Below are 41,579 nucleotides of genomic sequence, written 5' to 3' on the forward strand. Positions count from 1 at the left end.
CTTTCGGTGGTTGATCGTACAGTTACACCAGGTGGCGCGCGATTGCTGGAACAGCGCCTATCCAGTCCTTCGCGCAATCTGGACGTCATTAACGCCCGGTTGGACGCCGTGAGTTTCGCAGCCGAAGACAGTCTAATTGCTTCGGAACTACGCGAAGCCCTACGTAAAACACCAGATCTGGACCGCGCCCTTTCTCGTCTGTCACTGGAACGCGGTGGTCCCCGTGACCTGGCTGCCATTCGTAACGGGCTGACTCAGGCTGCTGCGATTGCCGGAATTTGCGAGAGTCAGGATCTGCCAATCCTGCTGGCAACCGCTCTGCAGAACCTCGTAGGTTTCGATGATCTACTGAACCTACTCGATGAGGCATTGATTGCTGAACCACCCCTAATGGCGCGCGACGGTGGATTTATCGCTCCGGGTTTTGATGCCGAGCTGGACGAGGCCCGCACGCTGCGCGACGAAGGCCGTTCTGTTATTGCGGGGTTTCAGCAGAAATATGCGGAACACACTGGCATCACCTCGTTGAAGATCAAGCACAACAACGTGCTGGGCTATTTCATTGAAACCACAGCCACCCATGCCGAGAAGATGCTGAGCCCGCCATTCTCTGAGACTTATATCCACCGCCAGACCACCGCCAATCAGGTGCGATTCACAACCGTGGAACTGTCCGAGATCGAAACCCGCATCCTGAACGCTGGAAATCTGGCGTTGGAGATTGAAAAGCGGCTCTATCAAAGGCTTTCTGACGAAATTCTGGACCGTGCCGCCCGACTGAATCAAGCGGCTCGAGGTCTGGCAGAACTAGATCTGACCACTTCTTTGGCTGATCTAGCGCGTGGGGAAGGCTGGTGTCGTCCGCAGGTCGACAGCTCGCGCAGCTTTGAGGTGGAAGGTGGACGTCATCCGGTTGTTGAACACGCGTTGCGCCAGCAAGGCGGCGATGCTTTCATTGCGAATGACTGCGATCTCAGCGCTGTAGATGGCGCCGCCATCTGGTTGCTGACCGGGCCGAACATGGCCGGTAAGTCGACCTTCTTGAGGCAGAACGCGCTGATTGCCTTGCTTGCTCAGATGGGCAGTTATGTCCCTGCTGAGCAAGCGCATATCGGGGTGGTCAGCCAGCTCTTCAGCCGCGTCGGGGCCTCAGATGATCTTGCGCGCGGTCGATCAACTTTCATGGTCGAAATGGTTGAAACCGCAGCCATCCTCAACCAGGCCGACGACCGCGCGCTGGTCATTCTTGATGAAATCGGCCGTGGCACTGCCACCTATGACGGGCTTTCGATCGCCTGGGCCACGCTGGAACACCTGCACGCCGCCAATCAATGCCGCGCTCTCTTTGCAACGCATTACCATGAATTGACGGCTCTAGCAGGAAGTCTGGAGGGCGTAGACAACGCTACAGTAGCCGTCAAGGAATGGGAGGGAGAGGTGATCTTCCTGCACGAGGTCCATAAAGGTGCCGCCGACCGATCCTATGGTGTCCAGGTTGCTCAACTTGCTGGCCTGCCCGCCTCAGTTGTCGAACGCGCGCGTGTTGTTCTGGACCAGTTGGAAAAAACTGAGCGCGAAGGAGGCAAACAAAAAGCCTTGATCGACGATCTGCCCTTGTTTTCAGCCGCTCCACCGCCGCCACCTCCCGCCCCCAAGGCAACACCCGTTACGGATATGCTCGACGAAATCCTGCCGGACGAATTGACCCCGCGAGAAGCCCTTGACCTGATATACAAACTAAAAGAGGCGGCCAAATCCTGACCGCCCCTTCATCTTTTCAAAAATACTCTCGCCGAAGGCTTGGCTTCTTTGAAGCCAATCAGCCCGCAGGCATAGACGAAACACCTACCTGCGCCGGGCGCAACAGACGGTCGTGTAGCATGAAACCTTCTGCCGAAACCTGAATGATGTCGCCTGCTTTGGTGCCAGGAACCGGTGCCTCAAACATCGCTTCATGAACGTTCGGATCAAACCGGTCGCCCACCTCAGGTGTAATTACTTCGATACCGTGCTTCTGGAACACGTCCTTCAGCGCACGCATGGTGAGTTCGACGCCTTCCAACAAGCCGGCAGCAAGCTCTTTTTGCTCATCGTTTGCGGCCTCGAGCGCCCGCTTCATGTTGTCATAGACCGGCAACATGTCACGCGCCAGCTTGGATCCACCGTACTGCTCGGCATCCCGACGTGCCTTATCGCCACGCTTACGGGCGTTTTCAGCGTCAGCAAGCGCACGCATGAATTTGTCTTTGTAGTCGTCGCGCTCTGCGCGCAATTCGTCCAACTCCAGAGCTTCATCGCTGATCTCAGCAAATTCCTCGGCCAGCTCTTCTGCTTCTGCGGACATGATGTCGTCCAGAAAATCTTCGTTCTTGGGCTCTGCCATCTCTTACCCTCTAGCTCCGGTCGGAAATCAACTTGCCAACCAGTTGCGCCGTATAATCCACGATCGGCACGATCCGTCCGTAATTCAGACGTGTGGGTCCAATGACCCCAACCGCACCGATTATCTTACGATCAGCGTTCATATATGGAGACACCACCAAAGAGGAACCCGAAAGTGAGAAAAGTTTGTTCTCAGAGCCAATAAAAATGCGCACACCCTCACCTTCCTCGGTCAATTCAAGGAATTCAGCGATGTCACGTTTGCGCTCAAGGTCATCAAACAGGGTGCGGATTCGATCCAACTCCTCGGCCTGGCCCGGTTCATTCAGTAGATTCGCGCGTCCGCGTACGATCAAACGCGCCGAGTCGCTGCCATCCCCGTCCCATGCAGCAATACCGCTTTCGACCATCTCACGCGCCAAAATATCGATTTCCTGCTTCCGCGCATCTATCTGCGACAGCATCTGGCGACGCACTTCGCTAAGCGTACGTCCTTCGATCAGCGCATTCAGGAAATTCGCAGCCTCACGCATCGAGCTTGGTGTCTGACCGGGTGGAGGCGTAAACAGCCGGTTTTCCACCTGCCCGTCAGAGAACACCAGAACCACCAAAGCGCTATCATGACCAAGCGAGACGAACTCGATATGCTTGATCTCAGCCTCATGTTTGGGTGTCAGAACCAGCGAAGCGCCTTGTGTCACGTGTGACAATGCCGATCCCACACGATCTAACATTCCGCCAACATCGCCCGCGTTAGAGCCTAATGTTTCGTCCAGCTTCTGCCGATCATCCGCGCCCAGATCGCCCATTTCAAGCAATCCGTCGACGAACATCCGCAGCCCCTGCTGCGTCGGAATCCGACCAGCACTGACATGCGGGCTGTCCAGCAGGCCCAGGAATTCCAGATCCTGCATCACGTTACGCACGGTCGCCGCGCTGACTTTTTCCGAAAGCGTGCGTGTCAGGGTGCGGCTGCCGACCGGCTCACCGCTGTCCAGATAGCTTTCGACGATCAGCCGGAACACCTCACGTGACCGGTCGTTCATCTCGCTCAGAATTTTGCTCGCTTCGCTCATCGGCAATCCTCTGCTGGATCGTCATTAAATAGCAGGCACAAGAAAGGTCAATCGGGGTTGCATCGTAACGCTGCAGAGCGATATCCCCAACCCAGCAAACAAAGGATTTTCCATGCGACCCTCAGGACGTGATCTAAACGAAATGCGCGCCGTTTCAATTGAAACCGGCTTTACCAAACATGCCGAAGGTTCCTGCCTGATCAAGATGGGTGACACCCATGTACTGTGCACCGCCACGATCGAGGACCGCGTTCCACCATTTATAAAAGGCTCGGGCCTGGGCTGGGTCACCGCCGAATACGGCATGCTGCCCCGCGCGACGAATACGCGGATGCGGCGTGAAGCGGCAAGCGGCAAGCAAGGTGGCCGCACCGTAGAGATTCAACGCCTGATCGGCCGTGCTCTGCGTGCCGGTGTAGACCGAGTTGCATTGGGTGAACGCCAGATCACTGTCGACTGCGATGTAATTCAGGCCGATGGCGGCACACGTTGTGCATCGATCACTGGCGGTTGGGTGGCGTTGCGTCTGGCAGTGAACAAGCTGATGAAAACAGGCGATGTTATTTCGGACCCTTTGGTTGATCCCGTCGCCGCCGTGTCCTGCGGAATCTACGCGGGTCAGCCAGTTTTGGACCTCGACTATCCCGAGGACAGCGAGGCCGGCGTCGATGGCAACTTCATCATGACCGGCTCTAGCAAACTAATCGAAGTGCAAATGAGTGCCGAGGGATCCGTCTTTAGCCGCGCACAGATGGACCAATTGATGGATCTGGCGGAAAAGGGCGTGGCTGAACTGGCTGCCGCACAGAAAGCTGCCACCGCATGACTCGTAAGTTCAACGGGGACAAGCTGCTGGTCGCCACGCACAACAAAGGCAAGCTTGAGGAGATGGCACATCTCCTCGAACCCTTTGGTGTTGCCGTCGTGGGTGCTGGTGAATTGGCCCTGGCTGAACCAGAAGAGACAGAGGATACCTTCGTCGGCAACGCCCGGATTAAGGCCCACGCCGCCGCGCAAGCCACCGGACTGCCCGCCCTGTCGGACGATTCCGGAATCACCATCGACGCGCTAGATGGCGCGCCAGGCATCTACACCGCCGATTGGGCAGAAACCGGCAATGGCCGTGATTTTCTGATGGCGATGACCCGCGCACATAACGAGCTGGAAGCAAAGAATGCTGCCCATCCTCGCACAGCGCAATTCCGCTGTACGCTGGTTCTGGCCTGGCCTGACGGGCATGACGAAGTGTTCGAAGGCGTGGCCCCAGGCCATTTGACCTGGCCAATTCGTGGCAAGGATGGTTTTGGCTATGACCCTATGTTTGTCCCCGAAGGACACGACATTACATTTGCCGAGATGGATCGTTGGGAAAAGAACAAGATCAGCCATCGCGGCCGCGCGGTGGAGATGTTCGTGAAAGGCTGCTTTGGCGGATGATTGGCGCAACGGGGGCTTTGGCCTGTATGTGCATTGGCCCTTTTGCGAGGCCAAATGCCCTTATTGTGACTTCAACAGCCACGTTTCAAGAAATATTGATCAGAAACAATGGCTTAATAGCTATCTGAACGAGCTAAAGCGCGCAGCCAGTGAAACGCAAGGTCGGGTACTTAACACGATCTTTTTTGGCGGTGGCACGCCATCGCTGATGGCGCCGGACACCATCTCTGCCATCATCGAAGAGGCCCGCGCCCTCTGGCGCCCCGCCAACGATATGGAGATCACGCTTGAAGCCAACCCCGGCTCAGTCGAGGCCGGTCGCTTTGCAGGCTATCGCGATGCAGGTGTGAACCGTATTTCAATGGGTGTGCAGGCCCTCAACGACGATGACCTGCGCCGCCTGGGTCGTATTCACACTGTGGCTGAAGCCCGCGCCGCTTTTGATATTGCCCGTAGCTGCTTTGACCGTGTCAGTTTTGATCTGATCTATGCCCGACAACATCAATCTCTGGACGCGTGGCGCGCTGAGTTGGCCGAGGCCCTGTCGATGGCGATTGATCACCTGTCGCTTTATCAACTCACCATCGAAGAGGGTACGGCGTTCGGAGATCGCTATGCAGTTGGTAAGCTCCGCGGTCTGCCCGAGGATGACAGCGCGGCGGATATGTATCTGGCCACGCAAGAGATATGCGAGGCCCATGGTTTACCCGCCTATGAGGTCTCAAACCACGCCCGATCCGGAGCGGAGTCTCAGCACAACCTGATCTATTGGCGCTATGGTGATTACGTGGGTATCGGGCCAGGCGCACACGGGCGGATCACCCTTGATGGCCACAAATTTGCGACCGAGACCTTTCTTTCGCCAACCAAATGGCTGGCCGCCGTTGAAAATGGAAGTGGAGAAAGCAACCGGTTCGAACTAACACAGCGTGAACAAGCGTTTGAATACCTTATGATGTGCCTTAGGATTGCAGAGGGCCTAAATATAGATAGGTACAAGCAACTCTCGGGCGAAGACCTGCCGCAGGAAAAACTTGATACGCTGGCCGATCTGGGCATGTTGATCCTGGAAGACGACCAGCTACGCGCCACATCTCAGGGCCGCGCCGTTCTCAATGCCGTTATCCGAGAGCTATTGGAGTAACAAATGCAATATCTCTGGGCTGGTTTGGGGTTGGTCTGCGTCGCGCTCGCCATGGTTGGAGTGGTCTTACCCTTGCTTCCAACAGTGCCGTTTCTTCTGCTCGCGGCATTTTTCTTTGCGCGCTCTTCATCAAGGCTACATAATTGGCTGCTAACCCATCAGACCTTTGGTCCGCTAATTGTCGACTGGCAGAGCTCGGGCGTAATTAGGCCTGGCGCAAAAAAGGCGGCCACCCTGTCGGTTGCCGCCGTATTTGGCCTGTCGGTGTTGCTGTCCATGCCTTCACACGTCCTGATCATTCAGGCCGTTGTGCTAAGCGGCGTCATGCTTTTTATCTGGACCCGCCCTAGCGGCTAAGCTTTGCGCAAAGATCATCCAGCTGATCAAGGTTTTCATAAGACAAAACCACCTGCCCCGTTTCTGATCCGGGTTTGTGGTTGATGGTGACCTTCATTGCCAGAATAGCTGACAAATCCTTTTCGAGGGCGCGCGTATCCGCATCTTTCCCAGCATTTAGATTTCTGGATTTCAGTGCTGGCTTATCCGGACCATCTTGTTGTTTTTTGACCAGCGCTTCAGTAGCCCGCACGGAAAGACCGTCACGCACTACTTGTTTGGCCAATTTCGAAGGATCTTCTGCTGTGATCAAGGCCCTTGCATGACCGGCAGACAATTTCCCCTCAATCACAAGTGTTTGCACATCCATTGGCAAAGACAGCAGACGCAACAGGTTGGCAATATGGCTTCGGCTTTTACCCAAAGCTTCGGCAAGTTTTTCCTGCGTGTGTCCAAAGCGATCCATCAACTGCTTGAATCCTGCCGCTTCCTCCACGGCATTCAGATCAGCACGCTGAATATTCTCGATAATCGCGACTTCGAGCACCTCGGTATCATCAAATTCTCGAATAATTACCGGAATATCATGGAGTTGCGCCATCTGAGCGGCGCGCCACCGGCGCTCACCGGCGACAATCTCATATTGGCCACCTGCTATACTGCGCACAATCAAAGGTTGAATAATGCCTTTTTCTTTGACTGATGCGGCAAGTTCATCCAGCTGCTCTTGCGCAAATCGACGTCTCGGCTGATCCGGGTTTGCCTGCAGCTTCTCAATCGGCACTGTAAGGTCGGGGCGGCGAGGTTCCGACGAGATACGACCATCTGCTTCTGGTGCCACATCAGCCATTAATGCCGACAATCCGCGACCTAGTCCTCGGGGTTTTCCTTTCCTGGCATTCATGTTGCCCTCCTGACGGCCACTTAGATGGCTACTTTGTTGTTCTTATGCATGACTTCTCGCGCCAAATGCCGATATGCCATCGCCCCGAGTGAGCCCGAATCATATTGCAGTACAGGAAGCGCGTATGATGGCGCCTCGCTGACCCGCACATTTCTTGGTATCTTGGTCTTAAATACCATCTGACCAAGATTGTCACGAGCGTCCTTTTCGACCTGACGGGACAAGTTGTTGCGGTTGTCATACATGGTCAACACAACACCTTCGATCCTGAGGTCAGGATTCGCGGTCTGACGTACTTCGCGGATAGTCAGCATCAACTGCGACAAGCCTTCGAGTGCAAAGAACTCGCTTTGCAAGGGCACAAGGACAGAATGAGCTGCTACCATGGCGTTTACAGTGAGCAAATTCAAAGATGGCGGACAATCGATCAGAACAAAATCCAGATCAAACGAGTCAATCGCCGTCTGGCGCAGCGCATCATGCAATAAATAGCTGCGTTTCTCATTCGAGATCAGCTCAATATCTGCTGAACTTAGGTCAACGGTGGCCGGAATTACAAAAAGATCTTTAATTTCTGTTTCCTGTACCACTGCTTCCAACGATGCGTCGTCCAATATTAGGTCATAGGTTGTCCAATCGCGATCTTCGACCCCCAATCCCGTTGAGGCATTGCCCTGGGGGTCCAGATCTACGACCAAAACCTTGCAACCTGCCTCGGCCAACCCAGCTGCCAGATTGATTGCAGTCGTGGTTTTCCCCACCCCGCCTTTTTGATTGGCAACCGCGATTATCCGAGGTCCGGCAGGACGAGACAGATCAACCACGCGCAACTCCTTTGATTTTCAGGATAACAGACTGAGGTTCTGTAAGACTTTTAATAGGATCAGCGTCGAAATTCCATTCCTTGCGTGCGTCTAAAAGCTCTTTTTTCCAGGTTGCGCCTTTTGGCAACAAAGCTACACCATTTTCACCTAAATGCCTGTCGCAAAAAGATAATAAGTTGGTCAAATCCGCTAGTGCCCGAGCCGACAAGATATCCGCACCCAAGGGATCAATTGCTTCAATTCTTCGTGCTAAGACCGTGCATTTCGCCCCGCATTCCCGGGCCACATTTCGAAGAAATGCTGATTTTCTCTGATCACTTTCAACCAGCGTAAATCGGGTTTCTGGTGTGGACTCTATTGCCATAATAGCACAGACCATTCCGGGAAACCCGCCGCCGCTGCCTAAATCAACCCAATGATCTACAGGCTTAGATGTTCTGAATACTTGAATTGAATCTTGAATATGACGAACCCAGATATCCTTTAAGCTGTTCTTTGAAACTAGATTGATTCTCGGATTCCAACGCTCAAGCAATGCAACATAGATCGCGAGACGTTCGAATGTTTCACGTGAAACATTCAGTTTCTCAGCGATGGCAACGTCTTGACCTTTCATGCGTTGCGAGCTTTCACGTCGCGCCGGAGCTTAGCCAGGACTAAAGTTAATGCAGCCGGTGTCACACCTTCAACGCGACCAGCTTGAGCAATATTGGCCGGTTTGGCTTGTGACAGCTTTTGCTTCATTTCCGACGACAATCCGTCCAGCCCAAAATAGTTGAAATCCCGAGGTATTTCATGGGCCTCGTCTCGCTTCATTGCTTCAACATCACGTTGCTGGCGCGCTATGTAGTTTGCATACAAGGCATCGCGTTCAACCTGACGGCGGATTTCCCTCTCTGTCCCTTCCAATTCAGGTTCAAGCAGGACAATATTTTCAAAAGACACGTCAGGAAAGGCGAGTACAGCCATCCCGTCGCGTCGATTTCCATCCTGATTGACATTAATCCCTGCAGCCAAAATTTCTTTGGGAGTATACGTTCGCGCAGTTAGACTGGCCTTGGCAGCCGCTAGCTTTTCGAGCTTAGTCGCGAATAGGCCCCGGCGCTGCGCCCCAACACAGCCCAGTTCCTCCCCTATCGGGGTCAGTCTTTGATCTGCATTATCAGCACGGAGGGATAGCCGAAACTCAGCCCGTGACGTGAACATCCTATAAGGTTCAGCAACCCCGCGGGTGGTAAGATCATCAATCATCACCCCGATGTAGCTGTCTGAACGGGTAAAATAGAAGGGCGCTCGAGACTGCACCTCTAACGCAACATTCAACCCGGCGACCAAGCCTTGTGCAGCCGCCTCCTCATATCCTGTAGTACCGTTGATCTGACCCGCAAGATATAGTCCAGGCATATCAGGAACGGACAAAGACGCCGACAGGATACGCGGGTCAACATAATCGTATTCGATCGCATATCCTGGTTGCAGGATTTTTGCATGTTCTAGTCCAACAATCGATTGAACGTAGGCAGCCTGAACATCTTCCGGCAACGAGGTAGAAATACCATTTGGGTATACTGTATTATCCTGAACCCCTTCCGGTTCCAAGAATATCTGATGGGACTCCTTGTCCGCAAATCGAACGATCTTATCTTCAATGGACGGGCAATACCTTGGGCCGACACCATCGATATGCCCGCCATACATGGCAGAACGCGATAGATTTTTTTCTATAATCTCATGCGTTTGTGCGTTCGTGTGAGTTATACCACATGCAATTTGTGGGGCTTTCACCGACCTAGACATGAATGAAAACAGGGTTGGCTCCGCGTCGCCATCCTGACGTTCTAATATATCCCAGTTTATGGTCCGGCCATCCAATCGGGGAGGCGTACCAGTCTTCAGGCGCGCCATGGGCAATGCAAACTCATCTAAGCGCTCTGCCAGCCGAATTGATGGGCGATCGCCCATACGACCTCCGGGACGAGACACGTCCCCGATATGGATTACTCCGCGTAAGAATGTTCCAGACGTCAAAATGACCGCCTGCGCCGGAACCTCAGATTCGTCTGCTAGCTTAACTCCGACAACACGATGACCGTCCATCAGGAAGTCAATTACTTCCCCTGTGATAACTGATAAGTTGTCTTGTTTCTCCGTTTCTTCTGCCATGGCAGCCCGGTAAAGGGCCCGGTCTGCTTGCGCCCTAGGGCCCTGAACAGCCGGGCCTTTGCGCCGGTTCAACAAACGAAACTGAATACCTGCACGATCCGCGACGCGCCCCATTACACCATCAAGTGCATCGATCTCTCGAACCAGATGTCCTTTACCTAGCCCTCCAATCGCTGGATTACACGACATGACGCCGATGTCCTGTTCGGACAAAGTCACCAAAGCAGTTTTGACGCCCATGCGCGCTGCTGCATGTGCGGCTTCGGTACCTGCGTGCCCGGCACCGATAACAACGACATCAAATTTTGAATGTTTCACGTGAAACACTCCTCACTTGCCTAAGCAGAAACTAGCAAAGATCTCATCCAAAAGGGTTTCGACATCTATTCGTCCAACCAGAGATTCAAGAGCGCGAATGGCTGTTCGCAGTTCCTCAGCTGCTATATCATACATATCTGGCCCCGATTCCAGAACCGTCTGTCCCGCAGCCAACGCTTCCGCTGCCTTTGTCATCGCAACGCGATGGCGCTCGCGGGTTGCAATACCATGGCTAGTAGCCCGATCACTTAAGATACACGATATATTGTCGATAAGGTGGTCAATTCCCTGCCCGGTTTTACCGGATATTCCACGCCCATCAGCTGCTCGTAAGTCAGATTTTGGCAAAACATGAATGTCATCTTCCTGCATCTGAATGCCTAAATCGTCAGGTGTATCCGTTAGGAATACACGCAAGTCAGCAGCATCGGCCCGTTTGCGGGCCAGCTCGATCCCTAGATTTTCGACATGATCTTCGGTTTCTCTCAAACCGGCTGTATCAAGCAGAGTAACTGGCAATCCTGCAAGATCCATACGCACTTCGATCACATCCCGCGTTGTCCCGGCATATTCAGACGTAATAGCCGCCTCGCGTCCAGCTAAGGCGTTCAACAAAGTCGATTTCCCCGCATTTGGAAGACCAACAATGGCAACTTCAAAGCCAGAGCGGATCCGCTCAGCGATGCGAACACCTTTCGCCTCTCGGGTCAGTTCGCCCATGACACCTGAAATCATTGTGCGGACTTCGGGCGTTACATCTGTGGGCACCTCTTCATCGGCAAAATCAATCACAGCCTCAAGCAAGGATGCCGCACGGATCAGATCGCGCCGCCACCCTTCAGCCAAAGTGCCCAAAGCACCTGCCAAAATCGTTTGCGCCTGTTTCCGCTGCACTTCGGTTTCTGCGTCAATCAGATCTGCAAGGCCTTCGACCTGCGCCAAATCCATCTTACTGTTTTCCAAAGCGCGCCGGGTAAACTCACCCGGCTCTGCCAGACGGAGATCATCCATATCCGACAAAGATGCCAATACGGCGTTAACCGAAGCCATGCTACCATGAATCTGAAGTTCGGCCACGTCCTCGCCCGTAAAGCTGGAGGGAGCCTTAAAGGTCAGGACCAAACCCTCATCCAACCGCGTCCCATCGGCGGCGCTAAGCGTCCGAACCGTCATCCCGCGTGATGGCAGGCCTCCACCGGCCAAAATGTTGGCCGCAGAATGCGCATGCGGACCAGAGAGGCGGATAACCGCCACCCCTGCTTTGCCTTGCGCGCTGGCCAAGGCGAATATCGTATCCATTCGAAGGCCTCGCGTTGGTTAAGACCTGTGTCAGGTATTCATCGAGTCGAAGAACTCGCCGTTCGTCTTCGTCTGTTTCAACTTCGACAACAGGAACTCGATCGCATCGGTCGTACCCATCGGGTTAAGGATGCGGCGCAGAACGAAGGTCTTGGCCAAATCACCCTTATCGACCAGCAGGTCCTCTTTCCTTGTGCCGGACTTGAGGATGTCGATGGCCGGGAACACACGCTTGTCTGCGATCTTGCGATCCAGAACGATTTCCGAGTTACCGGTGCCTTTAAATTCTTCGAAGATCACCTCGTCCATCCGGCTGCCGGTATCGATCAGCGCAGTGGCGATGATGGTCAGCGAACCACCCTCTTCAATGTTCCGCGCAGCACCAAAGAAGCGCTTGGGCCGTTGAAGGGCATTTGCGTCTACACCACCGGTCAGAACTTTACCCGAGGAAGGCACCACGGTGTTAAACGCTCTACCAAGTCTTGTGATCGAGTCGAGAAGAATAACAACATCTCGTTTATGTTCGACAAGACGCTTCGCTTTTTCGATCACCATCTCGGATACGGCAACGTGGCGCGTTGCAGGTTCATCGAAGGTCGAAGACACAACTTCCCCCTTCACCGAGCGCTGCATGTCGGTCACTTCTTCCGGGCGTTCGTCGATCAGCAGGACGATCAGATAACACTCCGGGTGGTTCTGCTCGATCGAATGCGCGATGTTCTGCAGGATCACCGTCTTACCGGTCCGCGGTGGCGCCACGATCAGCGAACGCTGACCTTTACCAATCGGTGAAACCAGATCGATCACGCGGGCCGATTTGTCCTTGATGGTCGGATCTTCGATTTCCATTTTCAGACGCTCATCTGGGTACAGAGGCGTCAGGTTGTCGAACAGGATCTTATGCTTGGCTTTTTCCGGGTTCTCAAAGTTGATCTTGGTGACATTGGTCAGCGCAAAGTAACGCTCGTTTTCGTCAGGTGCTTTGATCTCACCTTCAACCGTATCTCCGGTCCGTAATGAGTGTTTGCGGATCATATCAGGCGAAACATAGATATCATCTGGGCCTGGCAGATAGTTCGCCTCGGGCGAACGCAGGAAGCCAAAGCCGTCCTGCAGCACTTCCAGCACGCCATCGCCACCGATGGTCCATCCCTCATCCGCGCGTTCGCGCAGAATTTGGAACATCATTTCGCCTTTGCGCATAGTCGAGGCGTTCTCGATCTCAAGCTCCTCGGCCATGGCGAGCAGGTCTTTGGGGCTTTTGGCCTTAAGGTCAGCCAGATTCAGGGATTCAGTTGTCATGATGATACGAACCTCGGCCGCTTGGACCGCGGCACCAGAGTGGAAATTCAGAACGGAAGATACCTCGCCCGGACGGGCGCGTTACGCGATAGATAAGCGCTTACTTGAGAAGAGTCAAACAGGCCCTTAGAACTTCAGAACGACCGCCAGAACGATCACAACCATCAGAATGGTCGGAACCTCATTCATCATGCGATACTGCCGCCCAGTGAGCTTATTTCGCCCCTCAGCAAGGTCCTTGCGCCGGGCCATCAGCCAATGATGAAACCAGGTCATTCCGATCACAGCTGCACCTTTGACCCAAGGCCAGCTCCAATCCCATCCGACGATACCGGGCGTGAACACCATGATCAGCCCGCAGACCCAGGCCACGATCATTGCTGGACGCATGATCACGCGCATCAGCTTTTCTTCCATTTCGAAGAAAATTTCCTGCGCACCATTCACGCCCTGCGCTTTTTCGACGTGATACACAAACAGTCTGGGCAAATAGAACAACCCGGCCATCCAAGAAATCACCGCCATGATGTGCAGTGATTTCACCCAAGGGTATATTGCGAAAAGAATGTCGGTCATCGGGCTTCCCGGATCTGCCTGGAACCCTCCTAATAAAAAAATAAAGAAAGAAAAAGGAAGATGGTTTTGTAGGGAGATCAAAATCGGTGGATTACTTTTTTGTCCTGCATTTTTCCCCAGGTGGACAAAGCTATTAGCTGAGCTGCAGGATCTATTGATATTTCTAAAAACAACATAATTACAGATAGTTAATGTGATCACTCATAATATTATCTGTGGATAACCAATAGGGTATCTTGGGATAGCCTGCTTATCCGATCTTTTCGACTTATCCTTGTCCCGTCTGGACAGGATCCGGGCGACTCGGGGAAGTCTTGTGCCAAAATCCCGGGGTTGCGTGTCAACCGGAAAGTCATACAAACCGTTCAAGACTACTTAATGATTTGCACACGGGGTTTTCCACATGACTGTCCCCATAGTCCTTGCCTCGGGGTCCGAGATCCGGGCCCGGTTGCTAAAAAACGCGGGCGTCCCGTTTTCAGCTCAGATCGCGCGTGTTGATGAAGATACGGCCAAGCGTTCGCTATTGGCCGAGCAGGCATCGCCCCGCGATATCGCTGATGCACTGGCCGAGATGAAGGCGCGTAAAATTAGTTACAAGGTTCCGGGTGCCATGGTCGTGGGCTGTGATCAGGTTCTGGACTTCGATGGTCAGCTTCTGTCGAAACCGGAAACGCCGGAAGAAGCACTGGCGCAGCTAAAAGCAATGCGCGGCAAGCGGCATATGTTGCTGTCCGCCGCGGTGGTCTATCAGGATGGTGAACCGATCTGGCGGCATGTCGGTCAGGTGCGCTTGCGGATGCGGGCCAGCTCGGATGCCTATCTGCGCGATTATGTGGCGCGCAACTGGGAAAGCATTCATCATGCGGTGGGGGCCTATAAGCTGGAAGAAGAAGGTGCACGTCTGTTCGCTACCATTGACGGCGACTATTTTAACGTCTTGGGTATGCCCCTGTTGGAGCTGCTTAATTTTCTGGCCGTGAAGGGAGTGATCGATCAATGACGGACCATCGAATTCCTCTGGCCGGAGTGATTGGGCATCCAGTTGCGCATTCCCGGTCACCAAAGCTGCACGGTCATTGGCTGAAAACCTATGGGTTGGCAGGGCATTATATCCCGATGGATGTCGCGCCGGCCGATCTGGAAACTGTTCTGCACACGCTGCCCAAAGCCGGGTTTGTTGGGGCCAATGTGACTGTGCCGCACAAGGAAGCGGCTTTGCGCTTGGCAGATCACGTCTCGGATCGGGCCTCGGTCATCGGGGCGGCAAATACACTTGTATTTCGCGAGGATGGCTCGATTCATGCGGACAATACGGATGGGTACGGCTTCATGGCAAATCTGCGCGCGGGTGCGCCGGATTGGAACCCGGCGGATGGTCCGGCGGTTGTATTTGGTGCAGGTGGTGCCGCCCGTGCTGTTTTGCAGGCTTTGGCAGAGGCTGGCGTGCCAGAAATCTTGCTGACAAACCGCACGCGCACGCGCGCCGATCATTTGAAAGAAGAATTCGGCCAGCGGATCACAGTCGTGGATTGGGTGCAGGCAGGAAACGTGATCGAGAATGCCGAACTGGTCGTCAATACGACTTCGTTGGGTATGCAGGGGCAGCCGGAACTGCGCGTTCCGCTGGACGGATTGCAACCCGGCGCTGTTGTCACCGACCTGGTTTATGCACCGCTTCAAACGCGTCTCTTGCAACAGGCGGAAGAGGCGGGATGTACCACTGTCGACGGGTTGGGAATGCTGCTGCATCAGGCTGTTCCCGGATTTGAACGCTGGTTCGGTGTCCGTCCTGAAGTTGATCCCGAAACGCGCGCGGCGGCCTTGGCATGAGTTTTGCACTCGGGCTCACCGGATCAATCGGGATGGGCAAAAGCACGACCGCTCAGATGTTCGCAGATGAAGGGTGCGCGCTTTGGGATGCGGATGCGGCGGTCCATCGGCTTTATGCAAAGGGTGGTTCTGCAGTTGAGCCCATGCGCAAGGTGTTTCCATCTGCGATTGTAAAAGAAGCCGTTAGCCGCGAAGCTCTAAAAAAGATCATTTCGATTGATGCTAATGCACTGAAAATAATTGAGAATATCGTACACCCTTTGGTTGCCGAGGATCGCGCGGCGTTTCGTGCAGCGACCTCAGCCGATATCCTGGTGTTTGACATTCCATTGTTGTTTGAAACCGGTGGTGAAACTGTAATGGACGCCGTGGTCTGTGTCCGGGTTCCGGCTGATGAACAAAAACGACGCGTCATGGCGCGTGGCACGATGACCGAGGAACAGTTTGAGCAGATCCGTGCCAAACAGATGTCTAATGACGAGAAATGTGCTCAGTCTGATTTTGTGATTGAAACGGATAGTCTGGACCATGCCCGCCTGCAGGTGCAGGATGTGATCAGGCAGATACGGGCGGGGATGGCAGATGCGTGAGATTGTACTCGATACCGAGACCACCGGGTTTGATCCTGAAAGCGGCGACCGGATTGTCGAGATCGGCGCAGTGGAGCTGTGGAACCACGTGGCCACGGGAGAGACTTATCATGTCTATATCAACCCGGAACGCTCAATGCCCGATGAGGCGTTCGGGGTTCACGGAATCGGTCCCGACTTGCTGGAGAATCCACGCCCGCCGGAAAAAGGCGAAGTGACGCTTAAGGACAAGCCTGTCTTTGCCAAGGTTGGGCAAGGATTTCGCGATTTTGTGGGCGATGCCAAGCTGGTGATCCACAACGCCTCGTTCGACATGAAGTTTCTGAATGCCGAGTTGAGGTGGATGGGCGCGTCACTGATTCCCATGGATCAGGCAATCGACACACTGGCCATAGCGCGTAAACGGTTCCCGGGCTCGCCCGCCTCGCTGGATGCGTTGTGTCGTCGGTTTGGTATCGATAATTCGAACCGGGTGTTACACGGGGCGCTTCTGGACTCGGAGATCCTTGCAGAAGTGTATCTGGAGCTGATCGGAGGACGTCAGCCTGATTTCGGCCTGTCGGCAACTACAACCGCGATGGCCGGAGGCGGAGAAGAATGGCGCCCAACGGCACGACCCAATGCATTGCCACCCCGGATTACCGAGGATGAACGCGCAGCACATCAGGAATTTGTGGAAAAACTGGGCGACAATGCCCTGTGGACCCGCGCCTGATCTTAGTCAGCCGCGGGTCAATGTCTTAAGCGTTGGGTTTCTGCGCTTGTGCGGCCTGACGGCGCGCCAATTCGTTGCGATAAAGCGCCACGAAATCAATGTTATCCAGATTGACCGGCGGGAACCCACCGTCGCGAGTGATGTCGCTGACGATGCGACGCAGGAAGGGGAACAGCATGCGTGGGCATTCGATCATCAGGAACGGATGCACCTGATCCTCGGGCACGCCCTCCACGTGGAACAACCCGCAATAGTCGATCTCACACAGGAACAATACGTCTTCCAGGCCTTTGGCTTTGGAAGTTAGCTTCAGCTTGATCGAAACTTCGAATTGATGCTCGGTCGGGCGCTTCTTGGCATCCAGATTCACCTGAACCGAAATCTCTGGCTGTACATCGCCTGAGACGCCTTTCTGCGCCATCACGTTCTCAAAGGACATATCACGAATGAACTGCCCTAGGACGCGCATTTGAACCTGTGGTGCGGCTTGTGCCGCTGTGTTTTCTTTGGCGTCTTCTTCGGCCATTTATCTACTCCGGAATTGAAATTCGACACTGCTTATCAATTTGGGTGCGGTACCTCAATGCTGGTGCGGACCTTCCACCCATTTAGAGGGCTTTCCGGGTTCGTTACGCGGTCGGACTTCAGTGAATTCACCATCAATAACGTCGTCCTGATTGAACGGGTCAGGACCTGATCGAAACTGCGCGCCGGTGCCCATCTGGAATTGGGTGATGGTCGCCTTGGACCTCAGGTAGCGGAACACAGCAACGCGGATGCCCGGAACCAGCAATGCAAAACCAACCGCATCGGTGAAAAATCCGGGGGTCAACAACAATACACCCGACAAAAGGATCATAGCCCCATGTGCAAGCGGTTCGGTCGGGTCGTCCAATTCGGCAAAGGATCGCTGTAGATTGGCCAATGCCGTGCGACCTTGTGTCCGGACTAATACAGTGCCAAGAACGGCGGTCAGGACTACGATTGCAAGCGTTGGCCATAGTCCGATCAGCCCGCCAACTTGTATGAACAGGGCGATCTCAATGATCGGAACTAATAAAAAAGCCAAGAACAGGTACATTTGCGGTATCCTTTAGCATGTGCCGGGCTGTGGACTTGCGCCCAACTGTCACCTACATAGTGGCTTGAGGCCGGGTTCACAAAGTCCTGGCGCTGAAAAGAGTATGAAATGAGCGACAACCCTATGATCCAGTTGCTGGTCCTGGCCGGAATTGCCGTTTTCCTGATCCTGCGTCTGAAAAGCGTATTGGGCACACGCGAAGGGTTTGAAAAACCACCCCTTCAACAACAGCCAGATACCAATGGTACGCGCCGTGATTTCGAGGTCATTGATGGCGGGCCGGATCACGATATTACCGACCATGTCGCCGAAGACAGTGAGCAAGCGCAAACTCTGGCCGCGATGAAGCGGGTTGAGCCCAGTTTTTCCGTTAGTGAATTTGTTCAGGGTGCGCGCGGTGCCTATGAAATGATCGTGATGGGGTTCGAAAAAGGCAATCTGGACGAGATTCAACCTTTCTTGTCCGAAGAGGTTTTTGACAGTTTTGTCTCTGTGGTCGCTGATCGTGAAGACAAGGGCCTCACCATCGAAGCCGAATTTGTCGGCGTACGTGAAACTACTCTGGCAGATGTTTCGTTCGACAAGGACAGCAATCAGGCCGAGATCACCATGCGCTTTATCGGTGAGCTGACCTCGGTCGTGCGTGATCGCGGAGGGGATATCATCGAAGGCAACCCCAATACGGTTAAACGCCAAAAGGACAGCTGGACCTTTGCTCGTGTAATGGGCGCGGACGATCCGAACTGGCTACTTGTTGCCACGGACGCATGATTGCAGCGATTCGGTCGCTTCTACTGGGGGTCGTCATGACCACTGCCAGCGCCGCCGGAGCCGAGGCGACGCGATCCATCCTGTCATTTGATAACCTTGATGGCTGGGCTGCCGACGATCACGGGGCAGCCCTTTCAGTTTTTCTGAACACCTGCGGCGATCTGAAGGATCCGGATTGGCAGGCGCTGTGTGGCGTTGCCCGGACCTATGAACCTCAGGCCGCACGGTCGTTTTTTGAGCTGTTTTTCCGACCGGTTCTGGTTGAAGACGGCGATGACGCGTTGTTCACAGGGTATTTTGAACCCGAACTGGACGGCTCTAAATATCCAACCGGCAAATACCGCTATCCGCTTTACCGGATGCCTCCCGAGGCGCGAGGCGCTGGTCGGTGGCTTAGTCGCCGCGAATTGCTGACCGGAGACGCGATGACGGGCCGCGGGCTTGAGATCGCATGGGTCGATGACCCGGTCGAGTTGTTCTTTCTGCAAATTCAGGGTTCCGGTCGTATTCGCTTGCCCGATGGCAGCGCGCTACGCGTGGGATATGGCGGAGCGAACGGGCACCCTTATCGTTCAATCGGAGCCGAGTTGATCCGTCGCGGGGCGCTGGGCGCGCACGAGGTCAGTGCGCAGATGATCCGGGCCTGGGTGCGCAAAAACCCCGAAGCCGGTGCCGAGTTGTTGTTTCACAACCCCTCTTATGTGTTCTTTCGTGAAGTGAACCGGGTTGCCCCAGAACTCGGACCTCTGGGGGCCATGAATCGCTCGGTCACCACGATGCGCAGCATCGCGGCGGATCCGGCATATACGCCCCTCGGGGCGCCGGTTTGGGTTGAGAAGGATGGCAAGGCCCCGTTACGGCGATTAATGATCGCGCAGGATACTGGTTCAGCCATTAAGGGTGCCCAGCGGGCGGACATTTTCTTTGGTACTGGGGATGAGGCGGGGCAAGCTGCTGGCCGTCTGAAAGACCCCGGTCGTATGGTCGTGCTTTTGCCGATCCAGCGAGCCTATGCCCTGTTACCGGATGAATTCTGATGACACGGCGCAAACTGACGTCAGAAGAGATCGAGCTGTGGCGCAAGGTCACCAAACAAGCTGAACGATTGCACCCCGAAATACCGCAGACCGTCCATCCCACGACATTGCCAAAACCCAAACCGACCAAGACCCCAAAGGCGCGCATCGAAGCATTTGAGTTGGGCCAGACAGCGCAATCCAAACCCACGCGGAATAATCTCAAACCCTCGATCACCGAAGGATTGCGGGCAAATCCTGTGCAAATGGATACCAAGGCATTTGCGCGCATGAAACGTGGCAAGCTAAAGCCTGAGGGCAAGCTGGACCTGCATGGGATGCGTATGAGCGCAGCCCATCCCGCTTTGGTGCGTTTTATCCTGACCGCGCAAGCGCAAGGCAAGCGGTTGGTGCTGGTTATTACTGGCAAGGGAAAGGATCGCGACGAGCCCGGGCCAATTCCGACCCCGCGCGGTGTTTTGCGCAATCAAGTGCCACACTGGCTTTCTATTCCACCCTTAACGCAGGCGGTGATGCAGGTGACGCCCGCACATATCAGCCACGGTGGCGATGGGGCTTACTATGTGTACCTCAGGCGGGTTCGCTAACCCGATTGAAGTGCGCGTGCTATGCCGATCCGAACCAAGCCGCAAACGCACAAGAAGAATGCTGCGATCCAGAAGAATTGAGTGTTCAGTGAAACGCCTTTGTCGATCAACATACCGGTCAACGCCGGTCCGATTGCTGAACCCAGAACCATCACTGCAGCGGCCATGGCCTTGATTGCTCCTATGTGGCGCGTGCCATAGAACTCGGCCCAAAAGGCGCTGGGCAATGGATTATGCGCGCCAGCTGTAAGGGCCAGGAAAACCATTCCGATCAATGCCCCGCCAATCGAAGTTGAGACCGACAGGATCGCAAATCCGATGGCCATCGGTAATTGATAATAGGGCATCATCCGGGTCGTGCCCCATTTGTCCAACGCCCAGCCCGCTGCAAACATCGACAGGATCGAAACCCCTGTGAAGACCGGGAACAGAGCGACCAGTTGTATGTGGGGCCAGCCTTTGATTTCGGCGAGATGCACCTGATGAAAAAAGAAGGCGGTGATAAAGGCCGAAGGCGCAAGGATTGCGGGTGTCATAAACCAGAACAACGGGTTCAACAGCGCCTCGCGGCGCGTCCATTGGCGACCCTGCATCCCGACAGACGAGGTATTGGTCGCCAAGCTTTGCGGTGTTCGTTCCTGACGCAGCAACCGGATCAGTACGGGAATACCCAAAAGGGTTGTGCAAGCTGCAAGCCCCCATAACCAGCGCCAATCCAGAAACGCCAGAGCAGCAACGAATGTCAGGGGCAAAAGTGCCTCTCCGATTGCATACCCCAATGTTGCGATCGACAAAGCCTTGCCTCGTGTCGCTGTAAACCAGCGCGCCATCGCGACGGCCGCAAGATGGCTGCTCATCCCCTGACCGAGAAGTCTGAGAAAGAAGACCACAACGGGCAACAGAATAAGCCAAACATTCAGTGCCATCGCCAACGCGGCCAATGCCAGTCCGGTCAAAACCGCGGGGCCCAGCACGCGTACGCGAAAGATATCGGTAAGACCTCCGGCCCAGATCATCACCAGAGCGGAAACAGTTGTGCCAAGAGAATAAATCCCACCCCAGGCTCCGTGGCTTAGCTCAAATTCCGCCCGAATTTCTCCCGCGAAGATCGAGATGAAAAAGGTCTGTCCAAAGCTGGAGAGAAAGGTCAGCAGAACTCCCGCACCCAGCCAGTTTGCATTCTGGATCAGAAAGCGACGAAGGCCGGGTCGCGTCACGGGGTGCTGACCTGCGCCTGCCCGGTTTCGGTCAGAATGATTTCTGTCGCGCCATCCGTATTGCGTTCGCTGGGAGGGACGAGCACATCTATGCCGGGCCGGTCAGGACCGAATGTATTGCTGACCCTGCGGACCGAGCTGAGAATCGCCAGAAGTGCGGGCGAGGTTGCAGCCACGAAATGGGACGACCCTGCATCGCTGTTGAATGCGGTCGTGTCGATCACGTTTATCGGGTATTCGGCCAATGCGTCGGCCGAACTGATATTGCCCAGTCTCTTACTGTCCGCAGTACCGCGCAACCGCGCCGACAGGTTTAGGATCTTATCTTTCCTGGATACCATCACCACAAACGGATCTGGCGGGTTTTTGATGCTGTTCATCTGTGACCTAAACAGATCGACATCCAGATCGGGCGAGATCAAGATAACCCCCTCCAGATTGCGGTTTGACCAGCCGGGTTCACGCAGTTCGGCTTGCCGCATCATTTCCATCGACAATGCACTGCCCATCGAATGCGCGATTAGGATAACCCGTTTGACGCCCATTGATTTGAGCAGCCGGATCGTCTGCTCCAACCCATCGCGGGCAAACAGCATACTGTCCAGATCATAGGCATATCCTGTTCCGCGCGCCTGGCTGGGCCAGGAATAGATCAGAGTGGTTCCGGGAATACCGATATCATGGCTTAGCTGGGCTGCACGAAAGGCAGTTTCGGTTTGCGTTGCGTTATAGCCGTGGACAAAGATCACCACGTCATCCACACCACGCAACCGGGTCATTAGATCTTGCGGACCTGAAAACTCGGTAACATCCGCTACAACAAATTGTTTGTTCGGATTCGGGTTCGCGTAGGAGAAATTTAGGTCACCCGGCGTGTGCGACGGCGGGATCGAGACAGTCATCTCAAGATACCGCAAAGCCTCGGCGCGTTTTGCGCCATAGCTACCATCCATGTCGCGCGCGCGGGTTGTTGCTGCAAAGACCGTTGCAGGGGTACCGACCTTCAGCGCTTCGGGCGTGATCTCGGTTATCGAGCGGTCCGCGCAGGCGGCCAGCAGGCACAGGTTCGCGATGATGATCAAATAGCGCAGCACGGTCTGTCCCTACACGGTTACAGCACTACGCTATCGCATTCCCGCCGCGCGTCTAGACCGAGGGCACGAGCAACAGGCAAAAACCGGCTCGCTGCTGTTACAAAACGTAACGGCTGAGGTCGGTCGATTTTGTTAGTTCACCTAGATTGGCGTCCACAAACCCCGCATCAACCGTAATCTCAGCACCTGCCTGATCCGGCGCGGTGAATGAAAGCTCTTCGAACACGCGCTCCATCACTGTGTACAGCCGCCTCGCACCGATATTTTCAATGCTCTGATTCACATCAGCGGCAATACGGGCCAAGGCTGCGATTCCGTCTTCGGTGAAGCTGACCGTGACCTCTTCGGTACCCATCAGGGCGGTGTACTGGAGGGTCAGCGCATTATCGGTTTCGGTCAGAATGCGCACGAAGTCTTCTTCAGTCAGCGCTCGCAGTTCCACGCGGATCGGCAGTCGACCTTGAAGTTCCGGCAACAGATCCGAGGGCTTTGCGATGTGGAACGCGCCGGATGCAATGAACAGGATATGGTCGGTTTTCACCGGGCCATGTTTGGTGCTGACTGTGGTTCCTTCAATCAGCGGCAGCAGGTCGCGCTGAACCCCTTCCCGGCTGACATCGCCACCGCGCGCGTCCGAGCGGGCGCAGACCTTGTCAATCTCATCCAGAAACACGATGCCATTCTGCTCAACAGACTCCAACGCAACGCGGGTGACGGTTTCGTCGTCCAGCAGCTTGTCGGCTTCTTCCCCGATCAGGGCATCGTAGCTTTCGGCGACGGTCATGCGCTTCTTGACCGTGCGACCACCGAAGGCTTTGCCGAATATATCGCCCAGATTCATCATCCCCATCTGACTGCCGGGTTGGCCCGGAACGTCGAACATCGGCATCGGGTTTGAGGTATCGGACAGCTCCAATTCGATCTGGGTATCGTCAAGCTCACCGGCCTTAAGCTTCTTACGGAACATCTCACGCGTGGCTTCGCGGGCGTCGGCGCCTGCAATCGCCTCGATCACGCGATCCTCGGCGGCTTGATGGGCGCGGGCTTTGACATCTTCCCGCATGAATTCGCGGGTTTGCAGGATCGCAGCATCGGCCAGATCGCGCACGATCTGTTCAACATCACGGCCGACATAGCCAACCTCGGTGAATTTGGTGGCTTCAACCTTAATAAACGGCGCGCGGGCCAGCTTGGCCAAACGGCGGCTGATCTCGGTCTTGCCCACGCCAGTGGGGCCGATCATCAGGATGTTTTTCGGATAGACCTCGTCGCGGATATCATCCGGCAACTGTTTGCGCCGCCAGCGGTTGCGCAGCGCTACGGCGACAGCGCGTTTTGCGTCTTTCTGCCCGATGATAAAGCGGTCCAGTTCCGAGACAATCTCGCGCGGGGTCAGGTCGGTCATATGTGTTCTATCCGTCTGTTTCGCTGCGGAACCTAATCATACGGCGCGAAAACACAAGCCGATCACGGAAAGATCACGGCAACTCACAGACGACACACGGAAATTCGTGGCGATGTGAATCGTCAATCATGCGGCAACTGCGGCATAACCCTTTGCGACGGACACCCCAGTCCGCATCATTTTACGGAGATACCTCATCATGATGACTCGTCGTTCGCTTTTTGTGAAAGCTGCAGCTACAGGCGCGGCCCTGACCCTGGCCGGCACGACCTCTGCCCTGGCCGGCGGCGCCAAAAAGAAAGGCACGTTCGAAGGTCGCTCGAACCACATCACCACTGGTTCGGTGAAGCTGGTCAAAGACGGCGAACGTTACATCGTTGAACTGGGTCAGGACTTTTCGCTGGATGGTGGCCCGGACCCACGTGTTGCGTTTGGGAAGGACGGCACATATGCCCCCGACAGCAAGTTAGGCGCGCTGCTGCACCTGACCGGCAAGCAATCCTATGCCGTTCCGCCAACCATGGATGTCTCGGCCTATAACGAAGTCTACATCTGGTGCGAGGTTGCTGGTGTCCCGCTGGGCGTCGCTTCGCTGAAGTAATCACGACTGTCAGAGGTCGGAGTTTCCGGCCTCTGACACGCCGTTAGGCAACAGTGCAACTGTCTGTTACACTCGCCCCAAGATATTGGAACTGGGGGCGTTTTTATGACCAAGATTGCCAAGATTACCTTGCTGTTCGTGGTTTTTGTCGACCTGATCGGGCAAGGTCTGGTGTTTCCCATAATCAACTCTCTGATCATGGAAACAAAGTCGGGCTTTCTACCGGAAAGCACGGCCATGGGCACCCGGCATTTCTATTATGGTCTGGTGATCGGCTGCTTCTTTCTGTCTTGGTTCCTGGGGGTGGTCTATGTCTCGAAAGTCTCGGACTCCATCGGGCGCAAGAATGCCCTTCTGGTTTGCTTGACCGGAGCGCTGGCCGGCTACGCCCTGACCATCGCCGCGCTTTATATGAACAGCTTGCTTTTACTGATCATTGGCCGGTCGATCACCGGATTTACCGCTGGCAATCAGCCGATTGCGCAGGCTGCAATGATTGACGGCAGCACGGATGCAGCCGACCGAGATCGCAACATGGGCTACATCGTGACTGGCGTCAGCTTTGGCCTTGTAGGCGGCCCGATTATCGGCGCGGTCCTGTCAGATGCCGCCTTGCTGGGCAGTGCAGCGACGTTAAAGACACCTTTCTACGGGGCGTTTGTTCTGGTCCTGATCGCGATCTTCCTCGTGACCACATTCTTCAAGGATACCAGGACCGAGAGCGAACCCTTTGTCTTCCGTCCCCGTGACATCACCGATAGTCTCATAGCTGTCCGTGAGCACCCTTTGGTTCTCAAAATCATGCCCGTCTATGCGCTGTTCATGGTTGCCAACGTCACTTTCTATGTGTTCGTCGACAACTTCCTGACCAGCGCGTGGGGCTATGGCGTGATCGGAGGTAGCATGGCGATGGTGGTGATCGGCGTTGCGCTAGCCTTCTCCAGCACCTTCCTTGTGAAGCCTGCACAGGAACGATTCAGCAAGCACCAGATCATCTATACGTCATTGGTGGTTATGGTGATCTGCGGCTTTGGCTTTGCCTTCAGCCCAAGCGGTGTGCTGAGCTTCATCCCGGTCTTCTTCTTCTATTTCTTCTTCGGTGTATCTTATCCGACGCTGCTGGGCTTGTTCTCATCCAGCGTTTCCGAAACGGATCAGGGCTGGGTTATGGGCGTAACCACAGCCGTGTTCTGCCTGGCAGGCGGCATCATGTCCCTGATCGGAGGCGGATTGATGAGCATCGACATCCGCGTGCCCTACTACATCGTAATCGTGACCGCGCTGATGGGTCTGATCGGGATGCACATGCGCTGGAAAGGGAAAGAGATTAAAGCGCTACTGGCCTAAAGAACATCCGCTGGAGCGGAAGGGGTTACCTACTCCTGCTCTTCCTCGATTATTTCTTCGTCAAGTTTGCGCTGGCTTTCCTGTAGTGGCGCGCGCTCAATCAGTGCCCAGATTTCCTTTTTAGTCTTCTTAGAAACAGCGCCTCGAGCTTCCAGCTCGATCAACAGCGAGCGTGTTTGATCTTCGGTACAGCCTATTGTTCTGCTGAGCCGTTCCAGAGTTTTGAACTTGTATTTCGTATCCCTCAACATGGACTCTAGGAGCTTCTTGCGCGGCTCTGACCATGTCTTGGCGTGCTTCCGGCTTCGATATTCCTCAAGCACAATCGGCCCAACAATGCCGCCAATCAGCCCACCAAATATCGCTGCCAGAACTGCACTCATGATCCGATCGTCTCAACCGTCAGATTGCCATTGGTATAGACGCAGATATCCGCAGCAATTGCCATGGCTTCACGCGCCACATCCTCGGCCGGTTTATCGCTATCCATCATCGCGCGGGCCGCCGCCAAGGCAAAGTTGCCGCCCGATCCGATTGCAGCGACGTTGTGTTCCGGCTCAAGCACGTCCCCTGCCCCTGTGATCACGAGCAGATCCTTACCATCGGTAACGATCAGCATCGCCTCAAGCTTTTGCAGGTATTTGTCGGTGCGCCAGTCCTTGGCCAGCTCGACCGAAGCGCGCGCCAGTTGGCCGGGTGTTGCCTCAAGCTTGGCTTCCAGCCGTTCCAAAAGAGTGAACGCATCCGCCGTAGATCCGGCGAACCCGGCGACCACCTCGAACCCGCCCGGTGTTAGGCGACGTACTTTTCGTGCGGTGCCTTTGATCACGGTTTGGCCTAGGCTGACCTGCCCGTCCCCGGCGATGACAACCTGCCCGCCCTTCTTGACGCCAATAATGGTGGTGCCGTGCCATCCGGGAAAATCGCTGTCTGCCATGAATGCCTCCGTTATCCGTGCTGCCATATATGGGCCGGGCACGGGTTCTGCGCAACCAGTTCTCAAACCGCCCAAAAGATATGCAGAAAATGCAAACCGGGACTGTTGAGTCAGCATTTGTGAGACTCAGCCGGTGACGTTACATGAGGCTCACAACCGACAACGGGTCGGCTGTTTCTGTTAAAAAGGACTACGCACATGGCAAACGCTGTCGCAAAAACCCATGCGCCGCTCGGAGCAGTCACCATCCTGCACGCAGTGGACGTATTCTCCCACTCATTCGAAAATGTTGTCGAATGGTATCAATCTCGCAAGACCCGCAATGAACTGGCGCGTCTGAGCGATGAGCAACTGGATGATATCGGCCTGAACCGTGCCGACATCGCCAAGTTCTGATCTAGGATCAGAATTAGACGTAAGATGAGCCGCTCAAACGAGCGGCTTTTTCTTTTTCAGCTCTTGACGAATTTGCCCACCAGATCAGGCAGATATGCCTCAACTGCAGCGGTGGCGACAACATGAAGCGTGCCGGCCCCGGCGTCCTCGACATCCAGCCCGCCTTTAACGGCACGGACCGAAGCGCGCCCCCGCGGAAGATCAGATGCAACAAGATCACAATCAACCGCCTCGGGCCGCTGCACTCCAATCGTGACCTCAACGCGCATCTCTTCGTGGCTGATGCCCAGCTTAGAGAACAATGTGATTGACGAGTGGTGCAGTGCGTCCTGAACAGCGCGGCGCGCGGCCTTGGTATAGTCTTGACCATAGAGGTCATTGCCGGCTCCCATCTCCAGAATGATGCGTTTCTCGGTCATTGCGCGGGCTCCATGTCAAAAGACACAATGATCGCCGCATTGGCGATCACCGTGCGGCCCTCGATGTGGGGCTTTTCAATATCCAAGCCGCCTTGCGTTACCGTGATATTCGGTTGGCCGTATGGAAATATAGCTTTCAGCGCTTCAGTATCTACTTGGTCTGGTTGTTGGACGCCAATCTCGGCATCAATAATCATGGCTTCTTTCGGAAACCCGAACAGCTCTGCCATGTTCACCGAGTTATGCCAGAGTGCATCTTTGACGGCGCGCAACGCCGCCTCGGTATAGTCCTCACGCCGCAACGACGTGCCCATTCCGAATTCTACCAGAACTCGTGTTTTTGCCATTTCTTGTTCCCGTCAGATCAGCACATCCGTGCGGTCAAACAAAAAAGGCGTCCCGCATGAGACGCCTTTGATGCAATTGGTTCACACCGGCTCAGATCGACTCGTCGATCCAGCTTTGCAATGCCGCTTTGGGTGCAGCGCCCGCACGGTTTGAAACGACCTGCCCATCTTTGAAGATGAACAGCGCCGGGATGCCGCGTACGCCCATGGCAGCAGCCGCGTTCGGGTTGCTGTCAACGTCCACTTTGGCGATCTTCACCTTGCCGCCATATTCACTGGCCAGCTCTTCCAGGGCGGGGCCGATCTGCTTACAGGGGCCGCACCACTCGGCCCAGAAATCCACCACAACGGGGATATCGGAATTCTTGACTTCGGCGTCAAAGGTATCGTCGGTTACGGCAACGGTCGACATGTCTGTCTCCTGAATGGGAATGCTTGGGCTGAGAACGTAGGTGCCGTTCGGGAGGAGGTCAAGATATAGCGCTACGCCTCAGGGCCTCTGTCACTATATCGTGTGGCAGCCACATGAGATGTGCCGTGCGGGTCCAAAGTATTGCGGTGTGGATCTGGTGCTTGGGAAATATTTGCGACAGGGCATTTGCATAGGCCCCCATCTGGCGCAACAACCCCTCGGGGCAGGTTTCAGGGCTGTTCGGAACAGTCGCATTTGATTTGAAATCAATCACTTGAACTTCTGTATCGGTAACGATCAATCGGTCGATCACCCCATGCATTCGAGCGCCGTTCAAATCGGCGGTGACCGGGACCTCGGCCAGTGCATCCGGTGCAAATACCGGTTTCAGATGATCCGCGGCCAGGACGGCCTCAGCTTCGTTCAGCAACTCCTGGCGTTCCACATCCTGCATATCGGCCAACAGTCGTGTGCAAAGATGCGACCATTGCTCCTGAACAACAGCGGGTAGATGTTCCAGCAATAGGTGCAGCCGCGTTCCACGGAGTTTCGCCGCCTCTTCATCCTTCCTGGCATCTCCGGGCAAAGCCTTGGGACCCCCCAGATCGGAAGGGCTTAATGTTTCTACCGGCGTTGGTGCTGGCGGCGCTGGCTGATCGAAATATTCCGGCAGGTTTTGTTCGATGTTCTGGACGCTATCATGCTCAACAACAGGCAATGCGTCCCAGTCTCCATGCGCCAGCCGGAGTGTCTGGGAACCAGGTATCAGAGTGGCCCCTGCACGCGCCATCGCGGCCTCGACCAATTGATACCAGCTGCTGCCATCTTTACCCACATCTCCGGCTGCTGCGACTATCAACCACTTTTCTGCTCGTGTTAGAGCCACATACAGAAGACGCAGCCGTTCATTCTCCTCGCGTCTTCGAGCTTCTTCACGCGCCGTAGCAATCAGCGCGGGTGAGGTATCAGAGGGCACTTTCCACAAGGGAGTATCCCCTGCCATCATGATCTCGGCATCGCGCGGCGGCTGCCGTTTGCCAGTGTCCGGCAAAATCACGATCGGTGCTTCCAGCCCTTTCGAGCCATGAACGGTCATCACTCGGATCATGTTGCCAACACCGCTCATCTGGCGCTTGATCTCAAGGTCATCGGTTTGCATCCAGACTAGAAAGCCGGTGAGGCTGGGAATATCCGTCCGTTCATAGGCCAGCGCCTGTGACAGTAGTGCGTTGATACCGTCCTCGGCCTCGGCCCCTAGCCGACCCAGCAGTTTGCGACGCCCGTCATGACGCGTCAGAATACGCTCGATCAGGTCATAAGGGCGCAGAAAGTCGGTCTGCCCACGCAGATCGTTCAGAACGGCCAGCGTATCCGGGAATTCTTCGGCCCGATTGCGCAGCGCGGCCCAAAGATAGGGTTCTTCCCTGCGATGGGCCAGATCGAACAATTGCTGTTCGGACCAGCCGAACAAAGGGGACTTAAGGACCGTGGCCAGTGACAAGCTGTCCTCGGGTGTGGCCAGAAAACTTAGCAACGCGGCGAGATCCTTGACCGCCAGCTCCGCGCCCACTTTTAAGCGGTCAGCGCCCGCAATGGGCAGATCAGCAGCTTTGCAGGCACGAATGATCTCGGCAAATAGGTCCGAACGGCGCTGGACCAGAATCAGAAAGTCGCCGGGCTGGACCTTGCGGCGAATATAGGTGCCTTGAGTTTCTCCATCGTCGGGAATTGTCGCGCCGCCATCGATCATGTTTCGGATCGACCGGGCCACCTGCTCTGCCAGAATAACCGTATGATGCCGTGCGCCAGGTCGGTCGACCGGGTCGGTCCAATCGGTATCCTTCTCCTCCTCGACCTTTTCGACCACAGGCCACAGGTCAACACGACCGGGTAGATCGGCCTTGAAGGCACGGTGCAGCGAGTCTTTGTGGAACCCGGCCTCGGCGCGGTTTTCGAACAGGATATCGACCAGTCCTAGGATCGCACTGGATGAACGGAACGAATATTCTAGCGTTGAATCACACAGTTTAGAGCCTGATTCTTGCAGCTTTCGCCCAAATTCGGCCTGCATCCGGTCAAAGGCCTGCGGGTCGGCGCCCTGAAAGGAATAGATCGATTGCTTCTTGTCTCCGACTACAAAGATCGTGCGCTCAACCCCGGATCGGGCCCCTTCCCCGCTGGTGAATTCCTGCGCCAGTTTCTCGATCACATCCCACTGATCTGGACTGGTGTCCTGCGCCTCGTCCACCAGAATGTGGTCGATACCACCGTCCAGCCGATACAGCACCCATTCCGCCACCGCCGGGTCATTTAACACCTGCCGAGCGCGCAGGATCAGATCATCAAAATCCAGCCAACCCCGCAGCTGTTTTCGCCGCTCGTATTCAGGCAGGAAAGCTGCAGAAAAGCGATGTAAAACATGGGTTTTCTGAGCAGCAATCAACGCCAGCCTCTGTTCCCGCGCGGCCTCTACCCGCAACATGAGGGCCTCAATCTGGGGCATCCGGTCGGCCAACACCCCTTCGCGTAGCGCCTTGGTGGGGAAACTGTTGACCTTGGCCGTAAACGGTTCTTTTGCGGCCTTGCCTGTAAGCAATACGCTTTCCAGCACCGCGAGGTCGCTCAGCCGCGCATCGACAAAGCCCATAAGCTTGTCAGCAGCTTTGGCGTTGTTTCCGCCGCTCTCTTTCAGGGCAGGTAAGATGGACTGGATCAGGTCGACTTCTCCACCCAGAAATACGCTTTGCAGCAAGGCTTGTTCATCAAATCCTTGTGGCAGATCAAAACGTTGCAATAAGTCCGGCCAGTGCAGAACTTCCTCAAACTGGTTTCGCCTCTGCGCGACGGCGGTGGTTAGTTTGTCAAAGCCGGTATCTGTCACAAAACGGGCCACATCCTCGACCAGTGCGGCCTGATGACCTTCGGCAAAATCCTCAATAATCTCTTCGCGCAGCAGGGCGGCGGCCCGATCTTCCATTTCGGCGAACTGCGGGCTGACCCCAGCCTCAAGCGGGAAGCGTCGAAGCAAAGAGGCGCAGAAGGAGTGGATCGTTTGGATCTTCAAGCCGCCAGGTGTTTCGATGGCGCGGGCAAACAAGGTGCGCGCCTGTGCCAAACGGTTGGGGTCGATCACACCCAGAACACCGAGTTCTACCAGTTCTTCCTGAAGGGCGCTGTTGCCCAGCATCGCCCATTTGCCAAGACGCTTGAACAACCGGTTCTGCATCTCACTTGCAGCGGCCTTGGTATAGGTCAGGCACAGGATATGCTGCGGCTGCACGCCATCCAGCAACAGCCGCGCCACCCGGTCGGTCAGCACCCGGGTCTTGCCCGAGCCCGCATTCGCCGCCAGCCAGGTCGACGCGTCTGGGCGCGCGGCCTGAACCTGTCGTTCTGTTGCGTCGTTGCGGGCGCTCATGTCAGGTCCTCCGGGGCGGTTTCTGCCGACCGATCCCACTCTCCGAACCGGGCGAGATGATCATAATCTCCGACATCTGTGTCCTTGTGCAGCATTCGGCGTGACGAAAACCCCTGATCAGGCTCTAAATAGGCAGAAATGAGCTCTTTTAGTTCGGCCAGCACCTTGTCGGTCGGCTCTTTCTGCAAGGGCGCGAGTACCTCTTTATAGGTGCCGCCCATACCGATGAAAATCGCCTGCGCAACGGGAAGCGGATCGAATCCTTCGATACCGCCTTGCTCGGCCATTGCGGCTTCGATCAGCAGTTGTTTGTCGAATTTCGCCTGCTGGCTTTCCGTTGGCGGGGTGCCGGTTTTGTAGTCGATGATCCGCAAAGTCCCTTGCCCGCTTCGATCGATCCGATCGGCGCGTCCGGCAATGGTGAAGTCCAACGGGGCCAGCGCTAGACGCAATCCAACTTCAAAGGCCACCGGCCCACCATCGGTGCGGCGGTGAATCTCGGCGGATAGAAAACTGTCGGTGATCCGCTCTAGCCGTGCCAACCACAGCTTTCGCGCTGTTGGCCATGCAACGTGTTGCAGCAGCAGGGCTTCGGCCCGTTTCAGGAAGTTTTCACGGCTCAGCAACGCCGGATCCAGAACACTGTCGCGCACGAACTGTTCCAGTACCTCGTGGATGACGATGCCACGTAACAGAGCGTCCGGGGCCTGCACTAACGGGTCCAGAGGCTTCAGGCGCAAAACATGTCGGGCGTAGATGGCGTAGGGATCGCGGATCAGACGCTTGATCTCGGTCACCGATAACCGTCGCGGACGTGCTGCGACGGGTGGACGTGGTGACGGTCGGTGAGCCGCAGCAATTCGGGGCGCTTGTTCCAGAGTTTCTGCCCAATCCAGCCAATTTTGGCCACGCGCGCGCATTGCCGCCAAAGCATCGGTTCCACCTTGTTCAGGTAAGCCCTGCAAAAGGTTGGTCATGCGGTTCAGCCAGCGAGAGGGTACGGTTTCCGCGTCATCCGAGCGGGCCGCGCGGGTCAGAACCACCTCCGGTGCACCTATGGCTTGTTGGAAGTCATGCGCGGATAAACCGATCCGGCGCTCGGGCAGCAAAAGCCCCGCTTCGTTGCGCATCTGTCGGTTCAACCAGGGATCGGGTGCCGCAGACTCAGGCCAGCTGCCTTCGTTCAGGCCGCCCAGTATCAAAAGATCTGCGCCCTGTACGCGCGCTTCAAGTGTGCCCCAGATCATCAGATGCGGGTGGGGCGCATCGCGGTCGCGAACCTCCTCACCCGCCAATAACGCGCCCAGAAGGTCAGCGAAATCATGGGCGGTCATCGCGCCACCGTGGTGTGCCTCGCCCTCCAGTGCCGCCATTACCGCAAGCGCCTTTTGGCCGGCATTCTTGTCCCACAATGTACCCGGTTCACCGCTGGCACCCGCCGAGATTGTTTCGGCCAGTGTGCGAAGTTGCGCGACCCAGTCTGACAGCGGTTGCTCCTGTGGCCGGTATTGATCGCAGAACGCATCGATCACCCAGCGAACCCAGTCCTCGGGCGCTTCGTTGCGAATGGCAAAGGCTGTCAGGCTCACACTGTCGGGAAAGGGCGGGCCATGGCGGCGCAGGTCGAGTTCCAGATCGCGGGTGTGCAGCAGATGGGCGCCCCGGTCGCCGCCATCATGGCAAAGTGGATGCTTGAGCAGTGTCAGCAATGCCTCACCATCCAGACGGCGCGCGAACAACCCAGCGACATGGCGCAGAAACCGCCCGGGCGGAGACAATTGTAGCGGCAGGCCCGCGCTGTCGTCGGGCAGGATTTTCCACCGGTCCAACGCGGCGCTGACCTGACGTGTCAACATCCGGTCAGGCGTTATGAGCGCGGCGGTTTGCCCGGTCTCGGCGGCCTGACGAAGGCGCAGCGCAATGGCTAAAGCCTCAGCCCGAGGAGAAGACGCTTCGATCAGCGTGACATCCTTAGTTGCACCATTCAGATCAGCTAGGTGAGGACCCTCGGTCATCCAGGCGTCAGTCACCGGGGCAGGGCGCAAGGCAAGTGAGATCAGCTTGTTACGCGCAGGTGAGGGCGCCTGATCCGGGGTCCAAGGCTGAATCTGATCGGGACCAAGCCCAAGCCCGAGCATTAGTTTGCGGAATCGATATTGCGGATGATCCTCGGAGGTCAGGGCGTCATCCAGATTTTGCCAGACATGCTCGGGCTGATCGAAATCATAGCCTGGCAACACCAGCGCCCCTTGCGGCAGGCGTGCGACGGCCTGCATCAGCATTAAGGTGGTTCCGCGTGACCCTGTAGAGCCCGCCAATATGACCGGATGTGCAGGCGGCGAGATCTGCCAGCGCGCGATCAGGTTTTCGACCACGCGGCGTTGCCGGGCCTGCGCGTCAAGCGTATCTGCGCCAGACTCCATGAACTGATCTGCGATGCCGATAAAGGCTTGTGCCCGGGCCCAATGACCGGACATGTCGCTGACATCCAGTTGCCTGATCGCCTCGGGTAAGACGCCTTCGCCCTGCATCTCGTCAATCAGCGCGGCAAGGCTGTCGGACAGATCAAAAAGCGAAGACCGCGCGGCCAGATCGGGTTGTTGATCCAGCAATTTGGCAATCAGCTGCGTCAATTCCAGCCTGCGACGTAAGGGTGGAATTGCGGGCGGGATCTGAGCGAGATCCGCGCTTTCGCCCAGGTCGGTGACCAAAGACAACCGCGGGAGTAAGCAGGGCGGTCCTTGATCAAAAAGATCACGTACCCTGCGTGCCATGCGGCGGGTGTTGATCACCAGTTGAACCCGCGCCAGAGCATCCGGCGGCCGACCATCAAACCGTTGACGCAAGCCGTCTACCAACACCTTCGGGAAATCCGCGCCCGGAGGCACGGCGAACACCCGGGGCAGGGCGCTGGGCTCAAACATCGGCAATCAGCCCCTCGGCCAGATCAATACCTTCGGGATGCCCCACATCGCACCATCGACCGGGGTAGGACAGCGCAAATAGGCGATTATGCTGCAGCATCTGATCCCACAACACGTTCAAGGAAAAAACGTCCTCATGGATGTCATGCAGCCCATTGGTTTTGATTATCTGAGCCCCGCCATATATCAGACCTGCGCCTCGGGTGATCCGCCCGGTGCTGTCCTGAGTAAAATCACCCGGACCGGCATGACCAAGGGCCTGTCCGATCGGAATGCACATTAGAAGCGCATCCATTTCATCTGGATCCCAGTGGTCCCTGAGCAATTTCAGCGGGTTTGGTCCGGCCCAGATCGCATCGCTATTCAAGGTGAAGACCGGCTCGGGACCAAGCAGCGGCAACGCTGCGCGCAACCCGCCACCGGTGTCCAGAATGCGCGGCTCTTCGAGCGACAGCGCCACGTCGTGGCCCGCCAGATGATCGGCAATCTGGTCGGCGCGATAATGCAGGTTGGCGACAACACGTAATGGTCTCAGCGCATCGACCAAATCCAACGCATGGTCGATCAAAGGTCGCCCGGAGACCTTGATCAATGGCTTTGGTCGGTCTTTGGTCAAGGCCCCCATACGGGTGCCGAAACCGGCAGCAAACAGCATTGCAGCTTGGGGCGTAGCGGTCATTGCGACCTCAGCTTTGCAAGGTTCTCCGGGCTTGGTTCGGGCAGGGCGCTGCGCAAAAGACCCGCCACGGGAACCAGCGCCGGATGCTCCAGATCGCGCATCAAATGGGCCCAGGCAGCGGGGATCAGGTCTACGTAATGTGGTTTACCATAATCTATTGCCAGCCGCGCAAATCCACCCAGAATACGCAGGTTGCGCTGTGCGCCCAGAACCGCATAAGCGGTACGGAAATCGTGCCCGTCAACACCGGTTGCAGTGATATAACGGTCGATCATCCGCATCTCGATGCCAACAGGTACAGTCCGGCGCACATCCTGCAGCAGCGACATCAAATCATAGGCCGGGTGCCCTAACATCGCGCTTTGGAAATCCAGCAGTCCTACGCGCGCCAGGCCGTCTCGATCAGGCAGCCAGATCAGATTCTCTGCGTGATAATCGCGTTGTACAACAACCCGTGTCCCGCCGGTTTCGCGGTGCAGGATATCGGCAAAGCGAAGCTCGAACCGCGCGCGCGCCTCTTCATCATGTGACCCTTGAATGCCTTGAGCGTATTTGGTGAAAGAAAGCGCCGCAAGCTCAGTCATCAGAGCAGGATCATAGCTGTCGAGCGAAAGAGTGTGGGCCGCGTGAAGATGGACCAGAACATCGGTTGCCACGTCATACAGGGTGCGTTCAAGCGTTGGATCGTCTCGCAAGACGCGGGCAAACAGAGCGTCGCCCAAATCTTCGAGCAGCAGAAATCCGAATTCGCTGTCCTCTGCATAAATTTCTGGTGCACTCAGCCCGATTGAACGCAAATACTCCGACATGCGCACGAAAGGTTCGACCGACTCACCTTTGTCGGGTGGGGCGTCCATTAGAACCGCTGTGCGGCCAGTGGCGGGATCGGTCAAGCGCTCGTACCGGCGGTTCGAGGCATCGCCGGCCAAGGGTGCATGTTGCGCACCGCTCCATGGGGTCTGCGCGATCAATGCTTCTGCCAAAATGGCCCGGTTTGTCATTGGGTCCTCTTTAGTTTGGCGTTCCATTTCGGGTCCGACCATGTGAGTGAAACATGCCGAGTGTCCTGATCATCGGGGTCGGTTGAGAAGCGAACATGCAAGGCCGATTGTGGGGTCAACGGACCCAGTTTTTCGGGCCACTCGATCAGGCAGATGCTGCTGTCAAACGCGTCGACCAGTCCCAACTCTTCAATCTCTTCCACGGATGCAAGCCGATAGAGATCAGAGTGCCAAATGTCCCCGATCCGCGTCTCATAGACCTGAACCAGAGTGTAAGTTGGTGAGGGTACATCCTCAGGCTTCATCAGCGTCGACTGGATCAGAGCGCGTGCGAAATGGGTTTTGCCGCTGCCGATCGAACCTTCAAGCAGGATGGTGTCGCCCGGTTGCAATGCACCCCCCAATCGGGTGGCGATTTCCGCAGTGTCCTGAGGGGATTCGAGAGTCAATTTCAGCGGCGCATTCATGGCGCCACAATGAACCTACGTCGGGTTGGCCGCAACCGGTTCAGGCGCTGATTTTTTGCTGCTGCGCGATGTTTTCAACGGCACTGTCTGAGGTGAAGCGAACGATGGTTGCCCCGTTTTGCATGGGACTGACTGTGCAGGTCATTGTACTACCCGACTTTAGGGTCAGTTCGCCTGACCATTCGGCCCGGTTCTCGCGCGTGGTTACAAATTCCCGGATCTCGCCAAGGATTGGAGTGGCGGCGCAATGTTCCTGCCACTGGCGGGTGATTTCAAGAACTGTAGTAGGCTCAAACCCGACCTCGCCGCTGTCACCCCACATCAACTGGTAGGCATAGTTCGTCGTTGCCAGCGTCCCGTCATCCGAAAAGACAGCGATCGCATCAGCAAGCTTGTCCAGAATGGACTGCATCAAATCCATCTCAGCACGGAACCTGCGCGTCAACGTAATTTCGGCGGTGATATCTTCGAACAGAAAGGCCACAGCACCGTCCGGGTGCGGTCGTCCACTGACGGAATAGACCGAGCCTGAAGGTAATGACCACGTTTCCTGGTAGTTCCCATCCTGGGCCGCCTCCAGCAGATCATTCATCTGACGCCGCCAGCTTCGGTAGTTTTTGGGCTCTGGCATCATATGCTGATCGCGCAACCGGTCAAAAAAGCTGGACAGACTTGGGCGAAGGCTCAGAAAATCCGGCGGCAGTGAGGTCAGATCAATCAGTGCAGGATTAAACAAAGCCAACTGGCTGTTACGGTCAAAAATAGCCAGGCCAATTGAAAGTTGGGCAAAGGTTTTGGTCATTGTCTGAACGAATTTGCGCTGTACGGATTCCGCCTCAACAATCGCGTTGATATCGACGGCATAACACAACTGACCCTGGTCTTGGGCAACACGGGTCAGATCAAACCACAATCTGGATTCACTGTCATTGATCTGAACCGAGACACGGGATCTCCGGCCCAGTTGCGCCTCGTCTGAAAGCATTGGAAAAACCGGTTTGGTCAAATCCGCATCCGGCCCCGAGATTTTCCGAGCCAGAGAAACATATGCCGCGTTACACCAACGCACCGTGTTGCATTCGCCCGACAGCCATACCGGGTAAGGTGCTTGATCCATCGCTAAACGGGTCGGGTCATTCGGGTCGGCGCGCTTTTCCGATACAGCGCCCTTCAGATCGCGCAACTGGACGCGGATCACTCCATCTATCCATTCACATGGGACTTCGCGGTCAACTGTGCAATCAATTGCGGATACAACCAGATGGCCCCGAGCCCGAACGAGTTCGGGTGTTTCCGGGAAAGAGGGATAGTCACGCTGAAGCAGCCTGTGCAGATCGGACCAGTTGGTGACGGACTCATATCCGGCCAATGCGATATCAGAGTGGCTGATCAACCTGTCCCCATCGAAAAGGAAAACCACATCAAATAGCGATCCGGGCGACGACAGCCCGTAATCTACAAACGATTTCTGGTGCCGAGGCAACAACCACAATATGGCAAAACAGGCCGATACCATGCTGATAGCGGCCAGAATGATCCAGTCGACCATTATTGAACGCCCCTGTCAAAACAACCCGAGCCTGTATGAAGGGCAATAGTTAACGGGATCTTAACTTAGATCTGGAAGGGTTGGTTTGCGCCCGAGGGGACTGGCGTGTCGCCTGTTTGCGCATCAATCAGTTTGCGCGGCCAGATTACCTTGACGATTGCCCCTTTGCGTTCCTGCTGATCTGTCAAAGTTTGATACGGGTCTGCGCCATTAGCAAAGTAAAGCTCGGCGCCACTGCGCTCGAGCAGGGTTTTGGCAATGAACAATCCAAGCCCCATGCCTTCATATTCGGGCCGGCTGCTGCGGTCGGCCCGGCGGCGGCGCATGAACGGATCGCCAATTCGTCCGATAATGTGTGAGGGATATCCGCGACCGTCATCCATTATCGAAACACTGATCTGATCCGAGGTCCATTCAGCCTCGATCCAGACATTTGCCCGTGCAAAATCCACAGCATTCTGGATTAAATTGCGCAATCCGTGAATGATCTCGGGCTTGCGCAGAATTGAGGGTTGCTGAACATCGCCATCGGCTACCGGCTTCTCTTCGAAATGCACTTGCTTGCCCCGGTTGATATGCGGTTCTGCAGATTCGTGGATCACCGTCGACAAAGGGGCCTGCCGGAGGTGAAGGTCATCTTTTCCGGCCCGTCCCATGTCACGCAATATATCGCGGCAACGGTCGGCCTGCTCACGGATCAAAGCCGCGTCTTCTTTCAGTTCGGGGCGATCGTCCAGCTCTTCGATCAACTCTGAACTGGCCAGCTTGATCGTGGCCAAAGGTGTCCCCAACTCATGCGCAGCGGCTGCGACGACGCCGCCAAGATCGGTGAGCTTTTGCTCGCGCGCCAGTGCCATATGCGTGGCCGACAGCGCCTCGGACATCGACTGCACTTCTGAGCTGATACGATGGGAATAGGCGCCGATGAATATAATGGCGATGATGATTGCGGCCCAGTTTCCGAACAACAATATGTCAGGGATATCCAAAACAAGGCCCAGATTGGTACGCAGCGGCAGGTGAAACTGTGCCAGCAATGTTGTCAGGATCACCGCAACGCTGCCGATGATCAGGGTTGAACGCGTGCTCATCACATTGGCTGAAATCGTCACCGGCCCGATCAACAGTAGCGCAAAAGGATTGTTCAGCCCGCCAGTCAAATAGAGCAGTATCGACAGTTGCAGCAGATCGAACAGCACCATCAGAAAGTTCTCGAACTCGGACAGGCGCTTGTTTTCGGGGAACAACAGGATCGCTGTCAGATTGCCCATGACGGAAACGCCAATGGCAAAGTAACACAGGCCAAGCTCGAGCTGCACATTATAGTATTGTTGCGCGACTGTGATTGCCGTGAACTGTCCAATGATGGCCACCCATCGCAACAGGATCAGTGTCCGCAACCTGATCCAGGTGCTGCGTTCTTGCCCGCGCCAAAGGCTGGTGTTGGAATCCGTCATCTGTCGATTATGTCCTATTGCGTCGGCCCACAACGTTGATAGGAGTGCCGACCGAACCGATCAACAACCTTCGTCTCAGGATAGCCGTCATGCTCCGTCTTTATGCCATACTCGCAACTGTTGTACTGGCCGTTGGTCTGGGTGCAATGTGGCTGCTGACACGCGGCGGTTCGGATGACAAGTTTGCCCAGTGCCGTTCAAGCCAGATCGCAGGTGGCAGTGCTGCGATCGGTGGACCGTTCGAGTTGGTCAACAGCAATGGTAAAACGGTGACTGACGTGGATGTGATCACCGAACCAACGTTGATCTATTTCGGATATACGTTCTGCCCCGATGTCTGCCCTTTCGACATGTCCCGCAATGCCGAAGCGGTTGACCTGCTTGCCGAACGCGGCCAGTCGGTGACGCCCTTGTTTATTTCAATTGACCCTGACCGCGATACGCCCGAAGTATTGGATGATTACGCGTTCAACCTGCATGAACGTATGATCGCCCTGACTGGCTCAGCCGAACAGGTCAAAGCCGCGAGCAAGGCCTACAAAACCTACTACAAAGCGCATGACAAAAGCGATGAGTACTACTTGGTCGATCACTCGACTTTCACATACCTGGTCACGCCCGAGGACGGTTTCCTTGAATTCTTCAAGCGTGATGATACCGCCGAACAGATGGCGGACAAGGTTGGTTGTTTCCTTGACAAGATTTAACGCGCAACAGTCGGTTTGACCTTTGGAATGGCGCTGCTATTACTCATGTTAAAGCCAAAAAGCGTGAAATAGCGGAAAGACCCACATATGGCAGACAGTTCCCAGCTTGAAATCGGCCCCGATAAATCGCTGCTTCTGGTAGATGATGACGAGCCGTTTCTGAGACGTCTGGCCAAGGCCATGGAAAAACGTGGATTCGAGGTTGAGACCGCAGGCTCTGTCGCAGCGGGCCGCGCCATATCGACCGCACGACCACCCGCATATGCTGTGGTTGATCTGCGGCTTGAGGATGGCAACGGGCTTGATGTGGTCGAAGTTCTGCGTGAAAAGCGCCCGGACAGCCGGGTTGTGGTTCTGACCGGGTACGGAGCCATCGCCACTGCAGTCGCAGCGGTCAAGATTGGCGCAACCGATTATCTGTCCAAACCCGCCGACGCGACTGATATCACCAACGCATTGTTGGCAAAGGGTGACGAAATGCCCCCGCCGCCGGAAAACCCCATGAGTGCCGACCGTGTTCGATGGGAACATATTCAGCGTGTGTATGAGCTGTGTGATCGCAATGTCTCGGAAACAGCGCGTCGCCTGAACATGCACCGCAGGACGTTGCAGCGGATTTTGGCGAAGCGCAGCCCACGATAGGTTATCTCATAGGTAAATTTGCAAATCCTGAGGTATATCGCAGAGCAACTGCGTTTCTCAGAAGCTCCAGGTGTCTTTCAGTAGTTGAAACCAACTAGGCTCCAGACTCATTGATTTACAGCCAGAACAGCACGGTAGCTGCTAGAGCGATAGCCGAGAGGAATACCTTTGGGCATCTGTCATAT

At 55.7% G+C, this 41,579-nt stretch carries 43 protein-coding genes (1 of these 43 only partly in view); 17 read left to right on the plus strand and 26 right to left on the minus strand.

Annotated elements, in window-relative coordinates; all coding sequences use genetic code 11:
• On the plus strand, positions 1 to 1,761 hold the 3' portion of the coding sequence (gene mutS / locus ACR0MQ_RS18410; RefSeq protein WP_170773812.1) for a DNA mismatch repair protein MutS. The gene continues 855 nt to the left of window position 1, outside the view; 1,761 of the gene's 2,616 nt are visible here — the last part of the coding sequence; its start codon lies off the left edge, out of view; it ends in the stop codon at positions 1,759 to 1,761.
• Between the two features lie 58 nt (positions 1,762 to 1,819).
• Here the strand turns inward: mutS and ACR0MQ_RS18415 are convergent, their stop codons facing one another.
• A complete protein-coding gene (locus ACR0MQ_RS18415; protein WP_170773592.1) occupies positions 1,820 to 2,383 on the minus strand; it encodes a nucleotide exchange factor GrpE in 564 nt (187 codons plus the stop codon).
• Between the two features lie 10 nt (positions 2,384 to 2,393).
• Positions 2,394 to 3,458 carry a heat-inducible transcriptional repressor HrcA gene (gene hrcA / locus ACR0MQ_RS18420; RefSeq protein ID WP_480610013.1) on the minus strand — a complete coding sequence of 355 codons (1,065 nt, stop codon included), beginning with the start codon at positions 3,456 to 3,458 and terminating at the stop codon, positions 2,394 to 2,396.
• A 112-nt stretch (positions 3,459 to 3,570) separates the two neighbouring features.
• Between hrcA and rph the strand changes: the two genes are divergently transcribed.
• Genes rph through ACR0MQ_RS18440 form a run of 4 tightly spaced genes read left to right on the plus strand, consistent with a single transcriptional unit; the run spans position 3,571 to position 6,396 of the window.
• On the plus strand, positions 3,571 to 4,284 hold the full coding sequence (gene rph / locus ACR0MQ_RS18425) for a ribonuclease PH (RefSeq protein WP_170542547.1): 714 nt from the start codon (positions 3,571 to 3,573) through the stop codon (positions 4,282 to 4,284).
• On the plus strand, positions 4,281 to 4,895 hold the full coding sequence (gene rdgB / locus ACR0MQ_RS18430) for an RdgB/HAM1 family non-canonical purine NTP pyrophosphatase (RefSeq protein ID WP_480610015.1): 615 nt from the start codon (positions 4,281 to 4,283) through the stop codon (positions 4,893 to 4,895). The genes rph and rdgB overlap by 4 nt, the downstream gene beginning before the upstream one ends.
• A complete protein-coding gene (gene hemW, locus ACR0MQ_RS18435; protein ID WP_170773588.1) occupies positions 4,885 to 6,039 on the plus strand; it encodes a radical SAM family heme chaperone HemW in 1,155 nt (384 codons plus the stop codon). Before rdgB ends, hemW begins: the two co-directional genes overlap by 11 nt.
• Positions 6,040 to 6,042: 3 nt before the next feature.
• Entirely contained in the window at positions 6,043 to 6,396 is a 354-nt protein-coding gene (locus ACR0MQ_RS18440; protein WP_170542541.1) for a YbaN family protein, read from the plus strand.
• On the opposite strand, the gene ACR0MQ_RS18445 is transcribed toward ACR0MQ_RS18440, so the two are convergent.
• The 7 genes from ACR0MQ_RS18445 to ACR0MQ_RS18475 all read right to left on the minus strand — a co-directional run bounded on the left by ACR0MQ_RS18445 (position 6,386) and on the right by ACR0MQ_RS18475 (position 13,761).
• A complete protein-coding gene (locus tag ACR0MQ_RS18445; protein ID WP_170773586.1) occupies positions 6,386 to 7,279 on the minus strand; it encodes a ParB/RepB/Spo0J family partition protein in 894 nt (297 codons plus the stop codon). The genes ACR0MQ_RS18440 and ACR0MQ_RS18445 overlap by 11 nt on opposite strands.
• Before the next feature lie 20 nt (positions 7,280 to 7,299).
• On the minus strand, positions 7,300 to 8,103 hold the full coding sequence (locus ACR0MQ_RS18450) for an AAA family ATPase (protein WP_170773584.1): 804 nt from the start codon (positions 8,101 to 8,103) through the stop codon (positions 7,300 to 7,302).
• Positions 8,096 to 8,719: a 16S rRNA (guanine(527)-N(7))-methyltransferase RsmG gene (rsmG, locus tag ACR0MQ_RS18455; protein ID WP_170773582.1), complete on the minus strand. Its 624-nt coding sequence runs from the start codon at positions 8,717 to 8,719 to the stop codon at positions 8,096 to 8,098. The genes ACR0MQ_RS18450 and rsmG overlap by 8 nt, the downstream gene beginning before the upstream one ends.
• Positions 8,716 to 10,584, minus strand: coding sequence for a tRNA uridine-5-carboxymethylaminomethyl(34) synthesis enzyme MnmG (gene mnmG / locus ACR0MQ_RS18460; RefSeq protein ID WP_480610019.1), 1,869 nt, complete (start codon positions 10,582 to 10,584; stop codon positions 8,716 to 8,718). The genes rsmG and mnmG overlap by 4 nt, the downstream gene beginning before the upstream one ends.
• Positions 10,585 to 10,596: 12 nt before the next feature.
• Positions 10,597 to 11,883, minus strand: coding sequence for a tRNA uridine-5-carboxymethylaminomethyl(34) synthesis GTPase MnmE (gene mnmE, locus ACR0MQ_RS18465; protein WP_480610021.1), 1,287 nt, complete (start codon positions 11,881 to 11,883; stop codon positions 10,597 to 10,599).
• A 30-nt stretch (positions 11,884 to 11,913) separates the two neighbouring features.
• Positions 11,914 to 13,185 (minus strand): transcription termination factor Rho, encoded by a 1,272-nt coding sequence (gene rho, locus ACR0MQ_RS18470; RefSeq protein WP_010442979.1) that lies wholly within the window; start codon positions 13,183 to 13,185, stop codon positions 11,914 to 11,916.
• 126 nt (positions 13,186 to 13,311) lie between these two features.
• Positions 13,312 to 13,761: a CopD family protein gene (locus ACR0MQ_RS18475; protein WP_480610024.1), complete on the minus strand. Its 450-nt coding sequence runs from the start codon at positions 13,759 to 13,761 to the stop codon at positions 13,312 to 13,314.
• 403 nt (positions 13,762 to 14,164) lie between these two features.
• Between ACR0MQ_RS18475 and ACR0MQ_RS18480 the strand changes: the two genes are divergently transcribed.
• From ACR0MQ_RS18480 to dnaQ, 4 genes are read left to right on the plus strand one after another with little or no spacing between them, the layout of a single operon-like run.
• Positions 14,165 to 14,764: a Maf family protein gene (locus tag ACR0MQ_RS18480; RefSeq protein ID WP_480610026.1), complete on the plus strand. Its 600-nt coding sequence runs from the start codon at positions 14,165 to 14,167 to the stop codon at positions 14,762 to 14,764.
• Positions 14,761 to 15,594, plus strand: a complete 834-nt coding sequence (locus ACR0MQ_RS18485; protein ID WP_170773574.1) for a shikimate dehydrogenase — start codon at positions 14,761 to 14,763, stop codon at positions 15,592 to 15,594. The genes ACR0MQ_RS18480 and ACR0MQ_RS18485 overlap by 4 nt, the downstream gene beginning before the upstream one ends.
• Complete coding sequence (gene coaE / locus ACR0MQ_RS18490) at positions 15,591 to 16,184, plus strand: dephospho-CoA kinase (protein ID WP_480610028.1); 594 nt, start codon at positions 15,591 to 15,593, stop codon at positions 16,182 to 16,184. Before ACR0MQ_RS18485 ends, coaE begins: the two co-directional genes overlap by 4 nt.
• On the plus strand, positions 16,177 to 16,899 hold the full coding sequence (gene dnaQ / locus ACR0MQ_RS18495) for a DNA polymerase III subunit epsilon (RefSeq protein WP_170542524.1): 723 nt from the start codon (positions 16,177 to 16,179) through the stop codon (positions 16,897 to 16,899). Before coaE ends, dnaQ begins: the two co-directional genes overlap by 8 nt.
• A gap of 25 nt (positions 16,900 to 16,924) precedes the next feature.
• Here the strand turns inward: dnaQ and secB are convergent, their stop codons facing one another.
• Positions 16,925 to 17,425, minus strand: a complete 501-nt coding sequence (gene secB / locus ACR0MQ_RS18500) for a protein-export chaperone SecB (RefSeq protein ID WP_170542522.1) — start codon at positions 17,423 to 17,425, stop codon at positions 16,925 to 16,927.
• Positions 17,426 to 17,479: 54 nt separating this feature from the next.
• The gene (locus ACR0MQ_RS18505) at positions 17,480 to 17,980 is read right to left on the minus strand and encodes an FxsA family protein (protein ID WP_170773570.1); all 501 of its coding nucleotides are present in this window, start codon (positions 17,978 to 17,980) and stop codon (positions 17,480 to 17,482) included.
• 108 nt (positions 17,981 to 18,088) lie between these two features.
• Between ACR0MQ_RS18505 and ACR0MQ_RS18510 the strand changes: the two genes are divergently transcribed.
• From ACR0MQ_RS18510 to ACR0MQ_RS18520, 3 genes are read left to right on the plus strand one after another with little or no spacing between them, the layout of a single operon-like run.
• Complete coding sequence (locus ACR0MQ_RS18510; protein WP_010442987.1) at positions 18,089 to 18,751, plus strand: Tim44/TimA family putative adaptor protein; 663 nt, start codon at positions 18,089 to 18,091, stop codon at positions 18,749 to 18,751.
• Positions 18,748 to 19,788, plus strand: a complete 1,041-nt coding sequence (gene mltA, locus ACR0MQ_RS18515) for a murein transglycosylase A (protein ID WP_480610032.1) — start codon at positions 18,748 to 18,750, stop codon at positions 19,786 to 19,788. Before ACR0MQ_RS18510 ends, mltA begins: the two co-directional genes overlap by 4 nt.
• A complete protein-coding gene (locus ACR0MQ_RS18520; RefSeq protein ID WP_170773566.1) occupies positions 19,788 to 20,375 on the plus strand; it encodes a Smr/MutS family protein in 588 nt (195 codons plus the stop codon). Before mltA ends, ACR0MQ_RS18520 begins: the two co-directional genes overlap by 1 nt.
• On the opposite strand, the gene ACR0MQ_RS18525 is transcribed toward ACR0MQ_RS18520, so the two are convergent.
• From ACR0MQ_RS18525 to hslU, 3 genes are all read right to left on the minus strand, one after another.
• Entirely contained in the window at positions 20,372 to 21,592 is a 1,221-nt protein-coding gene (locus ACR0MQ_RS18525) for an MFS transporter (RefSeq protein ID WP_480610034.1), read from the minus strand. The two genes, ACR0MQ_RS18520 and ACR0MQ_RS18525, sit on opposite strands and share 4 nt — an antisense overlap.
• Positions 21,589 to 22,686: an alpha/beta hydrolase gene (locus ACR0MQ_RS18530; RefSeq protein ID WP_480456953.1), complete on the minus strand. Its 1,098-nt coding sequence runs from the start codon at positions 22,684 to 22,686 to the stop codon at positions 21,589 to 21,591. The genes ACR0MQ_RS18525 and ACR0MQ_RS18530 overlap by 4 nt, the downstream gene beginning before the upstream one ends.
• 97 nt (positions 22,687 to 22,783) lie before the next feature.
• A complete protein-coding gene (gene hslU / locus ACR0MQ_RS18535) occupies positions 22,784 to 24,091 on the minus strand; it encodes an ATP-dependent protease ATPase subunit HslU (protein WP_480610036.1) in 1,308 nt (435 codons plus the stop codon).
• A 199-nt stretch (positions 24,092 to 24,290) separates the two neighbouring features.
• Between hslU and ACR0MQ_RS18540 the strand changes: the two genes are divergently transcribed.
• A complete protein-coding gene (locus ACR0MQ_RS18540; RefSeq protein WP_170542507.1) occupies positions 24,291 to 24,692 on the plus strand; it encodes a DM13 domain-containing protein in 402 nt (133 codons plus the stop codon).
• A 105-nt stretch (positions 24,693 to 24,797) separates the two neighbouring features.
• Positions 24,798 to 26,039 carry an MFS transporter gene (locus ACR0MQ_RS18545; RefSeq protein WP_480610038.1) on the plus strand — a complete coding sequence of 414 codons (1,242 nt, stop codon included), beginning with the start codon at positions 24,798 to 24,800 and terminating at the stop codon, positions 26,037 to 26,039.
• 29 nt (positions 26,040 to 26,068) lie between these two features.
• Here the strand turns inward: ACR0MQ_RS18545 and ACR0MQ_RS18550 are convergent, their stop codons facing one another.
• Both ACR0MQ_RS18550 and hslV read right to left on the minus strand, forming a co-directional pair.
• Positions 26,069 to 26,422, minus strand: coding sequence for a hypothetical protein (locus tag ACR0MQ_RS18550; RefSeq protein WP_480610040.1), 354 nt, complete (start codon positions 26,420 to 26,422; stop codon positions 26,069 to 26,071).
• Positions 26,419 to 26,976, minus strand: coding sequence for an ATP-dependent protease subunit HslV (hslV, locus tag ACR0MQ_RS18555; RefSeq protein ID WP_170397812.1), 558 nt, complete (start codon positions 26,974 to 26,976; stop codon positions 26,419 to 26,421). Before hslV ends, ACR0MQ_RS18550 begins: the two co-directional genes overlap by 4 nt.
• 198 nt (positions 26,977 to 27,174) lie before the next feature.
• On the opposite strand from hslV, the gene ACR0MQ_RS18560 reads away from it, so the two are divergent.
• Positions 27,175 to 27,372, plus strand: coding sequence for a DUF1127 domain-containing protein (locus tag ACR0MQ_RS18560; RefSeq protein ID WP_170542499.1), 198 nt, complete (start codon positions 27,175 to 27,177; stop codon positions 27,370 to 27,372).
• 56 nt (positions 27,373 to 27,428) lie between these two features.
• Here ACR0MQ_RS18560 and ACR0MQ_RS18565 read toward each other — a convergent pair whose 3' ends face one another.
• The 10 genes from ACR0MQ_RS18565 to regB form a co-directional block, all read right to left on the minus strand.
• Positions 27,429 to 27,791, minus strand: coding sequence for a Lin0512 family protein (locus tag ACR0MQ_RS18565; protein ID WP_170773554.1), 363 nt, complete (start codon positions 27,789 to 27,791; stop codon positions 27,429 to 27,431).
• On the minus strand, positions 27,788 to 28,138 hold the full coding sequence (locus tag ACR0MQ_RS18570; protein WP_170773552.1) for a Lin0512 family protein: 351 nt from the start codon (positions 28,136 to 28,138) through the stop codon (positions 27,788 to 27,790). The genes ACR0MQ_RS18565 and ACR0MQ_RS18570 overlap by 4 nt, the downstream gene beginning before the upstream one ends.
• Before the next feature lie 91 nt (positions 28,139 to 28,229).
• The gene (gene trxA / locus ACR0MQ_RS18575) at positions 28,230 to 28,550 is read right to left on the minus strand and encodes a thioredoxin (RefSeq protein ID WP_010442999.1); all 321 of its coding nucleotides are present in this window, start codon (positions 28,548 to 28,550) and stop codon (positions 28,230 to 28,232) included.
• Positions 28,551 to 28,608: 58 nt separating this feature from the next.
• Positions 28,609 to 31,968: a double-strand break repair helicase AddA gene (gene addA, locus ACR0MQ_RS18580; RefSeq protein ID WP_480610042.1), complete on the minus strand. Its 3,360-nt coding sequence runs from the start codon at positions 31,966 to 31,968 to the stop codon at positions 28,609 to 28,611.
• On the minus strand, positions 31,965 to 34,892 hold the full coding sequence (addB, locus tag ACR0MQ_RS18585) for a double-strand break repair protein AddB (protein WP_480610044.1): 2,928 nt from the start codon (positions 34,890 to 34,892) through the stop codon (positions 31,965 to 31,967). The genes addA and addB overlap by 4 nt, the downstream gene beginning before the upstream one ends.
• On the minus strand, positions 34,885 to 35,571 hold the full coding sequence (locus ACR0MQ_RS18590; protein WP_170773546.1) for a nucleotidyltransferase family protein: 687 nt from the start codon (positions 35,569 to 35,571) through the stop codon (positions 34,885 to 34,887). The genes addB and ACR0MQ_RS18590 overlap by 8 nt, the downstream gene beginning before the upstream one ends.
• Entirely contained in the window at positions 35,568 to 36,572 is a 1,005-nt protein-coding gene (locus tag ACR0MQ_RS18595) for a phosphotransferase (protein WP_170773544.1), read from the minus strand. The genes ACR0MQ_RS18590 and ACR0MQ_RS18595 overlap by 4 nt, the downstream gene beginning before the upstream one ends.
• Positions 36,569 to 37,039, minus strand: a complete 471-nt coding sequence (gene tsaE / locus ACR0MQ_RS18600) for a tRNA (adenosine(37)-N6)-threonylcarbamoyltransferase complex ATPase subunit type 1 TsaE (RefSeq protein WP_170773542.1) — start codon at positions 37,037 to 37,039, stop codon at positions 36,569 to 36,571. The genes ACR0MQ_RS18595 and tsaE overlap by 4 nt, the downstream gene beginning before the upstream one ends.
• Positions 37,040 to 37,079: 40 nt before the next feature.
• Positions 37,080 to 38,588 carry a PAS-domain containing protein gene (locus tag ACR0MQ_RS18605; protein ID WP_170773531.1) on the minus strand — a complete coding sequence of 503 codons (1,509 nt, stop codon included), beginning with the start codon at positions 38,586 to 38,588 and terminating at the stop codon, positions 37,080 to 37,082.
• A 65-nt stretch (positions 38,589 to 38,653) separates the two neighbouring features.
• Positions 38,654 to 40,045, minus strand: coding sequence for a sensor histidine kinase RegB (regB, locus tag ACR0MQ_RS18610; RefSeq protein WP_170471155.1), 1,392 nt, complete (start codon positions 40,043 to 40,045; stop codon positions 38,654 to 38,656).
• An 89-nt stretch (positions 40,046 to 40,134) separates the two neighbouring features.
• On the opposite strand from regB, the gene ACR0MQ_RS18615 reads away from it, so the two are divergent.
• Both ACR0MQ_RS18615 and ACR0MQ_RS18620 read left to right on the plus strand, forming a co-directional pair.
• Entirely contained in the window at positions 40,135 to 40,752 is a 618-nt protein-coding gene (locus ACR0MQ_RS18615) for an SCO family protein (protein WP_480610047.1), read from the plus strand.
• Positions 40,753 to 40,839: 87 nt separating this feature from the next.
• The gene (locus ACR0MQ_RS18620) at positions 40,840 to 41,394 is read left to right on the plus strand and encodes an ActR/PrrA/RegA family redox response regulator transcription factor (RefSeq protein ID WP_010443008.1); all 555 of its coding nucleotides are present in this window, start codon (positions 40,840 to 40,842) and stop codon (positions 41,392 to 41,394) included.
• Positions 41,395 to 41,579: the final 185 nt, after the last annotated feature.

This window comes from Ruegeria sp. AN6 (assembly GCF_056540425.1).

Coding starts and splice junctions, on each gene's coding strand:
- ACR0MQ_RS18480 (WP_480610026.1), top strand. CDS start 14,165: ATGACTGTCCCCATAGTCCTTGCCTCGGGGTCCGAGATCCGGGCCCGG.
- rsmG (WP_170773582.1), bottom strand. CDS start 8,719: ATGAAAGGTCAAGACGTTGCCATCGCTGAGAAACTGAATGTTTCACGT.
- ACR0MQ_RS18595 (WP_170773544.1), bottom strand. CDS start 36,572: ATGACAAACCGGGCCATTTTGGCAGAAGCATTGATCGCGCAGACCCCA.
- ACR0MQ_RS18560 (WP_170542499.1), top strand. CDS start 27,175: ATGGCAAACGCTGTCGCAAAAACCCATGCGCCGCTCGGAGCAGTCACC.
- tsaE (WP_170773542.1), bottom strand. CDS start 37,039: ATGAATGCGCCGCTGAAATTGACTCTCGAATCCCCTCAGGACACTGCG.
- coaE (WP_480610028.1), top strand. CDS start 15,591: ATGAGTTTTGCACTCGGGCTCACCGGATCAATCGGGATGGGCAAAAGC.
- ACR0MQ_RS18620 (WP_010443008.1), top strand. CDS start 40,840: ATGGCAGACAGTTCCCAGCTTGAAATCGGCCCCGATAAATCGCTGCTT.
- ACR0MQ_RS18520 (WP_170773566.1), top strand. CDS start 19,788: ATGACACGGCGCAAACTGACGTCAGAAGAGATCGAGCTGTGGCGCAAG.
- ACR0MQ_RS18570 (WP_170773552.1), bottom strand. CDS start 28,138: ATGGCAAAAACACGAGTTCTGGTAGAATTCGGAATGGGCACGTCGTTG.
- ACR0MQ_RS18505 (WP_170773570.1), bottom strand. CDS start 17,980: ATGTACCTGTTCTTGGCTTTTTTATTAGTTCCGATCATTGAGATCGCC.
- ACR0MQ_RS18540 (WP_170542507.1), top strand. CDS start 24,291: ATGATGACTCGTCGTTCGCTTTTTGTGAAAGCTGCAGCTACAGGCGCG.
- ACR0MQ_RS18445 (WP_170773586.1), bottom strand. CDS start 7,279: ATGAATGCCAGGAAAGGAAAACCCCGAGGACTAGGTCGCGGATTGTCG.
- trxA (WP_010442999.1), bottom strand. CDS start 28,550: ATGTCGACCGTTGCCGTAACCGACGATACCTTTGACGCCGAAGTCAAG.
- hslV (WP_170397812.1), bottom strand. CDS start 26,976: ATGGCAGACAGCGATTTTCCCGGATGGCACGGCACCACCATTATTGGC.
- ACR0MQ_RS18545 (WP_480610038.1), top strand. CDS start 24,798: ATGACCAAGATTGCCAAGATTACCTTGCTGTTCGTGGTTTTTGTCGAC.
- addB (WP_480610044.1), bottom strand. CDS start 34,892: ATGTTTGAGCCCAGCGCCCTGCCCCGGGTGTTCGCCGTGCCTCCGGGC.
- ACR0MQ_RS18485 (WP_170773574.1), top strand. CDS start 14,761: ATGACGGACCATCGAATTCCTCTGGCCGGAGTGATTGGGCATCCAGTT.
- mnmE (WP_480610021.1), bottom strand. CDS start 11,883: ATGGATACGATATTCGCCTTGGCCAGCGCGCAAGGCAAAGCAGGGGTG.
- ACR0MQ_RS18605 (WP_170773531.1), bottom strand. CDS start 38,588: ATGGTCGACTGGATCATTCTGGCCGCTATCAGCATGGTATCGGCCTGT.
- ACR0MQ_RS18565 (WP_170773554.1), bottom strand. CDS start 27,791: ATGACCGAGAAACGCATCATTCTGGAGATGGGAGCCGGCAATGACCTC.
- ACR0MQ_RS18510 (WP_010442987.1), top strand. CDS start 18,089: ATGAGCGACAACCCTATGATCCAGTTGCTGGTCCTGGCCGGAATTGCC.
- ACR0MQ_RS18440 (WP_170542541.1), top strand. CDS start 6,043: ATGCAATATCTCTGGGCTGGTTTGGGGTTGGTCTGCGTCGCGCTCGCC.
- rph (WP_170542547.1), top strand. CDS start 3,571: ATGCGACCCTCAGGACGTGATCTAAACGAAATGCGCGCCGTTTCAATT.
- ACR0MQ_RS18415 (WP_170773592.1), bottom strand. CDS start 2,383: ATGGCAGAGCCCAAGAACGAAGATTTTCTGGACGACATCATGTCCGCA.
- regB (WP_170471155.1), bottom strand. CDS start 40,045: ATGACGGATTCCAACACCAGCCTTTGGCGCGGGCAAGAACGCAGCACC.
- secB (WP_170542522.1), bottom strand. CDS start 17,425: ATGGCCGAAGAAGACGCCAAAGAAAACACAGCGGCACAAGCCGCACCA.
- rdgB (WP_480610015.1), top strand. CDS start 4,281: ATGACTCGTAAGTTCAACGGGGACAAGCTGCTGGTCGCCACGCACAAC.
- hrcA (WP_480610013.1), bottom strand. CDS start 3,458: ATGAGCGAAGCGAGCAAAATTCTGAGCGAGATGAACGACCGGTCACGT.
- addA (WP_480610042.1), bottom strand. CDS start 31,968: ATGAGCGCCCGCAACGACGCAACAGAACGACAGGTTCAGGCCGCGCGC.
- mltA (WP_480610032.1), top strand. CDS start 18,748: ATGATTGCAGCGATTCGGTCGCTTCTACTGGGGGTCGTCATGACCACT.
- ACR0MQ_RS18475 (WP_480610024.1), bottom strand. CDS start 13,761: ATGACCGACATTCTTTTCGCAATATACCCTTGGGTGAAATCACTGCAC.
- dnaQ (WP_170542524.1), top strand. CDS start 16,177: ATGCGTGAGATTGTACTCGATACCGAGACCACCGGGTTTGATCCTGAA.
- rho (WP_010442979.1), bottom strand. CDS start 13,185: ATGACAACTGAATCCCTGAATCTGGCTGACCTTAAGGCCAAAAGCCCC.
- hslU (WP_480610036.1), bottom strand. CDS start 24,091: ATGACCGACCTGACCCCGCGCGAGATTGTCTCGGAACTGGACCGCTTT.
- ACR0MQ_RS18550 (WP_480610040.1), bottom strand. CDS start 26,422: ATGAGTGCAGTTCTGGCAGCGATATTTGGTGGGCTGATTGGCGGCATT.
- ACR0MQ_RS18615 (WP_480610047.1), top strand. CDS start 40,135: ATGCTCCGTCTTTATGCCATACTCGCAACTGTTGTACTGGCCGTTGGT.
- ACR0MQ_RS18590 (WP_170773546.1), bottom strand. CDS start 35,571: ATGACCGCTACGCCCCAAGCTGCAATGCTGTTTGCTGCCGGTTTCGGC.